Annotated in this window: 54 protein-coding genes (2 of these 54 running past the window's edge); 23 read left to right on the top strand and 31 right to left on the bottom strand. The window is 51.7% G+C overall.

The window, feature by feature from the left end:
* From clpX to bolA, 4 genes are all read right to left on the bottom strand, one after another.
* On the bottom strand, positions 1–639 hold the 5' portion of the coding sequence (clpX, locus tag OGX98_RS07760) for an ATP-dependent protease ATP-binding subunit ClpX (protein ID WP_045440553.1). Its footprint begins 636 nt before the window's first position; only the first 639 of its 1,275 coding nucleotides appear in the window; the start codon lies at positions 637–639; its stop codon lies off the left edge, out of view.
* Positions 640–891: 252 nt separating this feature from the next.
* A complete protein-coding gene (clpP, locus tag OGX98_RS07755) occupies positions 892–1,515 on the bottom strand; it encodes an ATP-dependent Clp endopeptidase proteolytic subunit ClpP (RefSeq protein ID WP_003021624.1) in 624 nt (207 codons plus the stop codon).
* A 247-nt stretch (positions 1,516–1,762) separates the two neighbouring features.
* Positions 1,763–3,061: a trigger factor gene (gene tig / locus OGX98_RS07750; RefSeq protein ID WP_045440551.1), complete on the bottom strand. Its 1,299-nt coding sequence runs from the start codon at positions 3,059–3,061 to the stop codon at positions 1,763–1,765.
* 346 nt (positions 3,062–3,407) lie between these two features.
* Positions 3,408–3,731, bottom strand: coding sequence for a transcriptional regulator BolA (gene bolA, locus OGX98_RS07745; RefSeq protein ID WP_045440548.1), 324 nt, complete (start codon positions 3,729–3,731; stop codon positions 3,408–3,410).
* Positions 3,732–4,037: 306 nt separating this feature from the next.
* Here bolA and OGX98_RS07740 point away from each other — a divergent pair, with 306 nt between their 5' ends.
* The 8 genes from OGX98_RS07740 to OGX98_RS07705 all read left to right on the top strand — a co-directional run bounded on the left by OGX98_RS07740 (position 4,038) and on the right by OGX98_RS07705 (position 12,904).
* Positions 4,038–4,616 carry a lipoprotein gene (locus OGX98_RS07740; RefSeq protein ID WP_045440546.1) on the top strand — a complete coding sequence of 193 codons (579 nt, stop codon included), beginning with the start codon at positions 4,038–4,040 and terminating at the stop codon, positions 4,614–4,616.
* A 46-nt stretch (positions 4,617–4,662) separates the two neighbouring features.
* Positions 4,663–6,138, top strand: a complete 1,476-nt coding sequence (gene ampG / locus OGX98_RS07735) for a muropeptide MFS transporter AmpG (RefSeq protein WP_045440544.1) — start codon at positions 4,663–4,665, stop codon at positions 6,136–6,138.
* A 459-nt stretch (positions 6,139–6,597) separates the two neighbouring features.
* Complete coding sequence (cyoA, locus tag OGX98_RS07730; protein ID WP_045440542.1) at positions 6,598–7,545, top strand: cytochrome o ubiquinol oxidase subunit II; 948 nt, start codon at positions 6,598–6,600, stop codon at positions 7,543–7,545.
* A 19-nt stretch (positions 7,546–7,564) separates the two neighbouring features.
* Positions 7,565–9,556, top strand: coding sequence for a cytochrome o ubiquinol oxidase subunit I (cyoB, locus tag OGX98_RS07725; protein ID WP_003831008.1), 1,992 nt, complete (start codon positions 7,565–7,567; stop codon positions 9,554–9,556).
* Positions 9,546–10,160, top strand: coding sequence for a cytochrome o ubiquinol oxidase subunit III (locus OGX98_RS07720; RefSeq protein ID WP_045440539.1), 615 nt, complete (start codon positions 9,546–9,548; stop codon positions 10,158–10,160). The genes cyoB and OGX98_RS07720 overlap by 11 nt, the downstream gene beginning before the upstream one ends.
* Positions 10,160–10,489 carry a cytochrome o ubiquinol oxidase subunit IV gene (locus OGX98_RS07715; protein WP_045440536.1) on the top strand — a complete coding sequence of 110 codons (330 nt, stop codon included), beginning with the start codon at positions 10,160–10,162 and terminating at the stop codon, positions 10,487–10,489. The genes OGX98_RS07720 and OGX98_RS07715 overlap by 1 nt, the downstream gene beginning before the upstream one ends.
* An 11-nt stretch (positions 10,490–10,500) precedes the next feature.
* On the top strand, positions 10,501–11,391 hold the full coding sequence (cyoE, locus tag OGX98_RS07710) for a heme o synthase (protein ID WP_144243050.1): 891 nt from the start codon (positions 10,501–10,503) through the stop codon (positions 11,389–11,391).
* 148 nt (positions 11,392–11,539) lie between these two features.
* Entirely contained in the window at positions 11,540–12,904 is a 1,365-nt protein-coding gene (locus OGX98_RS07705) for an MFS transporter (protein ID WP_045440531.1), read from the top strand.
* Between the two features lie 47 nt (positions 12,905–12,951).
* Here OGX98_RS07705 and OGX98_RS07700 read toward each other — a convergent pair whose 3' ends face one another.
* On the bottom strand, positions 12,952–13,443 hold the full coding sequence (locus OGX98_RS07700; RefSeq protein ID WP_045440528.1) for a YajQ family cyclic di-GMP-binding protein: 492 nt from the start codon (positions 13,441–13,443) through the stop codon (positions 12,952–12,954).
* A gap of 174 nt (positions 13,444–13,617) precedes the next feature.
* On the opposite strand from OGX98_RS07700, the gene panE reads away from it, so the two are divergent.
* Positions 13,618–14,529, top strand: coding sequence for a 2-dehydropantoate 2-reductase (panE, locus tag OGX98_RS07695; protein WP_045440527.1), 912 nt, complete (start codon positions 13,618–13,620; stop codon positions 14,527–14,529).
* Entirely contained in the window at positions 14,492–15,082 is a 591-nt protein-coding gene (gene yajL, locus OGX98_RS07690; RefSeq protein WP_048221950.1) for a protein deglycase YajL, read from the top strand. Before panE ends, yajL begins: the two co-directional genes overlap by 38 nt.
* 91 nt (positions 15,083–15,173) lie before the next feature.
* On the opposite strand, the gene OGX98_RS07685 is transcribed toward yajL, so the two are convergent.
* From OGX98_RS07685 to OGX98_RS07675, 3 genes are read right to left on the bottom strand one after another with little or no spacing between them, the layout of a single operon-like run.
* Entirely contained in the window at positions 15,174–15,962 is a 789-nt protein-coding gene (locus OGX98_RS07685) for a dimethyl sulfoxide reductase anchor subunit family protein (RefSeq protein WP_286595077.1), read from the bottom strand.
* An 8-nt stretch (positions 15,963–15,970) separates the two neighbouring features.
* Positions 15,971–16,519, bottom strand: a complete 549-nt coding sequence (locus OGX98_RS07680; RefSeq protein ID WP_286493174.1) for a 4Fe-4S dicluster domain-containing protein — start codon at positions 16,517–16,519, stop codon at positions 15,971–15,973.
* Positions 16,516–18,855 carry a molybdopterin-containing oxidoreductase family protein gene (locus OGX98_RS07675; protein ID WP_286595076.1) on the bottom strand — a complete coding sequence of 780 codons (2,340 nt, stop codon included), beginning with the start codon at positions 18,853–18,855 and terminating at the stop codon, positions 16,516–16,518. The genes OGX98_RS07680 and OGX98_RS07675 overlap by 4 nt, the downstream gene beginning before the upstream one ends.
* Before the next feature lie 170 nt (positions 18,856–19,025).
* On the opposite strand from OGX98_RS07675, the gene OGX98_RS07670 reads away from it, so the two are divergent.
* Positions 19,026–19,712: a helix-turn-helix domain-containing protein gene (locus OGX98_RS07670; protein ID WP_286493172.1), complete on the top strand. Its 687-nt coding sequence runs from the start codon at positions 19,026–19,028 to the stop codon at positions 19,710–19,712.
* Between the two features lie 42 nt (positions 19,713–19,754).
* On the opposite strand, the gene thiI is transcribed toward OGX98_RS07670, so the two are convergent.
* A complete protein-coding gene (gene thiI, locus OGX98_RS07665) occupies positions 19,755–21,203 on the bottom strand; it encodes a tRNA uracil 4-sulfurtransferase ThiI (protein ID WP_286595075.1) in 1,449 nt (482 codons plus the stop codon).
* A gap of 205 nt (positions 21,204–21,408) precedes the next feature.
* Between thiI and xseB the strand changes: the two genes are divergently transcribed.
* The 4 genes from xseB to yajO are packed head-to-tail and all read left to right on the top strand — an operon-like array spanning position 21,409 to position 25,467.
* Positions 21,409–21,651, top strand: coding sequence for an exodeoxyribonuclease VII small subunit (xseB, locus tag OGX98_RS07660; RefSeq protein WP_045440516.1), 243 nt, complete (start codon positions 21,409–21,411; stop codon positions 21,649–21,651).
* Positions 21,652–22,551: a (2E,6E)-farnesyl diphosphate synthase gene (gene ispA, locus OGX98_RS07655; RefSeq protein WP_048221952.1), complete on the top strand. Its 900-nt coding sequence runs from the start codon at positions 21,652–21,654 to the stop codon at positions 22,549–22,551.
* Between the two features lie 24 nt (positions 22,552–22,575).
* Entirely contained in the window at positions 22,576–24,438 is a 1,863-nt protein-coding gene (dxs, locus tag OGX98_RS07650; protein ID WP_286595074.1) for a 1-deoxy-D-xylulose-5-phosphate synthase, read from the top strand.
* Positions 24,439–24,492: 54 nt separating this feature from the next.
* Positions 24,493–25,467, top strand: coding sequence for a 1-deoxyxylulose-5-phosphate synthase YajO (yajO, locus tag OGX98_RS07645; protein ID WP_045440509.1), 975 nt, complete (start codon positions 24,493–24,495; stop codon positions 25,465–25,467).
* A gap of 46 nt (positions 25,468–25,513) precedes the next feature.
* On the opposite strand, the gene pgpA is transcribed toward yajO, so the two are convergent.
* The 6 genes from pgpA to nrdR form a co-directional block, all read right to left on the bottom strand.
* A complete protein-coding gene (gene pgpA / locus OGX98_RS07640) occupies positions 25,514–26,032 on the bottom strand; it encodes a phosphatidylglycerophosphatase A (protein WP_045440507.1) in 519 nt (172 codons plus the stop codon).
* On the bottom strand, positions 26,010–26,987 hold the full coding sequence (gene thiL / locus OGX98_RS07635; RefSeq protein WP_045440505.1) for a thiamine-phosphate kinase: 978 nt from the start codon (positions 26,985–26,987) through the stop codon (positions 26,010–26,012). Before thiL ends, pgpA begins: the two co-directional genes overlap by 23 nt.
* 77 nt (positions 26,988–27,064) lie before the next feature.
* A complete protein-coding gene (nusB, locus tag OGX98_RS07630) occupies positions 27,065–27,484 on the bottom strand; it encodes a transcription antitermination factor NusB (RefSeq protein ID WP_045440503.1) in 420 nt (139 codons plus the stop codon).
* Positions 27,485–27,503: 19 nt separating this feature from the next.
* Entirely contained in the window at positions 27,504–27,974 is a 471-nt protein-coding gene (ribH, locus tag OGX98_RS07625) for a 6,7-dimethyl-8-ribityllumazine synthase (RefSeq protein WP_045440500.1), read from the bottom strand.
* Between the two features lie 86 nt (positions 27,975–28,060).
* Positions 28,061–29,164 (bottom strand): bifunctional diaminohydroxyphosphoribosylaminopyrimidine deaminase/5-amino-6-(5-phosphoribosylamino)uracil reductase RibD, encoded by a 1,104-nt coding sequence (ribD, locus tag OGX98_RS07620; protein WP_263525770.1) that lies wholly within the window; start codon positions 29,162–29,164, stop codon positions 28,061–28,063.
* 3 nt (positions 29,165–29,167) lie between these two features.
* The gene (gene nrdR, locus OGX98_RS07615; protein ID WP_003021571.1) at positions 29,168–29,617 is read right to left on the bottom strand and encodes a transcriptional regulator NrdR; all 450 of its coding nucleotides are present in this window, start codon (positions 29,615–29,617) and stop codon (positions 29,168–29,170) included.
* A gap of 152 nt (positions 29,618–29,769) precedes the next feature.
* Here nrdR and OGX98_RS07610 point away from each other — a divergent pair, with 152 nt between their 5' ends.
* Together OGX98_RS07610 and OGX98_RS07605 are read left to right on the top strand one after the other, a co-directional pair.
* The gene (locus tag OGX98_RS07610; protein ID WP_286595072.1) at positions 29,770–30,309 is read left to right on the top strand and encodes a SadB/YajI family lipoprotein; all 540 of its coding nucleotides are present in this window, start codon (positions 29,770–29,772) and stop codon (positions 30,307–30,309) included.
* A gap of 298 nt (positions 30,310–30,607) precedes the next feature.
* A complete protein-coding gene (locus tag OGX98_RS07605; protein ID WP_045440493.1) occupies positions 30,608–31,486 on the top strand; it encodes a nucleoside-specific channel-forming protein Tsx in 879 nt (292 codons plus the stop codon).
* Positions 31,487–31,560: 74 nt separating this feature from the next.
* Here OGX98_RS07605 and OGX98_RS07600 read toward each other — a convergent pair whose 3' ends face one another.
* The 7 genes from OGX98_RS07600 to queA form a co-directional block, all read right to left on the bottom strand.
* The gene (locus tag OGX98_RS07600; protein ID WP_045440491.1) at positions 31,561–32,253 is read right to left on the bottom strand and encodes a helix-turn-helix transcriptional regulator; all 693 of its coding nucleotides are present in this window, start codon (positions 32,251–32,253) and stop codon (positions 31,561–31,563) included.
* 24 nt (positions 32,254–32,277) lie between these two features.
* Entirely contained in the window at positions 32,278–32,643 is a 366-nt protein-coding gene (locus OGX98_RS07595; protein ID WP_045440489.1) for a VOC family protein, read from the bottom strand.
* 300 nt (positions 32,644–32,943) lie between these two features.
* Positions 32,944–33,915, bottom strand: coding sequence for a protein translocase subunit SecF (secF, locus tag OGX98_RS07590; RefSeq protein WP_045440487.1), 972 nt, complete (start codon positions 33,913–33,915; stop codon positions 32,944–32,946).
* A 10-nt stretch (positions 33,916–33,925) separates the two neighbouring features.
* Positions 33,926–35,773, bottom strand: a complete 1,848-nt coding sequence (gene secD / locus OGX98_RS07585) for a protein translocase subunit SecD (RefSeq protein WP_071828898.1) — start codon at positions 35,771–35,773, stop codon at positions 33,926–33,928.
* A 27-nt stretch (positions 35,774–35,800) separates the two neighbouring features.
* Positions 35,801–36,133, bottom strand: a complete 333-nt coding sequence (yajC, locus tag OGX98_RS07580; protein WP_002890398.1) for a preprotein translocase subunit YajC — start codon at positions 36,131–36,133, stop codon at positions 35,801–35,803.
* Between the two features lie 22 nt (positions 36,134–36,155).
* The gene (gene tgt, locus OGX98_RS07575; protein ID WP_045440480.1) at positions 36,156–37,283 is read right to left on the bottom strand and encodes a tRNA guanosine(34) transglycosylase Tgt; all 1,128 of its coding nucleotides are present in this window, start codon (positions 37,281–37,283) and stop codon (positions 36,156–36,158) included.
* A 53-nt stretch (positions 37,284–37,336) separates the two neighbouring features.
* Positions 37,337–38,407 carry a tRNA preQ1(34) S-adenosylmethionine ribosyltransferase-isomerase QueA gene (queA, locus tag OGX98_RS07570; RefSeq protein ID WP_045440477.1) on the bottom strand — a complete coding sequence of 357 codons (1,071 nt, stop codon included), beginning with the start codon at positions 38,405–38,407 and terminating at the stop codon, positions 37,337–37,339.
* Positions 38,408–38,702: 295 nt separating this feature from the next.
* Between queA and acpH the strand changes: the two genes are divergently transcribed.
* Positions 38,703–39,284, top strand: coding sequence for an ACP phosphodiesterase (gene acpH, locus OGX98_RS07565; RefSeq protein ID WP_286493170.1), 582 nt, complete (start codon positions 38,703–38,705; stop codon positions 39,282–39,284).
* A 203-nt stretch (positions 39,285–39,487) separates the two neighbouring features.
* Positions 39,488–40,090 carry a peroxiredoxin gene (locus tag OGX98_RS07560; RefSeq protein WP_045440472.1) on the top strand — a complete coding sequence of 201 codons (603 nt, stop codon included), beginning with the start codon at positions 39,488–39,490 and terminating at the stop codon, positions 40,088–40,090.
* 81 nt (positions 40,091–40,171) lie between these two features.
* On the opposite strand, the gene OGX98_RS07555 is transcribed toward OGX98_RS07560, so the two are convergent.
* The 3 genes from OGX98_RS07555 to OGX98_RS07545 are packed head-to-tail and all read right to left on the bottom strand — an operon-like array spanning position 40,172 to position 43,298.
* On the bottom strand, positions 40,172–42,040 hold the full coding sequence (locus OGX98_RS07555) for an amidohydrolase (RefSeq protein ID WP_045440469.1): 1,869 nt from the start codon (positions 42,038–42,040) through the stop codon (positions 40,172–40,174).
* A gap of 21 nt (positions 42,041–42,061) precedes the next feature.
* On the bottom strand, positions 42,062–42,607 hold the full coding sequence (locus OGX98_RS07550; protein WP_045440468.1) for an antibiotic biosynthesis monooxygenase: 546 nt from the start codon (positions 42,605–42,607) through the stop codon (positions 42,062–42,064).
* A gap of 49 nt (positions 42,608–42,656) precedes the next feature.
* On the bottom strand, positions 42,657–43,298 hold the full coding sequence (locus OGX98_RS07545; protein ID WP_045440467.1) for a hydrolase: 642 nt from the start codon (positions 43,296–43,298) through the stop codon (positions 42,657–42,659).
* Between the two features lie 273 nt (positions 43,299–43,571).
* Between OGX98_RS07545 and OGX98_RS07540 the strand changes: the two genes are divergently transcribed.
* Positions 43,572–44,474, top strand: a complete 903-nt coding sequence (locus OGX98_RS07540; RefSeq protein ID WP_045440465.1) for a LysR family transcriptional regulator — start codon at positions 43,572–43,574, stop codon at positions 44,472–44,474.
* Here the strand turns inward: OGX98_RS07540 and malZ are convergent.
* From malZ to phoB, 5 genes are all read right to left on the bottom strand, one after another.
* Entirely contained in the window at positions 44,468–46,285 is a 1,818-nt protein-coding gene (malZ, locus tag OGX98_RS07535) for a maltodextrin glucosidase (protein ID WP_286595068.1), read from the bottom strand. The two genes, OGX98_RS07540 and malZ, sit on opposite strands and share 7 nt — an antisense overlap.
* Positions 46,286–46,468: 183 nt before the next feature.
* A complete protein-coding gene (gene proY / locus OGX98_RS07530; protein ID WP_286595066.1) occupies positions 46,469–47,842 on the bottom strand; it encodes a proline-specific permease ProY in 1,374 nt (457 codons plus the stop codon).
* 81 nt (positions 47,843–47,923) lie between these two features.
* Positions 47,924–49,243, bottom strand: coding sequence for a branched-chain amino acid transporter carrier protein BrnQ (gene brnQ / locus OGX98_RS07525; protein WP_045440455.1), 1,320 nt, complete (start codon positions 49,241–49,243; stop codon positions 47,924–47,926).
* A 407-nt stretch (positions 49,244–49,650) separates the two neighbouring features.
* Complete coding sequence (gene phoR / locus OGX98_RS07520) at positions 49,651–50,946, bottom strand: phosphate regulon sensor histidine kinase PhoR (RefSeq protein WP_045440453.1); 1,296 nt, start codon at positions 50,944–50,946, stop codon at positions 49,651–49,653.
* Positions 50,947–50,996: 50 nt separating this feature from the next.
* The gene (gene phoB / locus OGX98_RS07515) at positions 50,997–51,686 is read right to left on the bottom strand and encodes a phosphate response regulator transcription factor PhoB (RefSeq protein WP_045440451.1); all 690 of its coding nucleotides are present in this window, start codon (positions 51,684–51,686) and stop codon (positions 50,997–50,999) included.
* Positions 51,687–51,875: 189 nt separating this feature from the next.
* On the opposite strand from phoB, the gene sbcD reads away from it, so the two are divergent.
* Complete coding sequence (gene sbcD, locus OGX98_RS07510; RefSeq protein ID WP_286595065.1) at positions 51,876–53,078, top strand: exonuclease subunit SbcD; 1,203 nt, start codon at positions 51,876–51,878, stop codon at positions 53,076–53,078.
* Positions 53,075–56,218: an exonuclease subunit SbcC gene (gene sbcC, locus OGX98_RS07505; protein ID WP_286595064.1), complete on the top strand. Its 3,144-nt coding sequence runs from the start codon at positions 53,075–53,077 to the stop codon at positions 56,216–56,218. The genes sbcD and sbcC overlap by 4 nt, the downstream gene beginning before the upstream one ends.
* 246 nt (positions 56,219–56,464) lie before the next feature.
* Here sbcC and mak read toward each other — a convergent pair whose 3' ends face one another.
* Positions 56,465–57,376, bottom strand: coding sequence for a fructokinase (gene mak / locus OGX98_RS07500; protein ID WP_045440442.1), 912 nt, complete (start codon positions 57,374–57,376; stop codon positions 56,465–56,467).
* Positions 57,377–57,467: 91 nt separating this feature from the next.
* Here mak and rdgC point away from each other — a divergent pair, with 91 nt between their 5' ends.
* Positions 57,468–57,671, top strand: partial view of a recombination-associated protein RdgC gene (gene rdgC, locus OGX98_RS07495; protein ID WP_045440439.1) — the 5' portion only. Its footprint extends 708 nt past the window's final position; only the first 204 of its 912 coding nucleotides appear in the window; it begins with the start codon at positions 57,468–57,470; its stop codon lies off the right edge, out of view.

Below are 57,671 nucleotides of genomic sequence, written 5' to 3'. Positions count from 1 at the left end.
TTTCAGCAGCGCCTGCTGTACGCCTTCGCCGGAAACGTCACGCGTAATAGACGGGTTGTCTGATTTACGCGAGATTTTGTCGATCTCATCAATATAGACAATCCCGCGCTGCGCTTTCTGTACGTCGTAATCGCACTTCTGCAACAGTTTCTGAATGATATTTTCAACGTCTTCACCCACATAACCGGCTTCGGTCAGGGTGGTGGCATCAGCCATAGTGAACGGAACATCCAGCAGGCGCGCCAGCGTTTCAGCCAGCAGCGTTTTACCGGAACCCGTCGGGCCAATCAGCAGGATGTTACTTTTGCCCAACTCGACGCCATTGCTGGTGTCGCCATTGCGCAGACGTTTGTAATGGTTGTATACCGCGACCGCCAGCACTTTCTTCGCCTGTTCCTGACCGATAACGTAATCGTCCAGGTGGTTGCGAATTTCGTGTGGCGTCGGCAGCGCACTGCGTTCACGGTGCGGTGCTACTTCCTTAATCTCTTCGCGAATGATGTCGTTACATAAATCAACACATTCGTCGCAGATATACACGGATGGACCGGCAATCAGCTTGCGCACTTCATGCTGGCTTTTGCCGCAAAAAGAGCAGTACAACAATTTGCCCGAGCCATCTTTGCGTTTATCTGTCATGGGTCAAAACCTCTTCTTTGTTCTTTGTGCCGCACACGACGACGCAAATGCCATTCTCAGGCGCAAGGCCGCTTGTCAGCGTTGTGCCGCCCTTCATTAGTATATACACAAAATCATTCGAGCTACATCGAGGCGGCAACTAAGCAAATCCCCGGCCGCTTACATAAGTAAGTAACAGGGGTAAGCGCTGGCAGCCTACAAAGAGGTAACTTTAAGGATAAAGTGTGTAGCGGCACACCTGCACCTCAGGCATCAATTACGATGGGTCAAAATCGAGTCGACCAGACCATACTCCACCGCTTCAGAAGCGGAGAGGAAGCGATCGCGCTCAGTATCACGCTCAATCTGCTCAAGAGATTGACCCGTATGGTGCGCCATAAGTTCATTCATGCGCCCTTTCACTTTCAGGATTTCACGGGCATGAATTTCAATATCCGTCGCCTGGCCCTGGTAACCGCCCAGAGGCTGGTGGATCATGACGCGAGAGTTAGGCAGGCAAAAACGCTTACCTTTTGCCCCTGCAGTCAGCAGGAACGCGCCCATTGAGGCCGCCTGGCCCATACAAATGGTGCTGACGTCCGGCTTAATAAACTGCATGGTGTCATAGATAGACATCCCTGCGGTAATCACCCCACCAGGGGAGTTGATGTACAGGTAGATATCTTTTTCCGGGTTTTCCGCTTCCAGGAACAGCATCTGCGCCACAATCAGGTTAGCCATATGGTCTTCGACCTGGCCAGTCAGAAAAATAACGCGTTCCTTAAGTAGACGAGAATAGATATCAAAAGAGCGCTCACCACGTGAGGTCTGTTCAATGACCATCGGCACCAGCGCCATATGGGGTGCAAAGTTATCTCGTTCGCCGCTGTATGACATTTCCGTCTCCTGGATAAAATTTGAAAAAACCTGCTGTGCTGATTGTAACCTTATGGACGGATTATCAGCTAGTCCCTCTGTAATGGGTACGACATCGCCATAATTCAAGCATAACAATCTTTTGTTGTAACGCTAACACTGAAACGCTGTTTTCGCACTCTTCCCATGCAAAATCCATGACAAAAAAAAACCCGCCACCTGAAGGTGACGGGCTTGCGTATATATTTCGTGCTAAAAAAGCGACGAATTACGCCTGCTGGTTCATCAGCTCGTTGAAAGAAGTGGCTTTTTCAGTCACTTTCGCTTTCGCCAGAACCGCTTCAACAGCCTGTTCTTCCAGAGCGACGTTGCGCATGTTTTCCATCAGCTCTTTGTTTTTGCTGTAGAATTCAACAACTTCTTTCGGATCTTCGTAAGCAGAAGCCATCTCTTCGATCAGGCCCTTAACACGCTCTTCGTCAGCTTTCAGCTCATTGGTACGAATCACTTCGCCCAGCAGCAGGCCAACAACTACGCGGCGTTTAGCCTGTTCTTCGAACAGTTCACGCGGCAGTTCCAGAGCTTGTTTCTCGTTGCCACCAAAACGCTGAGCAGCCTGACGACGCAGAACATCGATTTCGTTGTCAATCAGAGCAGCAGGAACGTCGATGTCATTGGCTTTCACCAGACCTTCGATCGCCTGAGTCTTAACGCGGTTACGCACGGCACCTTTCAGCTCGCGTTCCATGTTTTTACGCACTTCAGCGCGCAGACCGGCAACGGAACCATCTTCAACGCCGAAACGTTTGATGAATTCTTCAGTCAGTTCCGGCAGTTCACGTTCTTCAACTTTTTTCAGGTTGATAACGAATTTAGCGGCTTTACCTTTCAGGTTTTCAGCGTGGTACTCTTCCGGGAAGGTCACGTCGATAGTGAACTCTTCGCCAGCTTTGTGACCTTTAACACCTTCTTCAAAGCCCGGGATCATACGACCCTGGCCCATCGCCAGTACGAAATCAGATGCTTTGCCGCCTTCGAACTCTTCACCGTCTACAGAACCGGTGAAGTCGATGGTTACACGGTCTTCTGCATCAGCAGCGCCGTCTTTGTCTTTCCAGGTTGCCTGCTGCTTACGCAGGGTGTCCAGCATAACGTCAACGTCAGCGTCGGTCACTTCAACAACCGGTTTTTCAACTTCAATAGCTTCCAGACCGGTCAATTCAACTTCCGGGTATACTTCGAATTCTACCGCGTAAGTGAAATCTTCACCCAGTTTGTATTCGCCCGGAACGTAGTTCGGTGCGCCAGCCGGATTAATTTTTTCTTTAATGATTGCGTCAACGAAGTGACGGCTCATCAGGTCACCCAGAACGTCCTGGCGAACAGATGCGCCATAACGCTGAGCAACAACATTCATCGGTACTTTTCCCTTGCGGAAACCGTCAATACGCACTTTCTTCGCTACGTTGACCAGCTCGCTTTTCACAGCGGTCTCGATGCTGTCAGCAGCGATAGTAATCGTTACACGGCGGCCAAGGCCTTGAGTGGTTTCAACTGAAACTTGCATCTTGTTACCTCAAAAAATCACAGTGCTCGGTCAACTCTTCTCCGCAAGCACAGGTTGTTGGCTTCGCGGAACCGGGATGTTCTCATAATCAATCACATTCCCTGTCGTCAGAATCATCCCGAAGACATTCCGAAAAATAAGACGCGCATTATAGCGGCATCACTTTTATGAGTCGAGAACGGTTATCGCGCGTTGCTGCGGCTTTTTTCACAATTCCCGGCTAATTTTTGTCTGAATACTATACGACTCGCTCAGAATTCAGACAAAACAAAACGGCCCGTAGGCCGTTTTCACATAATCTGTAGCAACATACTGGAAAAGCGCCGGTTGTTGCAAATCCGTTTTTCTACGCGATGCTTCCCGCTCCACCTCCACGACAGGGAGGAGAGGCAAAAACAGTATCCTGCAACCCTTCCCACTCCTTAGTCGTGTAGGTATGCAGGGCTAGTGCATGCACGGTTGTGGAGAGCTCCGCCGTTAACGTACCGTAAATCATCCGATGACGATTAAGAAAACGCTCACCTGCAAAGCGATCGCTGACCAGCACAACCTTAAAGTGGCTTTCAGAACCTGCCGGAACATTGTGACGATAGCTTTCATCCACAACTTCGAGGAACACGGGTTGGAACGCTGCCCTTAATTTTTCTTCTATTTGCTCACGAATCATCATGAAATATTTCCTCCGACAACGCTGAGATGTCACCCATCCCTTTAAATACTAGCCGCTTTTACCGTTTTCATTACACCTAAGCAACAAATAATTAGCGTTTGTCTGATTTTCTCATTCAAACGAATGAAGTTCACTGGTTCATCTGTTCGTTTGATTGCAAAAACTCCACTTATGGTATCTACAAAGTAACTAAACGGACAACGCGATGAATTTACATGCGTTACCCACTTCCCCTCGTCGTTGGCGATGTTATGATGGCGGGAAATTTCTCTAACCATACAATTTAGATTCGCTGAGAGCCCTGGCATGTTTAAAAAAATCCTCTTTCCTCTAGTCGCGCTGTTTATGTTGGCTGGCTGCGCAACTCCACCCACCACCATTAACGTTTCTCCGAGAATTACCCTGCCGCAGCAGGATCCTAGCCTGATGGGTGTGACTGTCAGCATCAACGGCGCCGACCAGCGTCAGGATCAGGCACTGGCGAAAGTGACCCGCGACAATCAACTGGTTACTCTGACTGCTTCCCGCGATCTGCGCTTCCTGCTGCAAGAAGTACTGGAGAAACAGATGACCGCGCGCGGTTACATGGTAGGTCCGAACGGTGCAGTTAACCTGCAAATCATCGTTAGCCAGCTGTATGCTGATGTGTCTCAAGGTAGCGTGCGCTATAACATCGCCACCAAAGCCGACATCGCTATTATCGCAACCGCGGCAAACGGCAACAAGATGACCAAAAACTACCGCGCAAGCTACTCTGTTGAAGGCGCATTCCAGGCCTCTAACAAAAATATTGCGGACGCCGTTAACAGCGTCCTGACAGACACCATCTCTGATATGTCTCAGGACACCAGCGTTCATGATTTCATCAAGCAGAACGCACGTTAATTTCTGCATCCTGACCCGGCTAACGCCGGGTCAGCTTTAAATACTCATGCCCAGTCACTATTTACGCATTTTCCAGCAACCGAAATCAGCTATTCTGCTGATGCTAGGCTTTGCCTCCGGTTTACCACTCGCACTGACCTCCGGTACGCTCCAGGCATGGATGACGGTTGAGAATATCGACCTTAAAACCATCGGCTTCTTTTCTCTGGTCGGCCAGGCCTACGTCTTTAAGTTCCTCTGGTCCCCGGTTATGGACCGCTACACGCCACCTTTTTTAGGGCGACGTCGCGGCTGGCTGCTCACTACCCAGCTATTACTACTCATTTCTATCGCCGCAATGGGATTCCTGGAACCTGGCTCGCAACTACGCTGGATGGCTGCACTCGCAGTAGTCATCGCGTTCTGCTCAGCCTCACAGGATATCGTCTTTGACGCATGGAAAACGGACGTTTTGCCCGCAGAAGAACGAGGAACCGGCGCGGCAATCAGCGTGCTGGGTTACCGCCTGGGGATGCTGGTTTCCGGTGGACTGGCCCTGTGGATGGCCGATCGCTGGTTGGGCTGGCAAGGAATGTACTGGTTGATGGCAGCACTACTCATTCCTTGTATTATCGCCACCCTGTTGGCCCCAGAACCCACAGATACTATTCCGGTTCCCAAAACGCTGGAACAAGCGGTTGTCGCCCCACTACGTGACTTCTTTGGGCGTAACAACGCCTGGCTTATCCTGCTGCTCATTGTGCTGTATAAACTTGGCGATGCCTTCGCCATGAGCCTGACCACGACATTTTTAATTCGCGGCGTCGGATTTGACGCAGGCGAAGTCGGCGTCGTCAATAAAACGCTGGGGCTGCTGGCCACAATTGTTGGCGCACTCTACGGCGGGATCCTGATGCAGCGTCTGTCGCTGTTCCGTGCATTGCTGATTTTCGGCGTTCTGCAAGGGGCGTCAAATGCAGGCTACTGGTTACTTTCCATTACTGATAAGCACATGTTCAGTATGGGCGCGGCAGTATTCTTCGAAAACCTCTGCGGCGGCATGGGGACAGCGGCGTTTGTCGCCCTGTTAATGACGTTGTGTAATAAATCTTTTTCTGCAACGCAATTCGCCCTGCTCTCAGCCCTTTCCGCAGTTGGACGCGTTTACGTAGGTCCGGTAGCGGGTTGGTTTGTCGAAGCGCACGGCTGGCCAACATTTTATCTGTTCTCTGTGTTTGCCGCGATCCCAGGTCTCGTGTTGTTGCTGGTTTGCCGTCAGACGCTGGAACATAGCTGGCAAAACGAAAGTTTTATCCCGCGCACGGAATTCCGCGGAGCATACAATCTGGCATTAATGACGCTATTGGTGGGCTGCTGTCTACTGGCTGTATGGCTGTTACTGCTAACGATGAACGCCCTCGATTACACCAATTTCTCCTTCCTGTCGGAACTCCTTGAAGTTGCGGTCCTGATCGCCGTCTGTGGGATCGTATTCGGTGGACTGCTGGATTACCTGGCTCTACGCAAAACGCGTCTGGCGTAATTTGACCGGTTTATTTGGCCGTTGTAATCACCCTGCGTAATTATAACGGCTAAATAAACAACGATTGATAAAAATAATATTTGTTGTTTTGTGCCCCATAGAATTTGGAAATTATTGACGCCTTTTATAAATTCTATTTTCCTTACTCGATTCAGCCAAGACTGATTTATTTTCCGCCCTTCAATTGTCTCTTTATTGATAATCAATTGTTAAACAATTGTTTTATTTTACCATTGGTTATACCAATTGCCCTCTATGCCTTCTCCATGAACCCGCTTTCGTTATAACATGATGTTGCAACAGGTTCTTAAAGCCAACCTGACATATATTGCAACATATGTGACACGCACGGCAGAACCCGGTAACACAGATCCAATGATGTTTACAGTAATGTAACCTTCCCGTAAAATGCCCTCACACTTTAAACGCCACCCGGTCCCGTGGAATTGAGGTCGTTAAATGAGACTCAGGAAATACAATAAAAGTTTGGGATGGTTGTCATTAATTGCAGGCACTGCATTACTCAGTGGCTGTAATTCTGCGCTGCTTGACCCTAAAGGACAGATTGGACTGGAACAACGTTCACTGATACTGACGGCATTTGGCCTGATGTTGATTGTCGTTATTCCTGCCATCTTGATGGCTGTTGGTTTTGCCTGGAAGTACCGTGCAAGCAATAAAGATGCGAAGTACAGCCCGAACTGGTCACACTCCAATAAAGTGGAAGCTGTGGTCTGGACGGTGCCGATTCTGATCATCATTTTCCTTGCTGTACTCACCTGGAAAACCACTCACGCACTTGAGCCAAGCAAACCGCTGGCGCATGACGAGAAGCCAATTACCATCGAAGTGGTTTCCATGGACTGGAAATGGTTCTTCATCTATCCGGAACAGGGTATCGCTACCGTGAATGAAATCGCCTTCCCGGCGAACACTCCGGTTGAATTCAAAGTGACATCCAACTCCGTGATGAACTCCTTCTTTATCCCGCGTCTGGGTAGCCAGATTTATGCCATGGCCGGTATGCAGACTCGCCTGCATCTGATCGCTAACGAAGTCGGTACTTATGATGGTATCTCCGCAAGCTACAGCGGACCAGGCTTCTCCGGTATGAAGTTCAAGGCTATCGCAACAAAGGACCGCGCCGAATTCGACCAATGGGTTGCTAAAGCGAAACAGTCCACGAACACCATGAGTGACATGGCGGCGTTCGAGAAAGTGGCTGCGCCAAGTGAATACAACCAGGTGGAATACTTCTCCAACGTGAAACCGGATTTGTTTAAAGACGTTATTAACAAATTTATGGCTCACGGTAAGAGCATGGACATGACCAAACCAGAAGGTGAGCACAGCGCACACGAAGGGATGGAAGGCATGGACATGAGCCACGCGGAATCCGCTCACTAAGGGGCCGAGGAAGAATACGATGTTCGGAAAATTGACACTGGATGCAGTCCCGTTCCATGAACCAATCGTCATGGTTACGATCGCTGCCATTATCATCGGTGGAGCGGCCTTACTAGGCCTTATCACTTACTTTGGTAAGTGGACCTACCTGTGGAAAGAGTGGCTAACTTCGGTTGACCACAAACGCCTTGGCATCATGTATGTCATCGTCGCAATCGTCATGTTGATCCGTGGCTTTGCTGACGCCATCATGATGCGTAGTCAGCAAGCGCTGGCTTCTGCGGGTGAAGCGGGCTTCCTGCCTCCTCACCACTACGACCAGATCTTCACGGCTCACGGCGTGATCATGATCTTCTTCGTAGCAATGCCATTTGTTATCGGTCTGATGAACCTGGTGGTTCCACTGCAGATCGGCGCACGTGACGTTGCATTCCCATTCCTGAACAACCTGAGCTTCTGGTTCACCGTTGTCGGCGTAATCCTGGTTAACCTGTCTCTGGGCGTAGGTGAATTCGCACAGACCGGTTGGCTGGCGTATCCGCCACTCTCGGGAATAGAGTACAGTCCAAGCGTCGGGGTCGATTATTGGATATGGGCGGTCCAGCTGTCCGGTATCGGTACAACACTGACCGGTATCAACTTCTTTGTGACCATCATTAAGATGCGTGCACCAGGTATGACTATGTTCAAGATGCCAGTATTTAGCTGGGCATCTCTGTGCGCAAACATACTGATTATCGCCTCCTTCCCAATCCTGACCGTCACCGTTGCGTTGCTGACCCTGGATCGCTATCTGGGTACCCATTTCTTTACCAACGATATGGGCGGCAACATGATGATGTACATCAACCTGATTTGGGCCTGGGGCCATCCGGAAGTGTACATTCTGGTTCTGCCGGTCTTCGGTGTTTTCTCCGAAATCGCTGCAACCTTCTCGCGTAAACGCCTGTTTGGTTACACCTCGCTGGTGTGGGCAACCGTGTGTATCACCGTACTGTCGTTCGTTGTTTGGCTGCACCACTTCTTCACCATGGGTGCGGGCGCTAACGTAAACGCCTTCTTCGGTATCACCACGATGATTATCGCCATCCCGACCGGGGTGAAGATCTTCAACTGGTTGTTCACCATGTATCAGGGCCGCATCGTATTCCACTCAGCAATGCTGTGGACGATTGGCTTCATCGTAACCTTCTCAGTCGGCGGTATGACCGGCGTGCTGCTGGCGGTTCCGGGTGCAGACTTCGTACTGCACAACAGTCTGTTCCTGATTGCGCACTTCCATAACGTTATCATCGGCGGCGTCGTGTTCGGTTGCTTCGCGGGTATGACCTACTGGTGGCCAAAAGCGTTCGGCTTCACGCTGAACGAAACCTGGGGCAAACGCGCATTCTGGTTCTGGATCATCGGCTTCTTCGTGGCATTTATGCCGCTGTACGTGCTGGGCTTTATGGGGATGACCCGTCGCCTCAGCCAGCAGATTGACCCTCAGTTCCATCCGATGCTGGTCGTTGCCGCTTGCGGTGCCGCGCTGATTGCACTGGGTATCCTGTGCCAGCTGATTCAGATCTTCGTTTCTATTCGCGACCGCGAGCAGAACCGTGACCTGACCGGTGACCCATGGGGTGGCCGTACACTGGAATGGGCAACCTCTTCCCCGCCTCCGTTCTATAACTTTGCCGTTGTGCCGCACGTTCACGAGCGTGATGCCTTCTGGGAAATGAAAGAAAAAGGTGAAGCGTACAAACAGCCTGCGCACTATGAAGAGATTCATATGCCGAAAAACAGCGGTGCAGGTATCGTCATTACCGCCTTCGCAACACTGTTTGGTTTCGCCATGATCTGGCATATCTGGTGGCTGGCGATTGCAAGCTTCGCAGGCATGATCATCAGCTGGATTGTGAAAAGCTTTGATGAAGACGTGGATTACTACGTGCCGGTACCGGAAGTCGAAAAACTGGAAAACCAGCATTTCGATGAGATTACTAAGGCAGGGCTGAAAAATGGCAACTGATACTTTGACGCACGCGAATGCCCACGCGCACGAACACGGGCACCACGATGCAGGCCAGACCAAAATCTTCGGATTTTGGATCTACCTGATGAGCGACTGCATTCTGTTCTCTATTCTGTTTGCAACCTATGCCGTTCTGGTGAACGGCACCGCAGGTGGCCCAACAGGTAAGGACATTTTTGAACTGCCGTTCGTTCTGGTTGAAACATTCCTGCTGTTATTCAGCTCCATTACTTACGGCATGGCGGCTATCGCCATGTACAAGAACAACAAGAGCCAGGTTATCTCCTGGCTGGCGTTGACCTTCTTGTTTGGTGCCGGATTTATCGGGATGGAACTCTATGAATTCCATCACCTGATTGTTAACGGTATGGGCCCGGATCGTAGCGGCTTCCTGTCAGCATTCTTCGCGCTGGTCGGTACCCACGGTCTGCACGTCACCTCCGGTCTTATCTGGATGGCAGTGTTGATGGTGCAAGTTGCTCGTCGTGGCCTTACCAGTACTAACCGTACCCGTATCATGTGCCTGAGCCTGTTCTGGCACTTCCTGGACGTGGTGTGGATCTGTGTGTTCACTGTTGTTTATCTGATGGGGGCGATGTAATGAGTCATTCTAACGAGAGCGGCGGCGCATCCCATGGCAGCGTAAAAACCTACATGACAGGTTTTATCCTGTCGATCATCCTGACGGTCATTCCGTTCTGGATGGTAATGACAGGTTCTGCCTCTCCGGCCGTCATTCTGGGGACTATTCTGGCGATGGCAGTGGTACAGATTCTGGTGCACCTGGTGTGCTTCCTGCACATGAATACCAAATCTGATGAAGGTTGGAACATGACGGCCTTTGTCTTTACTGTGCTTATCATCGCCATCCTGGTTGTGGGCTCCATCTGGATTATGTGGAACCTCAACTACAACATGATGATGCACTAAGAGCGGCGATTATGATGTTTAAGCAATACCTGCAAGTAACGAAACCAGGCATCATCTTTGGCAACCTGATCTCGGTGATTGGGGGATTCCTGCTGGCCTCTAAAGGCAGCATTGACTATCCCCTGTTTATCTACACGTTGGTTGGGGTGTCACTGGTTGTGGCGTCGGGTTGTGTATTTAACAACTACATCGACAGGGATATCGACAGGAAGATGGAGAGGACCAAAAACCGCGTGTTGGTTAAGGGTCTGATTTCCCCTGCGGTCTCGCTGGTATACGCCACCCTGCTGGGTATTGCTGGCTTTATGCTGCTGTGGTTTGGCGCTAACCCTCTGGCCTGCTGGCTAGGGGTTATGGGCTTCGTCGTGTATGTTGGCGTATATAGTCTGTACATGAAGCGTCACTCGGTTTACGGCACGCTGATTGGCTCACTCTCCGGCGCTGCGCCGCCGGTGATTGGCTACTGTGCGGTAACTGGTGAGTTCGATAGCGGTGCACTGATTCTGTTGGCTATTTTCAGCCTGTGGCAGATGCCGCACTCTTACGCGATTGCGATTTTCCGCTTTAAGGATTATCAGGCAGCCAACATCCCGGTACTGCCGGTGGTAAAAGGCATTTCAGTCGCGAAGAACCATATCACTCTGTATATCATTGCGTTTGCCATCGCTACGCTGATGCTCTCACTGGGCGGTTACGCTGGATACAAATATCTGGTGGTTGCAGCAGCAGTGAGTGTCTGGTGGCTAGGCATGGCGTTGCGTGGTTATAAAGTGGAAGATGACCGGGTCTGGGCACGTAAGCTGTTCGGTTTCTCCATCATCGCCATTACTGCGCTGAGCGTGATGATGTCCGTCGACTTTATGGTGCCAAACTCGCAGAACCTGCTGACTTACGTCTGGTAAAATCTGCTGATGCGAAAAAGGGTGCTTAGGCACCCTTTTTTATGTGCGTCACAATCCCCCCTGAAACGTAATATTTACTCATTAACCGTGTATTTACCCCGCCACCATACCGCTTTACACTAGGCGCGAAATTAATACAGAGGTGGGAATGAACGATTATAAAATGACGCCTGGTGAGTTGCGCGCCACCTGGGGTTTAGGGACCGTATTCTCGTTGCGCATGCTTGGCATGTTTATGGTCCTACCGGTTCTGACCACATACGGTATGGCGCTACAGGGTGCCAGCGAAGCGCTTATTGGTCTTGCCATCGGCATTTATGGCCTGGCGCAAGCCGTTTTCCAGATCCCCTTTGGTTTGGTCTCTGACCGCATTGGTCGAAAACCGCTTATCGTTGGCGGGCTGGCGATATTCGTTTTTGGCAGCGTGATTGCTGCACTTTCAGACTCCATTTGGGGAATTATTCTCGGTCGCGCGCTGCAGGGTTCCGGGGCGATTGCTGCCGCCGTGATGGCGTTACTGTCCGACTTAACGCGTGAGCAAAACCGCACTAAAGCGATGGCGTTTATCGGCGTCAGCTTCGGTATCACTTTTGCCATTGCAATGGTGTTAGGTCCGATCGTCACCCATGCGCTGGGATTACACGCGCTGTTCTGGATGATTGCAGCCCTCGCCACCACCGGCATCGTGCTGACGATTTGGGTAGTCCCCAATAGCACCACCCATGTGCTGAACCGCGAATCGGGCATGGTAAAAAGCAGCTTCCGCAAAGTGCTGGCAGAGCCTAAACTCCTGAAGCTCAATTTCGGCATCATGTGCCTGCACATCTTGCTAATGTCCACCTTTGTCGCGTTGCCTGGCCAGCTTGCGAAAGCGGGTTTCCCCGCAGCGGAACACTGGAAAATTTATCTGGTAACGATGCTGCTATCTTTTGTTTCCGTGGTGCCATTCATCATCTATGCCGAAGTAAAACGTCGGATGAAACGGGTTTTCCTGTCGTGTGTGGTACTAATTCTTGCCGCAGAGATTGTATTGTGGATCGCAAACATTCATTTCTGGGGCCTGATTGCGGGTGTTCAGTTATTCTTCCTTGCCTTTAACCTGATGGAAGCCCTCCTCCCTTCGCTTATCAGCAAAGAGTCTCCCGCAGGTTATAAAGGGACGGCAATGGGCGTTTACTCCACCAGCCAGTTTCTCGGTGTCGCGATTGGCGGCTCACTTGGTGGATGGGTTGTCGAGATGTTTGATGGCCAGGCTGTATTCCTCGCCGGTGCATTGCTGGCAGCGGTCTGGCTGCTGGTCGCAAGCACAATGAAAGAGCCGCCGTATGTCAGTAGCCTGCGTGTCGAAATTCCACCGGAAATTGCCGCGGATGACACACTTAAGCAGCGTTTGCTGGCCAAAGAAGGGGTGAGCGAAGTGTTGATTGTGGCGAATGAACATTCGGCCTACGTGAAAATCGACAGTAAAGTGACCAATCGATTTGAAGTTGAGCAGGCGATAAGCCAGGCGTGATAGTGAGCTTGCCGGATAGTGAGTAACCCACCATCCGGCATAAGAACTTAATCGCGGAAGTTCTTGAACTGGAATGGCTGCCCCAAATCGCCACCGCGAACCAACGCCATAACGGCTTGCAGATCGTCACGAGCCTTACCAGTCACACGAATTTCTTCGCCCTGAATCTGCGCCTGCACCTTCAGCTTGCTGTCTTTAATCAGCTTCACAATTTTCTTCTGCACTGCGCTTTCAATGCCCTGCTTCAGTTTCGCTTCCACAAACCAGGTTTTGCCGCTGTGCACGAAGGTTTCCGGCACGTCCAGCGAAGTCCCTTCAATACCACGCTTCAGGAGCTTGGCACGCAAAATATCCAGCAACTGATTAACCTGGAAATCAGATTCGCTCAGCACCTTAATGGTCTTATTTGACTCGTTCAGCTCAAAAGTAGCCTCTACGCCACGAAAATCAAAACGTGACTCTACTTCGCGGCTCGCATTATCGACCGCGTTACGGGCTTCCTGAAGATCAACTTCAGAGACAATATCGAAAGATGGCATCTTTTCTTCTCCCTTCATTTTTGATGCGAAGCATAATACCTGCAAAGTTACTCAACAGACAGCGCTATACTAGGCTGTACCTTTTAATTGTACGTGGTACTGATATCCGCGAACAATAATAGGGTGCGGCCGATATGGATTAACACCTGGTGCTGTTGCAGGTGAGGAGGAAGAATGAAAATTACCGTACTGGGATGTGGAGCCTTAGGGCAGCTTTGGCTTACAGCGCTGTGCAAACATGGACATGAGGTACAAGGGTGGCTACGTGTACCACAGCCTTATTGCAGCGTTAACCTGATTGACACGGATGGGTCAGTTTTTAATGAATCCCTGACGGCAAACGACCCCGACTTTTTGGCGAAAAGCGATCTGTTGCTGGTCACACTAAAAGCCTGGCAGGTTTCTGATGCGGTAAAGAGCCTGGCTACAATTCTGCCTGAAACCACGCCTATTCTTTTGATTCACAATGGAATGGGAACGATAGAAGAACTGCATAACATTCCGCAGCCATTGTTAATAGGCACTACGACACAGGCAGCGCGTCGTGACGGCAATGTCATTATTCATGTGGCGAAAGGTACAACGCGTATCGGCCCGGCGCGTGAGCAAGATGGTGATTTTAGTTATCTGGCCGAAATCCTGCAGGATGTGCTGCCAGACGTTGCCTGGCATAACAACATTCGCGCTGAGCTGTGGCGTAAACTGGCAGTAAATTGCGTCATTAACCCGCTCACCGCGCTATGGGACTGCCCTAACGGCGAACTACGCCAGCATCCTGAAAAAATAGCGCTGATATGCCAGGAAGTAGCTGCGGTCATTGAACGCGAAGGTCACCATACATCAGTGGATGATTTACGTTATTATGTCGAGCAAGTGATTGACAGTACGGCGGAAAACATCTCATCAATGCTGCAGGACATTCAAGCCCTGCGTCATACCGAAATCGATTACATTACCGGCTATTTGTTAAAACGCGCACGTGCGCACGGCATCGCCGTCCCGGAAAATGCCCGCCTGTTTGAAATGGTTAAGCGAAAGGAGAGTGAGTATGAGCGCTCAAGCACTGGTATGTCTCGCCCCTGGTAGTGAAGAGACCGAAGCGGTCACCACTATCGACCTGTTGGTGCGTGGCGGCATTCAGGTAACTACCGCAAGTGTCGCCAGCGATGGCGACCTGACGATTGTTTGCTCACGCGGCGTAAAGCTCCTGGCGGATGCGCCGTTGGTCGAAGTCGCTGATGGCGATTATGACATCATTATCCTGCCCGGCGGTATTAAAGGCGCGGAATGTTTCCGTGACAGCCCACTGCTGGTTGAAACCGTAAAACAGTTTCACCGCTCCGGGAGAATTGTCGCCGCGATTTGCGCCGCAGCGGCAACCGTACTCGTCCCACATGATATTTTCCCCATCGGCAACATGACCGGTTTCCCGGCGCTGAAAGACCGCATTCCAGCGGAGCAGTGGCAGGATAAGCGCGTCGTATGGGATCCTCGCGTCAACCTGTTGACCAGCCAGGGGCCTGGGACGTCTATCGACTTCGGCTTGAAAATAATCGATCTGCTGGTTGGACGCGAAAAAGCCCATGAAGTGGCGTCACAACTGGTCATAGCTGCGGGTATTTATAACTACTACGAGTAAACGAGATTCACCACCAGTCTACACTGACCCGACCTACTGTCTGATACGAGCGATAGGTCGGGTAATGCACTGTTGTCACCTGAATTATCCCTTAGAACCAAGGGATCCCACTCATCACATTACTGTAAAACAGCATTCTTCCCGCCAGTTCACCCGTTACTATCAACATAATCCAACCCCAACTATTCAGGCCTAGATTCAGACGAGATACTCCCCATACCGCCACGCAAATACTGGCAAAAAGTTGCCACCAGAGCAAAGGGCTGGACGCATCTGCACCGGGGATCTGATAGCGAACCAACAGCGCACCAACGCTTAATAGAATTCCGATGAAGATTCCTGAGCGACTCAATATTGATATCGGCTTATGCCAATAGCTATACGCTGCAGTCACACTAATAAAACCGAGCAACACAGCTGTCCCCAAAAATCCGATGGGCGTAGCAGCAGAATGCCATAGCGGATGCAGCGCCATCTGGTAATAAACCTGAGAAGTCACCAAAATTGACGCCAACCCAACAAGCGCCGTCATCCCCCCCAGAAGATTAACGGTTCGATGCTGAGGCTTAAACCAACATAGCCCCATCCAACAAAATATCATTGCATTCAGCGCAATAAACATAACCACTTCCCTGCTAAGCCAGGATATTCCCAACCCTGCCAGTGAGCGGTATGCACCTGAGGGCGTTCCCAGATGCGCCAGTGATGCTAAAGACCCCAATACAGTGATGATCCAAAAAAGCAATGCCAACATACGATACTGGTTTGCACTGAATTTAGTTGCACTGAAACTCTGGCACAGCGTAAGCGCCAGCACTCCGCCAGCTCCCCATTGTGCAAAGACTGTGAAAAAAACGAGTGGCAATTCATAATGTTCCATTTTTCACCTCAGTCCTGTGCCGGAATAATCACAATATTGGGCTTACTGATGTTATGGTCAGGTAGGTTGTAGCGTTTTTCCAACACCGTCCATTGAGTAGTGTATTCTTTGCGTAGCGCCTCTATATCACCAAAACATAATACTCCCGCAGGGCAAGACTCGACACAGCGCGGCTGCAACCCCTCATCTAACCTTTCTGCACACAGATTGCATTTGCTGGTTTTTCCCTCATTAGGATCATAAACGGGCGCACTCCAGGGGCAGGCCATAATGCACATTCGACACCCGATACATCGTTCGTGGTCCTGCACAACAATACCGTCCGCCCGTTTGGTATACGCTCCTGCCGGGCACACTTTCATGCATTGTGGGTCATCACAATGATTGCATGACATACTGATAAAGGCCTGAGTGTTTGGTTCATCCGTGTGACATTCACGGACCCGACGCCATAGTACCCCGAGCGGCGTCATATTTTCTGATTTACAGGCCATGCTGCAGGTCTTACAGCCATAACAGTTCTGCATATCAATAAGAAATCCGAATTGTTTTATCATGATTGAGCCTCCCTTCTGACATCAACCAGCGTACTGTTACAACAGTGTCCATTACCCAGCAGTTCCACCTGATCGTTGGTGACATGACTGCTGCTTCCGCCCTGCTGTTCCCACCAGCCGTTATCCAGACTTACAACGCCTCGTTTAATATGCGTTGTAACATCAGCAATGGCACGGTGCTCCCCACGATGATTGAAGACGACAACCCATTCTCCGGCCTGTATCTGACGATGTTGGGCATCTTCCGGGTGAATCATAACGTTCGGGCGATTGCGCTGAACTTCAAGGATCCACTCGTTCATGCCGTGGCTGGAATGCACACTGCGCGCCAGCTTACGTTGTACCGCCATAAGGGGGTACCTACGGGCAAGTTCAGGCGAACCTTTCACCGATTCCGTCACCTGCTTCCAGGTCACCACGGGCATAAATTTCTTTTTCGCCCACTCTTCAATATAAAAATGTGCTTTGCCAGTCGACGTGCGGAACTGCCCATCTTTAAACGGGATCCAATCCTCTTCAACAGGGCACACAGGACCGTTTTTCAACATCTCTCGCGTAATACCGGAGCCTTTGAGACACGCATCGATGTAATGCTCAATCGGCTGATTAAAAAACTCTCCAAAGCCAAAACGTTCGGCAAGCCGGGCAAAAATCCAATAATCGGGCTTTGCTTCTCCCGGTGGCTCAACCGCTTTTTCCATCAACTGAACATAATGGCTTCGCACTCCCGCCATCAGGCTGACATCCTCAAAAATCGTCGTGACAGGCAGCACCAGGTCGGCATACAACGCGGATGAACTCATCAGGTTGTCCGCAACCACAACAAACGGAACTTTTTTAAACGCTTCTCTGACCTGGTTAGTGTTAGGAAGCTGCGTCATCGCACCCAGCGTCATATTCCACCAGAACTTAATAGGATGAGGCTTTTCGTTAACAAGCCAGTCACCAATTTTAGAAATGGGAATGGAGGGGATTTTTTCCGCATGAGGTGCTGGTGGAATAATCGGCGAGAATTTAGCCATCTGCCGGACTCCTCCTGCATCACAGACACCCGCCCCACGTTTTCCGATATTGCCGGTGATAAGTGCCAGATAAAACTGGCTTGCGGCCACGTACGTTCCAAACTCTGTCCTCTGTGCACCGGACATATTCTGAACAATCATGGCTGGCTGTGTGGAAGCGTAATCGCGCGCCAGACGTAACACGGTCTGTGCCGGAACATCAGTTTCTTCCTCAACCCTCTGCGCCGACCAGGGTTTGGCCTGCGCCCACACGGTATCCAGCACCGTCATAAACTTACGATCAACAGGCAGTTCATCGCTCAATAACGCAGGGATTACACCTGGTTCATCATGTTGTTTCAGTGTCTGAGTTCGCGTATCAAAAACCAGATAGCTGTCAGTATCCTGAGGATCTGCACGCATCAGTTGCTGCTGGTCATCAACCAGGTAGATAGCTCCTGTATGTGCTCGCAAGAAATCAGCGTCATAACGTTTTTCTTCCATAATGATGTTGATCATTCCCAGCGCCAATGCGATATCCGTACCGGGCACGATAGGAACCCATTCATCGGCTTTGGCTGCTGTTTCGTTAAAGCGTGGATCAATAACGACTATCCGCGCTCCATTACGCTGTGCCTGTGAATAATATTTGAAGTATGCGTGCATAGTGACTGCAGGGTTATTTCCCCAGCACAGGATATATCGACTATCGGCTATCGTATCCCGGGTATCCGCATACCTTAATCCCACCATTGGCATCATGGCGGCAGTTACCGCCGCACAACATAACGATCCAGCTTGTTTCGTTGCTCCACCGAGATAATCAAAAAAAGCCTTACCCATATCATTTTTAATAGAATCCATATTTCCGGATGCTGCGGTAAGGAATAGGCCTTTATTACCGTCAGTCGCGATAGTTTCTCTGATTTTCTTTTCAATCAAATCCAGCGCTGCGTCCCAGCTGATCGGCTTAAACTTGCCTTCCCCCTTTTCTCCTGTACGGAGCAGAGGTTGCGTTAAACGCAGAGGATGGTAGACCCATTTAGTTCGGCTAATCCCTCGCAAACAACATTTCACATTGAAATCTTTTGTCGCTTCAATTTTCATTAAGCGATCTTTCCAGACATAGGCAGTGAGATTGCAGTGCAAACACTCCATCGCACAGGTAGAACGAAACGTCTGGTAATCCGCTTGCTTTAGACGAAATCGGGGCAGCAGCGAGCCATTGACCTGTCGTAAAGTTAAAAAAACGCCCCCCAGAGAAGACAATCCCACCACGCCCAGCCCTTTTAGCAAGGTTCTTCTTTTTAAACGTATCTTATTTAATGCTTCCATAATTGCATCCTCATAGAGTTCATCATTAGTGAACCAAAGGGCACAATTAGTTAACTTGCGATGTATCAAGTTCTAATCATTTAGGAGTAGTGTTGTTTTTTAAATTGCGAGGGCAGTAATGATTTAAAGCACAGTGATATAATTGGGAGAATCTTAAATAGAGAAAACATATGACTGAGACATCTCAAGGGGTAAATTCGGTTGATATCGCCGTCGGCATTCTGACTTTTGTTGCACGTTACAACGGCCAGGCAAGAGCTATCGATATCGCTACTGGATGCAATCTATCCAAAAGCCGATTACATAAGTATCTGATTTCATTGTGTAGAACAGGGATGTTGTACCAAAATGAGAAAGGAATTTACTCTCTGGGGGCAACTATTCATCAGTTGTCCGGGAACGGCTCAGGCGAAAGCAATACGATCCGCAAACTCAATGACGTACTCACCGCTTTTCGCGATAAGTTTAACTATTCTACGGGGGTGGTTGTCAGCACTGGCGAAGGACTCGTACTCAAGCACTATAACCGTAGCTTTCGTAATGTTGATATTGATTTTCTCCCCAACACCCCTGTACCGCTTCATCACAGCGCTGCCGGGCAGATTTTCATGGGCTTTACAGACCATCCGCAAGGTGATCAATATACTTCACTGATTACTCAAGTCCGGCTACAGGGCTTTGCTGTGCGTTATCAACCTACCCACGGCATTCCTGGGGCGCAGTCTATTGCCTGCCCACTGCTGGATAATAAAGAGAAGTTAATTGCAATCGCTGTGACGATGGGTTTTTTTAGTACAGAAGACATTCCACAGATTGCGGTACAACTTATGAACACTGTGGGTTCGCTTAGCCAGTAGACTTATGTTGCCCCGACACCTAAGGCCAGGGCAACAAAAGAACTAAGGACGATACACCTTCACATTTTCGAAGCCCTGCTCGCGCAGATAGAGCGCCTGCAGACGACTCATCACGCCACGTTCACACCACAACAACCAGGTTTTATTCTGGTCCAAATCGCCGAATTTAGTGCTGAGTTTGTAGAACGGCAGAGAAACCACATCGACACCTTCAACCTTCAGCGGTTTGTCATCCTGTTCATCCACAGAACGGATATCCAGAATCACATCGTTCGGGCCGAAACCACTCACGGTTTCTACTTCCACGACAGTCTGCTGCGTCTGCTGGGCGATGTCGCGAATATCAATATTACTGGCTTCTTCAACCACTTTATCGAGGATCGAGAAGTCGAAGTTTTCTTCTTCGGCCTCAATCTTCGCTTTGATGGCTTTCACCGTTGGGCTTTTCGAGATCACACCACAGTATTCCGGCATGGTGCGAGCAAAATCCTCAGTACCAATTTCCCGCGCCAGATTAATGATGTGCTCTTTGTCGTGAGAAATCAGCGGGCGCAGGATCAGCGTGTCAGATACATTGTCGATCAGGCGCAGGTTAGTCAGCGTCTGGCTGGACACCTGGCCCAGCGCTTCACCGGTCACCAGCGCCTGTACGCCGTAACGCTCGGCCACTTTAGACGCTGCGCGAACCATCATACGTTTGAGGACCACGCCCATCTGACCATCGTCGACTTTTTCCAGGATCTCACCGACCACCGGCTCAAAGTTGATAGCGACAAAACGCACGCGATGCGAGCTACCAAAGCGGTTCCACAGGTAATGTGCCACCTGACGAACGCCGATTTCATGCGCGGCACCGCCGAGGTTAAAGAAGCAATAGTGTACGCGACAGCCGCGACGCATCAGCATATAGCTGGAGACGCCGGAATCGAAACCACCGGAAATCAGGGAAAGAACATCTTCCTGCGTCCCGATAGGGAAACCACCAATTCCTTCATAGCGACCTTTTACCAACAGCAGACGGTCATTTTCGATTTCAAGATTGACGGTCACATCAGGTTTCGTCAGCTTCACGCGTGCGGATTCAATATGCTGATTCAGTCCACCGCCAACATAACGTTCCACCTCGATGGAGCTAAACTCATGTTTACCGCGACGCTTGACGCGCACACAGAAGGTTTTACCTTCCAGTTGATCGCGGTATTGCACCAGCGCTTTCTCGAAAATATCGTGCATATCAGTGAACGGCACGTCTTCCACTTCGAGAATATGGTGGATACCTGGAATACGAGTCAGTGCGTCACGAATATCCAGGCGCTGGCTTTCATCTTTAGCGCGAACCTCAACGTGATCCCAGTGACGGACGACGGCAAGGTCCTCATCATAGTGCTTTAAAACGTTACGGATGTTCCCTGTCAGAATTTTTATAAAGCGCAAACGCACAGATTGGCTTTTGATGGTGATTTCTGGGAACAATTTAATGATAAACTTCATGGCGGCAATGGTTCTTTGGCAAGTCTGAACGACTTGTAATGGGAAAAATACAGCAGCCCATACCCTGCGGCTGCATCCAGGCGCGCAAGTATACCACCATCATGGTCATCCTGTGCACATTGCCTTACCATTGCGCGTTATTTGATAATTGCGCTGAGTCCGTTACCATGACCAGGCTGAAAATATTAAGAGTCAGACATTCATTATGCCGAAGAAAAATGAAGCGCCCGCCAGCTTTGAAAAATCGCTGAGCGAGCTGGAACAGATTGTTACCCGTCTGGAAAGCGGCGACCTGCCGCTGGAAGAGGCGCTGAACGAATTCGAACGTGGCGTACAGCTGGCGCGTCAGGGACAGGTGAAGTTGCAACAGGCTGAACAGCGCGTGCAAATTCTGCTGTCAGATACGGAAGACGCCGCCCTTACGCCTTTTACACCGGATAATGAGTAAATGGATTTTACGCAGCAGCTTCAGGCTTGCGTTGAGCAGGCCAACCAGGCACTGAGCCGTTTTATCGCGCCACTGCCCTTTCAGAACACTCCCGTGGTTGAAACCATGCAATATGGCGCATTATTAGGCGGTAAACGTCTGCGCCCGTTCCTGGTTTACGCCACCGGTCAGATGTTTGGCGTGAGCCTGAGTACACTTGACGCTCCCGCAGCCGCCGTCGAATGCATCCATGCTTATTCGCTGATGCACGATGATTTGCCCGCCATGGACGACGATGACCTGCGTCGAGGCCTGCCAACTTGCCACGTGAAATTTGGCGAGGCAAACGCGATTTTGGCCGGAGATGCGCTGCAAACGCTGGCGTTTTCCATCATCAGCGACGCGCCGATGCCGGAAGTCGCTGACCGTGACCGCATCGCCATGATCTCTGAACTGGCTCAGGCCAGCGGTATCGCCGGTATGTGCGGCGGACAGGCACTTGATCTGGCAGCAGAAGGTCACCAGGTTGAGCTGGATGCGCTGGAGCGTATTCACCGCCATAAAACCGGAGCTTTGATTCGCGCCGCCGTTCGTCTGGGTGCGTTAAGCGCGGGTGATAAAGGGCGAGAATGCCTGGCAATACTCGATAAATACGCAGAAAGTATCGGTCTGGCCTTCCAGGTTCAGGATGACATACTGGATGTGGTAGGCGATACTGCAACATTGGGTAAACGTCAGGGTGCTGACCAGCAGCTTGGCAAAAGTACCTATCCTGCACTTCTGGGTCTTGAGCAAGCCCGGAATAAAGCCCGGGATTTGATTGAGGACGCCCGCCAGTCGTTAAGTTTGCTGGCCGCACAGTCACTCGATACCTCGGCACTGGAAGCGCTAGCGGACTACATAATCCAGCGTGATAAATAAACTAACATATCCAATGAGCTTGCGATGAGTTTTGATATAGCCAAATACCCGACCCTGGCGCTGGTCGACTCCACCCAGGAGTTAAGACTGCTGCCAAAAGAGAGCCTGCCAAAGCTTTGCGACGAACTGCGCCGCTATTTGCTCGACAGCGTGAGCCGTTCCAGCGGGCATTTTGCCTCCGGTCTGGGCACTGTGGAGCTTACCGTCGCGCTGCACTACGTCTACAACACCCCTTTCGACCAGTTAATCTGGGATGTGGGACATCAGGCTTATCCGCACAAAATTCTTACCGGTCGCCGCGATAAAATCGGCACCATTCGTCAGAAAGGCGGCCTGCATCCGTTCCCATGGCGCGGCGAGAGCGAGTATGACGTATTAAGCGTTGGGCACTCCTCAACCTCTATCAGCGCAGGCATTGGTATTGCGGTTGCCGCCGAGAAAGAAGGCAAAGAGCGCCGCACAGTTTGCGTGATTGGCGACGGAGCTATCACTGCGGGAATGGCGTTTGAAGCCATGAACCACGCGGGGGATATTAAGCCTGACATGCTGGTTATCCTGAATGACAACGAAATGTCTATTTCGGAAAACGTCGGCGCTCTGAACAACCATCTGGCGCAACTGCTCTCTGGCAAGCTCTATTCTTCGCTACGCGAAGGCGGAAAGAAGGTCTTCTCCGGCGTGCCGCCAATTAAAGAACTGCTCAAACGCACTGAAGAACACATCAAAGGCATGGTGGTGCCGGGCACGCTGTTTGAAGAGCTGGGCTTTAATTATATCGGCCCGGTAGACGGTCACGACGTACTGGGACTCATCACCACGTTGAAAAATATGCGTGACCTGAAAGGCCCGCAGTTTCTGCACATCATGACCAAAAAAGGTCGTGGCTACGAGCCTGCAGAAAAAGACCCGATCACGTTCCACGCAGTGCCAAAATTCGATCCTTCCAGCGGATGTCTGCCGAAAAGCAGCGGCGGTCTGCCGAGCTATTCAAAAATCTTCGGTGACTGGTTGTGCGAAACCGCAGCGAAAGACAACAAGCTGATGGCAATCACCCCGGCGATGCGCGAAGGCTCTGGGATGGTGGAATTCTCACGCAAGTTCCCGGACCGCTACTTTGACGTGGCGATTGCCGAACAGCACGCGGTGACCTTTGCAGCTGGTCTGGCGATTGGCGGTTATAAACCCGTCGTCGCTATCTATTCCACCTTCCTGCAACGCGCCTACGATCAGGTGCTGCACGATGTCGCCATTCAGAAACTGCCGGTACTGTTTGCCGTTGACCGCGCGGGGATCGTGGGTGCGGACGGGCAAACCCACCAGGGGGCGTTCGATCTCTCCTTCCTGCGCTGCATCCCGGAAATGGTCATTATGACCCCGAGTGATGAAAACGAATGCCGTCAGATGCTGTTCACCGGCTATCACTACAATAACGGCCCAACCGTCGTACGCTATCCGCGCGGCAATGCCGTTGGCGTTGAGCTGGCACCGCTGGAAAAATTACCGATTGGTAAAGGGATCGTGAAGCGCCACGGTGAGAAACTGGCAATTCTGAACTTTGGTACACTGATGCCAGAAGCCGCTAAAGTTGCGGAAGCGCTGAACGCTACGCTGGTCGATATGCGCTTTGTCAAACCGCTGGATGAAATATTAATTCTGGAGATGGCCGCCCGCCACGAGGTGCTGGTCACGCTGGAAGAAAATGCCATTATGGGCGGTGCTGGCAGTGGCGTAAACGAAGTGCTGATGGCACACCGCAAGCCGGTTCCTGTGCTCAATATTGGTCTGCCTGATTTCTTTATTCCACAAGGCACCCAGGACGAAGCCCGCGCAGATCTTGGTCTTGACGCCGCTGGAATTGAGTCCAAAATCAAGGCCTGGCTGGCATAATCCCCTCTTCGCTCCTGCTATGCTTAAGAGATTATTCATAGCGGGAGCTGCAGCATGCAATACAACACCTTAGGAAAAACCGACCTTCGGGTATCTCGTCTTTGTCTGGGCTGCATGACGTTTGGCGAACCTGACCGTGGTAATCACGCCTGGACGCTGCCTGAAGAAAGCAGTCGCCTAATCATCAAACACGCCCTTGAGGGTGGCATCAACTTTTTCGACACCGCTAACAGCTACTCCGCAGGCAGCAGTGAGGAAATTGTCGGTCGTGCCCTGCGCGATTTCGCCCGTCGTGAGGAGGTGGTGGTGGCAACCAAAGTTTTTCACCGCGTTGACGACCTGCCGGAAGGGTTATCCCGTGCGCAAATTTTGCGTTCTATTGACGACAGCCTGAGACGACTCGGCATGGACTATGTCGATATCCTGCAAATTCACCGCTGGGATTACAACACGCCAATTGAAGAAACGCTGGAAGCTCTCAACGACGTGGTGAAAGCCGGGAAAGCACGCTATATCGGCGCATCCTCCATGCACGCTTCGCAGTTTGCTCAGGCGCTGGCCCTGCAAAAACAACACGGCTGGGCGCAGTTTGTCAGCATGCAGGATCACTACAACCTGATTTACCGCGAAGAAGAGCGCGAAATGTTGCCTCTCTGCTCTCAGGAAGGTGTCGCGGTGATCCCGTGGAGTCCGCTGGCGCGTGGTCGCCTGACGCGGCCATGGGGAGAGACGACAGCGCGTCTGGTTTCTGATGAGGTTGGCAAAAATTTGTACAACGAGAGCGATGAAAACGACGCGCAAATTGCTGCACGACTGACCCGAGTCAGTGAGGAACTTGGCGCGACACGTGCGCAGGTGGCTCTGGCATGGCTGCTGAGCAAACCCGGTGTTGCCGCACCGATTATCGGCACATCGCGTGAAGAACAGTTAGATGAATTACTTAACGCGGTGGATTTAACGCTGAAACCAGAGCAGATTGCTGAGCTGGAAATGCCGTACAAACAGCATCCGGTCGTGGGATTTAAATAACAAATTGCCCGATAGCGCTACGCTTATCGGGCATACCTGTTCACTCTCAGAACAGCCCAATCGGCCAGTGATGCCCGATAAAATAGAGGATCCCAGCAGAAAGGATCCCGGCCACAATATCATCAATCATGATCCCCGTACCGCCATGCACGTTACGATCGAACCAACGAATCGGCCAGGGTTTCCACATATCCAGAATACGAAAGATCACAAATCCGCCGGCAACCCACTGCCAGTCATTGGTCGGCAGCGCCATCAGGGTTATCCACATCCCGACAAACTCGTCCCAGACAATGCTGCCGTGATCGTGCACACCCATATCTTTCGCCGTCTGATGGCAAAGATAGACGCCGATGCAGATCGACAGCATGACAACCAGAGAATAGAGCTGCCACGGCAGAAACGTCATTAGATACCAAAATGGGATCGCCGCCAGCGATCCCATGGTGCCCGGTACAATGGGACTCAACCCACTGCCAAATCCGGTGGCCAGCAGGTGCCACGGATTGCGCATACTCAAACGGCTTTTTGCGACATCTTTTTTAAGGCGTGGCAAAATGGTCATATCCTTTCCAGTCAAAAGTGACAGGCTTGCCGTCACGCGTAAAGTGAATGCCTTCCACGTCAGCACTCATCTGTCCGATGCAGGTAAATGATGCGCCCAGATGCCCCAGCGCCACGTCCAGGGCGCCACGGTTTATTTCCGGTACTGTAAAGCATAACTCATAATCTTCACCACCCGAGAGCGCCCAACGCAACGCCTGTTCAGGCTCAACGCATTGGGCAAGCGCTGTCGAATATGGCAAGGCATCGACGTTAACCCGTGCGCCACAGCCACTGGCATTGACGATATGCCCCAGATCAGAAATCAGACCATCAGAAAGATCGATTGCCGCACTCGCCAGGTCGCGCAGGCCCTGGCCCTGCAAAATTCGTGGCGTTGGTCGCAGATGCCGCTTAAGCAAATAGTCCGCATGTTTTGCATCTGCAACCTGTAAATGGTGCTGCAAAATCGCCAGCCCTGCAGCGCTGTCGCCTGGCGTACCGGTCACGTAGATCCAGTCTCCTGGCTTCGCACCGGAGCGTTTTAAGGCCCGTCCTACCGGGACGTAGCCATGGATACCCAACGTCATCGACAATGGCCCACGCGTGGTGTCACCGCCAATCAGTTGCATATCATAATAATTGAGGAGTTCAAACAGGCCATCACTGAAGGCTTCGAGCCAGGCTTCATCGACGTCAGGCAAAGTGAGCGCAAGCGTTAGCCATGCAGGATCAGCCCCCATCGCAGCCAGATCACTCAAGTTCACTGCCAGCGCTTTCCAGGCCAGATCGGTGGGATCGATGTCAGGAAGGAAGTGATTACCCGCTACCAGCGTGTCAGTACTGATCGCCAGGGTTTGTTTATCAGGGATATTCAGGAGTGCGCAATCGTCACCAATACCGGTTTCGACATCAAGACGAGAGCTTCTAACACGGTCAAAATAACGGGCAATCAGGGAGAATTCGCCACATGCCATACGTTATGCCTCAGCAGGAAAAAAGAAAAGGCCGGCGACAGCGGAAATATAATTCCGCTATCCTACCGGCCTGGAGATCACTTTTTGTTGGGGCGAATCGCAGGTGCTGCTTTATCCAGTACGCCGTTAACGAATTTATGGCTATCTTCAGCGCCGAAGGTTTTCGCCAGTTCAATCGCCTCGTTGATGGCCACTTTATACGGCACATCACTACGTTTAGACAGTTCAAACAGCGCAATACGCAGCACGGCTTTTTCTACCTGACCCAGCTCTTCCAACAGGCGAGACAGGTAAGGCTTCATTAGTCCATCCAGGTACGCGCTGTTAGTCGCCACCCCGGACAGCAGTTCACGGAAATACAGAACGTCGACATCTTTTACGTCCTGTTCCGCCAGGAACTGGTATTCAACATCAGCGATGTCGTTCTGGGACAACTGCCAGGAGTAGAGCGCCTGGACGGCACACTCACGGGCGCGGCGACGAGCAGCAGGTTTCACGGATTTCCCCTTACAAAAATCAGGCCTTAATGGCTTTCAATACATTAATCATTTCAAGTGCAGTCAGTGCAGCTTCTGCGCCTTTGTTGCCGGCTTTAGTGCCAGCGCGTTCAATGGCTTGTTCAATACTTTCGGTGGTCAGAACACCGAAGGCTACCGGAATGCCACTGTCCTGAGCGACATGCGCCAGGCCATTGCTTGCACCGCCAGCCACATATTCGAAGTGTGCGGTACCGCCACGAATCACCGTGCCTAACGCAATCACCGCGTCGTATTTACCGGTTTTTGCCAGCGCACCTGCCGCCAGCGGCAGCTCATACGCGCCTGGAACCCAAACGACGGTAATGTTTTCATCTTTAACCTGACCAATACGTTTCAGGGCGTCGATCGCACCTTCCAGCAGGCTGTCATTGATAAAGTTGTTGAAACGCGCAATGGTGATGGCGACGCGAGCGTCCGGGGTAGCAACGTTAGCTTCAATAATGTTCATATTCTTCCTTCGGATTCACTAGACCCCGCAGGGGGGCGGATTTTATCATAATAATCTGTGCGCTGCTTCCCTTTCGAACCGGGAGATCATGCGCCCACTAAATGCAGGCAAAGGTCCGGACCTACATGGCGTATCTCATTGAATTTGAAATGGGGGGCATCAGCCAGTTTCTCAAGTCCTGGCAGCACACATAATCCTCGTGCATCGCTCCCTAACAGTTTAGGCGCAACATAGATGATTAGCTCATCAACCACTCCGGCCTGTAATAACGCGCCCGCAAGCGTCGGGCCAGCCTCAACCCAAATGCTGTTAATTTGTTGCTTGCCTAGTTGCATCAGCAGCACCACCAGGTCCAGATGCCCGTTATGTTCAGGAATCTTCAGGCTACGAACCGCCTCCGGCCAGTTGCGGGGATCGTCATGAGTACGGGCAATCCAGGTTTCTCCCGGCTGCTGCACAATACGATGCTCCGGCGTCACCTGGTTTTGGCTATCAAGGACAATGCGGATCGGCTGACGCAGATTTTCTTGCGGATAGAGAGCCTGGGTTGACTCCCCCAACTCCTCCCAACGGACGGTAAGCTGAGGATCGTCCGCCAGTACCGTGGCGCTGCTGGTCAAAATGGCATGGTTTTGTGCGCGCAGGCGCTGCACATCGCGGCGCGCCTCGGGCGAAGTTATCCACTGACTTTCGCCGCTGGCCATCGCAGTGCGGCCATCGAGCGATGCGCCAAGCTTAAGCTGCACATACGGGAATCCTGTACGCATCCGCTTGAGGAAGCCTTTATTAAGTTGTTCAACCTCACTCATCATCAGCCCGTGGCTGACGTCAATGCCCGCCTGTTGCAGGCGATAAAGCCCGCGCCCAGCGACCTGCGGATTGGGGTCCTGCATGGCGGCCACAACTCGCGTCACGCCTGCGGCGATCAGCGCATCACAGCACGGCGGAGTCCGACCATGGTGGCTGCAGGGTTCCAGCGTAACGTAAGCCGTTGCGCCTTTTGCTTTCTCACCCGCCATCCGCAACGCATGAACTTCAGCATGCGGTTCACCTGCGCGATGATGATAACCTTCACCGACGATCTCGCCATCTTTAACAATCACACAGCCTACGTTGGGGTTGGGATGTGTGGTAAAACGTCCGCGCGCAGCAAGCTTCAGCGCTCGCGCCATGTAAAATTCATCCTGCATGGCTTAGTCCTGTAGGCGAGCAATCTCTTCGCCAAATTCTTTGATATCTTCAAAGCTCCGGTAGACCGAGGCAAAGCGGATGTAGGCGACTTTATCGAGCTTTTTCAGTTGCTCCATCACCAGGTTACCGATCATCTTGCTCGGAACCTCACGTTCGCCTGTCGCGCGCAGCTGGGATTTTATATGGTTTAACGCCATTTCGACGTCATCAGCGCTAACAGGTCGTTTCTCAAGTGCTCTGAGCATACCGCTACGCAGTTTTTCCTCATTAAAAGGTTCACGCACATCATTGCTTTTTACAACGCGCGGCATGACAAGTTCAGCCACTTCAAAAGTGGTAAAACGTTCGTTACAGACCAGACACTGCCGGCGGCGGCGTACCGAGGAGCCCTCGCCTACAAGACGAGAGTCAATTACCTTAGTGTCTACGGCGAAACAGAATGGGCAATGCATACGGCGTCCTGACCAGGTGGTTAACAGAAATCTATTTTACCCTGAACTGGCGTGACAACAAAGGCAGAGCGCTTTTGAGATAAAGGATCGATGCCTTCGTGCTCTTTGCACACTACCATTATGCTATCGCGACAATAAAGGAAGTAACCTACATGACAAGACGTTACCTAAGAATTCTCCTGGTGGGAAGTCTCTTTAGTCTTAGCGCCTGTGCACAGCAAAGCGAAGTACGCCAAATGCATCAAAGCGTCAGCACGCTGAGCAAAGAGATGACACAGCTTAATCAGGAAACGGTGAAAATAACGCAGCAGAATATGTTGAATGCAAAATCCACCAGTGGCGTCTATTTACTACCGGGTTCCAAAACCCCCGCCCGACTGAACAGTCAGATCGGTACGTTACGCATGTCACTGGTGAATATTGCACCAAATGCAGACGGTACGCGCCTGACATTACGTATTCAGGGCGAATCCGACACCCCTTTACCCGCTTTTAGCGCCACCGTAGAGTACGGGCAAATTCAGGGCACCACGGACAACTATCAGGAGGTGAATGTTCAGAACCAATTGATAAACGCTCCGGCAAGTATTCTTGCACCCAGCGACGTAGACATTTCGTTACAGCTTAATGGCCTGTCTCCGGAGCAATTAGGGTTTGTACGCATCCACGACATCCAGCCTGTGACACAATAAACTTTTTTGCGGAACGTTTTGTGCGTTCCGCAACATCACCAGCCTTCATTTTGTTACTCCTCTGACATCATCGAGATTTTTAGTAAAACTTGGCAACATTCATGGGAGCCAGTACAATTCGCCGCCTAAAGTACGCAAACGTGAACGCAATCGATTACGTAAATGATAGAACTGTGAAACAAGACATATTTTTGTGAACAATGATTTTTATAATAGGCTCCGAAGAAATACGAAATATTTAGAAACGCAAATTGCGCCTTTTTCACTCCCGAAAGGGATTTCAAACAGTGGCATACATATGAAAAAAACATTACTTGCAGCCGGTGCAGTACTGGCGCTCTCCTCGTCCTTTACTGCTAATGCGGCAGAAAATGACAAACCGCAATATCTTTCCGACTGGTGGCATCAGAGCGTTAACGTAGTAGGTAGCTACCACACCCGTTTCGGACCACAGATCCGTAACGATACCTATCTGGAATATGAAGCTTTCGCTAAGAAAGACTGGTTCGACTTCTATGGTTACATGGATGCGCCAGTCTTCTTCGGTGGTAACACCGATGCGAAAGGTATCTGGAACCACGGTTCCCCGCTGTTTATGGAAATTGAACCGCGTTTCTCCATCGACAAACTGACCGGTACTGATCTGAGCTTTGGTCCGTTCAAAGAGTGGTACTTCGCCAACAACTATATCTACGACATGGGTCGTAACAAAGATGGCCGTCAGAGCACCTGGTATATGGGTCTGGGTACCGACATCGACACTGGCCTGCCGATGAGCCTGTCCATGAACGTATACGCTAAGTATCAGTGGCAGAACTACGGTGCAGAAAATCAAAACGATTGGGATGGCTACCGTTTCAAAGTGAAATACTTTGTGCCAATTACCGAACTGTGGGGTGGTAACCTGAGCTACATTGGTTTCACTAACTTTGACTGGGGTTCCGATCTCGGTGATAAGAGTGCTTATGCTGAGAATGGTATTAAACAGCGTACTAACGACTCTATCGCCTCCAGCCACATTCTGGCACTGAACTACGACCACTGGCACTATTCCGTCGTCGCTCGTTACTGGCACAACGGCGGTCAGTGGAACGATGACGCTGATCTGAGCTGGATGAAAGAAAACGTTCGTTCTACCGGTTGGGGTGGCTATCTGGTTGTCGGTTACAACTTCTAATTTTGCCTGATACCGGGCGGCACTGCGCCGGCCCGGAGACCAGCATGTTAAAGCCAGCTTAACCGCTGGCTTTTTTATGGCTTATCGTCACAGCGAACTTTACGCAAAAAGTCGCTTAGCGAACGTCCGGTATCCTCACGAAAATGCCTGTCCACAGGGGTAACGCAGAGACAACGATCAACACGAAAACAGCGATAATCCTCACGCCTTTCACACCATGCAACCAGTAGCCAGTGCTCTCCCCAGAAAAATAACCCCAGCGGCTGCACATCTCGCCAGGAGAGTTGCCCGGCTTCGTCACGATAATGCAGTGCCAGAACCTGTTGGGTAGATACAGCCCGGTGTATAAGATCAAATGTGCTACGAGAATGTAATTGAGTTCCAAAGTCAGGGGCAAAAATACGCGTCTGTTCTGCCCTGCGACGACTCTCTTCTGGCAGGATCGCCAACACTTTTTCCTGCGCCGATTCCAGCTCCCGCGAGAGCGAATCACCGCCCCAGGTTTTCAGTAATCGGATTGCGACCATCAGTGCTTCTGACTCACGGTGAGTGAGCATTAAAGGTGGCAGATCAAATCCTGCCATTAAACGGTACCCGCTGCCCGCCTCCCCTTCAACAGGCACGCCGGATATTGATAAATCGCAGATATCGCGGTAGATCGTGCGAGGAGAAACCTCGAGCCGCTCCGCCAGATGCGCCGCCGTTGTCAGCCTCCTGCCACGCAGGATCTGTACAATCTGAAATAAACGGTCAGCGCGCCTGGTCATCTTAACCCTCTGTATTTAGAAATATTATGCAGGCTGGTGCAAGCCAACGCGATTACCTTCACTATCGGTAAATAACGCAATCGTGCCAATATCCTGCCCCAGCTCAAGTGGTCCAAACACACACTTACCACCCGCTGTTTCGACACGCGCAAGCGTAGCCGGGAGATCGTCCGTATGCAGATAAATAATAGCGCCCTGCTGCGAAGGCGTAATACCATCAAATTTAGCCAGTGCGCCACCGGGGGCTGGGTCCTGATGCGGGAACACTGCCAGCTCAGCACAATCCATATTCTCCCGACGCAGCGAAACCTGCATCACCGGTTCATAAAAAGCAATGGCACGATCCATTTCCGCTACCGGGATTTCAAACCAGTTAATCACGTTATTCATACATCCTCCTGCCTTTGTGGGTAATCTCAGAAGGACTATAAAACAGGACTACTGACAGCATACTGTCAGTAGTGTTTGCAAAAAGGGCCAAAAGTTTCCCTCTGGCCCGTTTCGGGCGCATGTTGCCACGCGGCGACAAGGCCAACGGAGATCAAGCCCCGCAACACTGTGCCTCACCGGGTCACCCCAGCTTGGGGCGATTCTACTCCACTCGCTAATATCCACACGAAATCAGCGTGCTACAGGCAAAAAAAATCCCGACCTTGCGATCGGGATTCCAGCTTTTACGCGCAGCTTCGGTTACGGCAGAATAGACGGCTGATCCGCCCCTTCTTTCTCGACCTTCTGCTGCAGCATGTGCTCGCGCTTCATACCCAGCTTCAACGCCAACGCCGATGCTACGTAGATAGACGAGGCAGTACCGATGGAGACACCGATAAGCATGGTCAGCGAGAAGCCTTCCAGCACCGGACCACCAAAGAGGTACAGCATCAGAATAACCACTAACGTCGTACCGGAGGTGATTAACGTACGGTGCAACGTCTGGGTCAGTGACACGTTAAAGATTTCGTAAGGCGTACCGCGACGGATTTTGCGGAAGTTTTCACGAATACGGTCAGATACCACGATACTGTCGTTTAGCGAGTAACCAATTACCGACATCAACGATGCGACGATTGTCAGGTCAATCTCGATATGGAACAACGACAGGATCCCTAAGGTGATAATCACGTCGTGCGCAAGGGAAATCACGACCCCAGCGGCCAGTCGCCACTCAAAGCGGAAACCGACATACACAAGGATGGAAATCAGCGCCACCATCAGCGCCATCGCACCGGTTTGCGCCAGATCAGCACCCACGCTGGGTCCGACGAACTCGATACGTTTCACAGCGGCATTCTGGTTAGTTGCTTCGTTAATTACACTCAGCACTTTACTACCCAGTACCTGCCCGCCGTTTTCACCTTCAGTTGGCGGCATACGAACCATAATGTCGTGGCTACTACCGAAGTTCTGCAGCAGCGGCTCAACGAAACCCGCTTTCTCCAGCGCATCGCGCATCACGTCCATTTCCGCTGGTTTTTCCAGCGTGATTTCAATTACCGTACCACCAGTAAAATCGAGCCCCCAGTTAAATCCGCGTACGCCCATCACCACGATGGCCGCAATCAGCAGAAAACCAGAGATGCCGAAAGCCCAGTAGTCCCAGCGCATAAAGTCGATGACTTTACGGCCGTGGTTCAATTGTTCAACAGTATATTCCTGTGCCACATCGCACTCCTCAGATTGACAGCTTTTTGACGCGCTTGCCGCCATACAACAGGTTTACGATGGCACGTGTACCGACGATCGCGGTGAACATCGACGTCGCCACACCAATACCGGTAGTAATCGCGAACCCTTTAATTGCCCCAGTACCGACTGCATACAGGATCAGGACCTTAATCAGCGTCGTAATGTTCGCATCGAAGATGGAACTGAACGCGCCCGCATAGCCCTCGTTGATCGCCTGCTGTATCGAACGTCCGTTGCTCAACTCTTCTTTGATACGTTCGTTGATCAGTACGTTCGCATCGACCGCGACGGCAAGGGTTAAGACGATCCCCGCAATACCCGGCATACTTAGCGTGGCACCCGGCAGCAACGACATGATACCGACGATCAGTACCAGGTTGGCAATCAGCGCACTTGTCGCAATCAGGCCGAACTTCTTATAGAAGAAGATCATGAACAGGATAGAAACCACCAGACCAGCCAGACAGGCTTCCAGACCCTGCTTGATGTTCTGCATACCCAGAGTCGGGCCGATAGTCCGTTCTTCAACAATCTGAATCGGCGCAATCAACGCACCGGCACGCAGCAGCAGCGACAGCTGACGCGCTTCGTTCGGGTTGTTAATTCCAGTGATACGGAAGCTGTTACCCAGGCGAGACTGGATGTTGGCGATGTTAATCACCTCTTCCTGTTTCACCAGCATCGCACGGCCGTTGGCATCTTTTTTACCGCTGTCTTTGTACTCGACGAACAAGGTCGCCATCGGCTTACCGATATTGTCCTTGGTAAAGTTAGACATGATGTTACCACCCGCGCTATCCAGCGAGATGTTAACCTGCGGTTGGTTATACTCATCCATGCTCGACGTGGAGTCGGTGATATGGTCGCCGGTCAGGATCACGCGTTTATACAGCACAACTGGCTGTCCTTCGCGGGACTGTTTCACTTCTGAGTCGCCCGGTACGCGCCCGGATGCAGCAGCAGACTGATCAACGTTGGTATTTACCAGACGGAATTCCAGCGTAGCAGTCGCACCCAGAATTTCTTTCGCACGCGCGGTGTCCTGAATACCAGGCAGTTCGACCACAATACGGTCAGCGCCCTGGCGTTGAACAACCGGCTCAGCGACACCCAGTTGGTTAACACGGTTGCGCAGAATGTTAATGTTCTGCTGTACCGCGTATTCACGAGCTTCGCTCAAACGCGCATCAGTCATCACCGCACGCAGCGCATTGCTGCCCTGGCTTGAAATCACCAGATCCTGATGACGCTTGCTCAGGTAAGAGATAGCCTCGTCACGGGCTTTGCTGTCACGGAAGGTGATGCTCAGACCGTAGTTATCTTCTTTACGAACGGTAGTATAAGGAATGCCTTTTTCACGCAGGTCGCTGCGCAGGCTGTCGATATTTTGTTCCTGCAGTTTACCCAGCGCGGTGTCCATATCCACTTCCATCAGGAAGTGAACGCCGCCACGCAGGTCAAGACCGAGTTTCATCGGTTCTGCGTGAATAGCAGCCAGCCAGCGTGGTGTTGCCGGAGCAAGGTTAAGCGCCACGACATATTGATCACCCAGCACGCCCAGCAGCACTTCACGTGCGCGCAGTTGGGTATCGGTGGAGTCGAAGCGCGCAAGAATAGCGCCCTCTTCCAGAGCCACAGACTTAGGTGTAATTTTTTCTTCTTGTAACGTTTTCTGGACCTGGATCAGCGTTTGCTCACTGGCGGCGGCACCGCGCACGCCAGTGATTTGAACAGCCGGATCCTCACCATACAGGTTGGGAAGTGCGTAAAGCAGGCCGACGATAATCACGACGACCAGCATGATGTACTTCCACAAAGGATAACGGTTTAACACGGCAGTTCCCTTCGGGAAAACAATAAATTACAGCGCCTTCATCGTGCCTTTCGGCAGAACGGCAGCTACGAAATCACGTTTGATAACCACTTCAGTGGTGTCGTTCAGCGCGATAGCGATGTAGCCAGTTTCTGCTACTTTGGTCACGCGACCGACCAGGCCACCGTTAGTCAGCACTTCATCACCTTTGGCAATGGAGTTCATCAGGTTTTTATGTTCTTTGGTGCGTTTCTGCTGTGGACGCAGGATCATGAAATAGAAAATCAGACCAAACACCACCAGCATCAGAATCAGAGACATCGGGCTGCCCTGCGCCGGAGCACCTGTTGCCGCTACCGCATCAGAAATAAAAAAGCTCATTCAAATTCCCTCATTATTAAAATTAATCAACGTTCAAAGGTGGAACAGGTCGACCCTGACGTTGGTAAAAATCGGTCACGAAGCTCTCTAATTTACCCTCTTCAATAGCCTTGCGTAAACCCGCCATCAAGCGCTGGTAGTAACGAAGGTTATGAATCGTATTGAGTCGCGCGCCTAATATTTCGTTGCAACGGTCAAGATGATGCAAGTAGGCGCGTGAATAATTGCGACAGGTGTAGCAATCGCACTCGGCATCGAGCGGACTGGTGTCGCTTTTATGTTTCGCATTACGAATTTTTACCACGCCGTCAGTCACAAACAAATGACCATTACGGGCATTTCGTGTTGGCATCACGCAGTCAAACATATCAATACCACGACGTACACCTTCAACCAGATCTTCTGGTTTGCCGACGCCCATCAGGTAGCGAGGTTTATCTGCCGGAATCTGCGGGCAAACATGCTCCAGAATGCGGTGCATATCTGCTTTCGGCTCACCCACAGCCAAACCGCCGACAGCGTAGCCATCAAAGCCGATATCTACCAGACCTTTGACAGAGATATCACGTAAATCTTCGTAAACGCTGCCCTGAATGATGCCAAAAAGCGCATTTTTGTTGCCGAGCCCGTCAAAACGGTCACGGCTACGCTTCGCCCAGCGCAAAGACATCTCCATCGAGCGTTTAGCATAGTCCCAGTCAGCCGGATAAGGAGTACATTCGTCGAAAATCATCACGATATCGGAACCGAGATCGTATTGGATCTCCATCGACTTTTCTGGATCAAGGAAAATCGGATCACCGTTGATCGGGTTGCGGAAATGCACACCCTGTTCGGTAATTTTACGAATGTCGCCCAGGCTGAAGACCTGGAAGCCGCCGGAATCGGTGAGGATTGGCCCTTTCCACTGCATGAAATCATGCAAATCGCCATGCAACTTCATGATTTCCTGACCCGGGCGCAGCCACAGGTGGAAAGTGTTACCGAGAATAATTTGTGCACCGGTAGCTTCAACTTCTTCCGGCGTCATGCCCTTCACGGTGCCGTAAGTACCAACCGGCATAAAGGCTGGCGTTTCTACTACGCCACGATCAAAAACCAGGCGGCCGCGGCGAGCGCGACCGTCTGTGGTGTCCAGTTCAAATTTCATTTTAACTCCTGCGTCAGAAAAACAGTCTGACGTTAAACACTCATGCCGGGGATTTACTCCCCGACACGCTCGGAAATAGCTTGCGGATTGTACGTGATAAACATGGCATCCCCGTAACTAAAAAAGCGATATTCCGCTTTTACGGCTTCATGATAGGCGTTCATGGTGTTTTTATAGCCCGCAAACGCTGAAACCAACATAATCAATGTTGATTCAGGTAGATGGAAGTTAGTCACCAACGCATCGATCACTTTGTACTGATAGCCTGGGTAAATAAATATTTGCGTATCGCCAAAGAATGGCTCAATCAGGTCGTTTTTAGCCGCCTGCGCCGCGCTTTCCAGCGAGCGAACCGAGGTCGTCCCCACCGCAATAACACGATTACCGCGTGCTTTCGCCGCCAGCACCGCGTCGACCACATCCTGCGGCACTTCCGCATATTCGGAGTGCATGATGTGATCTTCGATGGTGTCGACACGCACCGGCTGGAACGTCCCCGCGCCAACGTGCAGCGTCACGAACGCCATCTCAATGCCTTTATCGCGCAGTTTTGCCAGCAACGGATCGTCAAAGTGCAGACCAGCAGTCGGCGCCGCCACGGCACCGGGTTTTTCACTGTAGACCGTCTGATACAGTTCGCGGTCGGCATCTTCGTCAGGGCGGTCGATATACGGCGGCAGTGGCATATGGCCGATAGCATTCAGGATGTCCAGCACGCTGCGCTCGTCGTCAAACTCCACTTCGAACAGTGCGTCATGACGGGCAACCATTGTCGCTTTAATGCTTTCATCGTCGCCCAACAACAATTCAGCACCCGGCTTCGGCGCTTTAGATGCGCGAATATGTGCCAGAATACGTTTATCATCCAGCATACGCTCGACCAGCACTTCAATCTTGCCGCCGCTGGCTTTACGGCCAAACAGACGCGCCGGAATTACGCGGGTGTTGTTAAAGACCAGCAAATCTCCGGGGTTGAGCTTGTCGAGCAAATCAGTGAAAGTACCGTGTGTCAGCGCGCCAGTCGGCCCATCCAGTGACAGCAAGCGGCAGCTACTGCGCTCTGCCTGCGGATAGTGGGCAATCAGGGATTCGGGTAGTTCAAAGGTGAAATCGGTAACGCGCATGACACTGACTCAGACTAAAATAAGAGGCGGGTAGTCTAGTGCCGGGGCGCTTTCCCTGCAACCTTTACCCCTCAAGATGAGTGACATAATCTATACGCAAAATCATTCAAGATGCATCGAGGCGGCAACTGAATGAGTCCCCAGGCGCTTACACTAGTAAGTGACTGGGGTAAGTGACAAATCTGTAGGGAACAGATTTGAACGTCGCGGAGCGGCGGTCCGTATGGGCGAGTCTCATGGATGAGACGAGTAACTCAGCAGCCAACAAAGGGGCAGTTTGAAGGATGAAGTGGATATGAATTTTCTAGCACACCTGCACTTAGCCCATCTTGCCGACAGCTCGCTTTCTGGCAATTTACTGGCCGATTTTGTTCGGGGGAACCCGGAAGCCAGTTTTCCACCTGACGTGGTGGAAGGCATTTTTATGCACCGTCGTATCGACGTAATGACCGATAACCTGCCTGAAGTGCGTGAAGCCCGAGAGTGGTTTCGCCGCGAGACTCGCCGCGTCGCGCCTATTACGCTGGATGTCATGTGGGATCACTTCCTGTCGCGTCACTGGTCAGAAATATCACCGGACTTCCCGCTCGCGGCCTTTGTCAGCTACGCCCACACGCAGGTTGCCACTATCCTGCCTGAATCGCCGCAGCGCTTTGTGAATCTGAACAACTTTATGTGGTCAGAGAAATGGCTGGAGCGCTATCGTGATATGGACTTTATTCAGAATGTCTTAAACGGCATGGCCAGCCGCCGTCCAAAACTCGACGCACTGCGCGACTCCTGGTATGACCTGGATGCACATTACGATGCCCTGGAAGCACGTTTCTGGCAGTTTTATCCGCGCATGATGGCGCAGGCCAGCAGCAAGGCTCTTTGATTGCCTGATGGCGCTACGCTTATCAGGCCTGCCTGTTGTATCAGGGGTTGCAGACCGGATAAGGCGAAACCGCTATCCGGTAATGCATTGATAGCCAAAACCTGTCTCATTGATTGCCAGCGCCTCTTTGTCTTATTCCCGAACAGTCTCTATACTGGCCCGCGTTGCGTTCCAAAAACCCCTTAACTTTGCAGGAGAATTATATGGTACTGGTAACTCGTCAGGCTCCGGATTTCACAGCAGCTGCGGTACTGGGTAGCGGTGAGATTGTTGAAAACTTCAACTTCAAACAGCATACCAACGGTAAAACCACCGTTCTGTTCTTCTGGCCAATGGACTTCACCTTCGTTTGCCCGTCAGAACTGATCGCGTTCGACAAACGTTACGAAGAATTCCAGAAACGCGGCGTTGAAGTCGTTGGTGTTTCTTTTGACTCTGAATTCGTCCACAACGCATGGCGTAACACCCCTGTCGACAAAGGCGGCATTGGTGCAGTGAAATACGCAATGGTTGCTGACGTTAAGCGCGAAATCCAGAAAGCCTACGGCATCGAGCACCCGGAAGCGGGCGTTGCTCTGCGCGGTTCTTTCCTGATTGACGCTAACGGCGTTGTTCGTCACCAGGTTGTAAACGATCTGCCGCTGGGTCGTAACATTGACGAAATGCTGCGTATGGTTGACGCGCTGCAGTTCCACGAAGAGCACGGTGACGTTTGCCCGGCTCAGTGGGAAAAAGGTAAAGAAGGTATGAACGCGTCTCCGGACGGCGTTGCAAAATACCTGACCGAAAACGTATCCAGCCTGTAATAGGCTAACGTTTAGCAAAAAGGCTCGCGCAGGCGAGCCTTTTTTGTTGCCGGATGGCGGCGAAGCGCCACCGGGCAATGATTAAAACGCGAAACAAGAACAACCCAGCACGCCCCAAAACGCACGATCGTCTGACACAGGGATCCCCGATTTACGCGCCATATCGTGCTGATGTCCGTGAACGCCACAGCTACCGCAACACTGATGCATCTGGACCATAGCACCAACTTTCGCAGTAGTAGGTGGCGCAGAGCGATAATGCCCCGGAACGTTTACCACTGGCGACCAGTCAGGGACAACAGGGATCGCAGGCGGTGCCAGCGGCGTGAAATGCCCGGCAGCATAAACGACTTTGCCATCAACAATGGTCATCACCGACTCAATACCTTTGATCTCCTCTTCCGGTACGCTGAAATAATCTTTTGATAACACCACCAGGTCGGCAAGTTGATCTTTTTCAATGTGACCTTTCTTACCCTGCTCGCTGGAGAACCAGGCACTGCCTGCGGTCCACAGTTCCAGCGCCACATCGCGCGCCAGTCGGTTGTTATCGTCGTACATCGCCATCCCGCCGACAGTACGTCCGGAAACCAGCCAGTAGAGCGCCGTCCACGGGTTGTAACTTGCCACGCGGGTTGCGTCGGTCCCCAGTCCAACCGGAACATCAGCCGCCAACATTTTTGCTACCGGTGGCGTATGTTTAACCGCATCTTTTCCATAGCGATCGACAAAATACTCGCCCTGGAACGCCATCCGATGCTGAACGGCAATACCGCCACCCAGCGCTTTTACGCGCTCAATGTTACGTTCGGTAATCGTTTCTGCGTGATCGAAGAACCAGTGCAGGCCGTTGAACGGAATATCACGATTCACCTTCTCAAAGACATCCAGCATCCGGCTGATGGACTCATCATAGGTTGCATGCAGACGGAACGGCCAGCGATGTTCCACCAGGTGGCGGACGACACGCTCCAGCTCATCCTCCATGCCTTCAGGTAAATCCGGGCGCGGTTGCAGGAAGTCTTCAAAATCCGCCGCCGAGAAGACCAGCATTTCCCCTGCTCCATTAGCACGATAAAAATCAGTCCCTTGCCCTGGTTTGAGCATATCGGTCCAGCGTTCGAAATCTTCCAGTTCCTGCTTAGGACGCTGGGTAAACAGGTTGTAGGCAATACGGACCGTCATCTGCTTATTGGCATGTAGTTGCTCGATAATTTCATAATCTTCCGGGTAATTCTGAAAGCCGCCGCCGGCGTCAATGGCGCTGGTGAGCCCAAGTCGATTTAGCTCTCGCATAAACTGACGGGTGGAATTAACCTGCATTTCCAGCGGAAGTTTTGGTCCTTTCGCCAGCGTAGAGTAGAGGATCATAGCGTTCGGTTTGGCGATCAGCATCCCCGTAGGGTTACCATTGCCATCGCGAACAATTTCTCCCCCTACCGGATCCGGCGTTGCTTTGGTGTAACCGACCGCTTTTAGGGCCGCGCGATTTAGCAACGCCCGATCGTAGAGATGCAGCACAAATACCGGTGTATCCGGCGCGGCTTCATTGAGTTCTTCCAGCGTCGGCATACGGCGTTCAGCGAACTGAAATTCACTCCAGCCGCCTACCACGCGAACCCATTGCGGCGAGGGTGTTCTGTCAGCCTGATCTTTAAGCATACGTAGCGCATCCGCCAGCGACGGCACACCTTCCCAACGTAACTCAAGGTTGTAATTCAACCCTCCGCGAATGAGATGCAGATGTGAGTCGTTTAAACCTGGGATCACTGTATGACCTTTCAGATCAATAATCTGTGTCCCATCAGTCGCAAAATTCATGATCTGATCATGAGAACCGGTCGCCAGAATTTTTCCATCTTTAATCGCCACGGCGTCCACCTGAGGGCTTTGGCGATCAAGAGTATGGATTTTCCCGTGAGTCAGAATAAGTGTTGCAGTTTGAGACATAACAATCTCCTGAGAAACCGGTCAGGCTTTTTTCAGCCAGCCGGCAAACAGACGGGTTACGATAGGCATCCAGAACCAGACCACCAGCGCAACCACACAGGCATCATTAATCAGATGCAGGAGCAATGATCCCTTCATTGAGGGCAGCACGATGCCGGTCAGCCACGGCACCAGATTGGTGCTGGGAAAAATCACCAGCAGAGTTATCAGGAACTGCTTCCAGCGTTTAGGCTGGCGAACATGTGATGCAGGCGGGGTAAACCAAAATGCCGCTTCCGTACGAATCTCGGTTTTGTCGCCCTCCGCCAGCAATGGCGCGATCTCCTCGACCAGCGCACGGCGCGTATCAGACTGGGTCCAGTTATACAGATGCTCGACGGTGTCAAAGCGGATAATAATGTTCCACAGGTTTTGTCCGTCGGTAGGGCGAATGACGTTAGCGCCAAGATGACCAGGAAACTCTGCGGCCACTGGCATGATTTTCCCCAGCCACTGCTCATACCGCTGCGCCTGGTCAGGCCGCAAGGTGTGAGTAATCACCAATGTCACATGTTTATTCTGCGCCATGAAGGGTTCCTTGCTGAAGGATAATGGCGGGATTGCCCCGCCAGCGGAATTAAATCTTACGTTCTGGTGCACCATGTACCATGGTATAGGCATAATCCACGCCCATACCGTACGCACCGCTGTGTTCACGCACCAGGTCCATCACCGCGTCGTAAGTCTCTTTACGTGACCAGTCGCGTTGGTACTCCAGCAGCACCTGCTGCCAGGTAACAGGTACCGCACCCGCCTGCACCATACGATCGATAGAACGTTCATGAGCATCCACGGATGTACCGCCGGAAGTGTCGGTGACCACATACACTTCATAACCCGCTTCCAGCGCCATCAACGCCGGGAATGTCAGGCAAACTTCGGTCCACAGTGCGGAGATAATCAGTTTTTTACGCCCGGTCGCTTCCACTGCTTTAACAAAGGCCGCATCTTCCCAGGAGTTCATTGAAGTACGCTCGATAGGCTTGACATCAGGATGAACAGCTAACAATTCCGGCCAGATATATCCGCTAAAACTTTTCGTTTCAACCGAGGTATAAATCACTGGAACATTAAATATTTTTCCGGCTTTGGCTAATGCTACAGTATTATTTTTCAACGTCTGGCGATCAATATTCGCCACACCAAATGACATTTGCGGTTGATGGTCAATAAAAATAAGCGTTGAGTTTTGTGGGTCAATCAGTTCCCGAATAGACATAGCACACCTTCTTAATCAATGAGTTAAAAGGCAACGGTCTGTAACTGCCGTCAGCAGCAGGATCCTGAATCAGAAAGCTTGTTGAGTATAGCGGGAATTTTCTAACGAGTTATTAAAGAAAACTTATCATCGAGTGATGATAATAATTTTGTCTTGAGATATATCTCAATCATCATCAAAAAAATGCGAATGTCTTATCTAATTTATTCACTGGCATTGTTTTTCTCTATTCTGTAAAAATGAGGTGTTTAATTTTCAGGATATATTCAGCTTATGCGCATCAATCTGGACGTTCTGCTCATCCTCGACGCACTCGACAGGCATGGTTCATTTGCTGCCGCTGCCGAATCACTGTTTAAAACCCCTGCCGCACTCAGCTATATGATTCAGAAGCTGGAAAACGATCTGAATATCGAATTGCTCGACCGTTCCGGGCATCGGGCAAAATTTACCGATACCGGCCTGATGATGCTGGAAAAAGGACGTTTGCTCCTCAGCGCTGCCAAAGACCTCGAAAAACAGGCGTTACAACTGAGCGCTGGCTGGGAAAAAGAGCTGGCAATTGCGCTGGATGCCTCCTTCCCCTTCGCCGCACTGGTGCCGATTATCGAAGCTTTTTACGCACTCAATAAACAAACTCGCCTCAACTTTACTCACCACACGCTGGCAGGTTCCTGGGAAGAACTCACCCATAACGGAGCGGATATTATTCTGGGCGCTATTAATGAGCCACCAACATCAGCGGCCTGGTCTTACAAAATGCTCGGCACGCTGGATAATGTGTTTGTTGTCGCACCCGGGCATCCACTGGCAGCGGCATCGGATAGTTTAACCAATGAACAACTGTGCCTGCACCGGGCGATAGTCATCAGCGACAGCGCCCGCTATTGTCATCCGTTACAAAGCAACCTGATGGATGAACAGGCGCAGATTCGTGTCGATGATTTCCACAGTAAAGTGATGTTACTGCGGGCGGGAACCGGTTGCGGATTTCTCCCACGCCACATCGCAAGCCCATGGTTAGCCACAGGCGAGCTGGTGGAAAAACCCGTGTTGTCTTTTCGTCAAAAAGACGTCGCCTATATGGCGTGGCGCAATAGCAATGACGGACTGGCGCAGCGCTGGTGGCGGGAAACGCTGCTGACCAGTGAGGAGATTGCGCGTTTGTATCAATGACACATCCAGATTGAGGCAGAAATCGCAGGTAGCGTCAGAATATCATCCGCGAGCTGGCCTTTGCCTTCTTTGTGCAGCCATTGGCTGGCATTGAGCAATGGCGAGGCTGGCAACACCACTTCACAGGCCTGGCCACGATTGATTGCTACCAGCACGCGCTGTCGGTTTAGTACTCGCACAAATACCACCACGTTATCCTCTGCGTAAATCACCTGACAACCGCCGTGGCGTAGCGCCTGACTCAGATGACGCATTTTAGCCAGCCGCTGATACAACGCCAGCAGGTCAGAATCCTGTTTGTCCTTCTGCCATGGGAACGGCTTGCGGCAAAACGGATCGTTATTACCGTCCAGCCCAACTTCATCACCGTAGTAGATACAGGGAACCCCCGGCCAGGTAAACAACCAGACTACCGCCAGAGGCAGGCGCGCGACATCTTTACCTAGCAGCGATTTAAAACGGGCCGTGTCGTGGCTGTCGAGCTGATTGAACATACGCAGTTGCTGCTGATGTGATAAACCTGCACGATAGTTATCCATCCACGCCATACAGGTTCGGGCATCAATAAACTGCGGATCGTAAGAGATATCGGTATTGGCAAGAAATCCCCATATGGGAAAGGTAAAGCCACGATAGTTCATCGCGGCATCTTCAGCATCAGCCTGCAACCACTGACGCGCATCACCGAAATGTTCGCCAACAATGTATGCTTCTGGCTGAGTTTCTTTAGCCGCCTGCGCGATCCCGGCAACATGCTGGAGGTTATTGCGCGCACCACCGGCTTCACCCAACATGTGTACGACATCAAGCCGCCAGCCATCCATATTCCATGGTGATTTTAACCAGTGACGGACAATGCTGTCTTCGCCGCGATAGATTTCATTCACCAGGCTTTCAGATGCAAAGTCCAGTTTGGGCAGGCTTGAATACCCCAGCCAGTCCAGCGCGACGCCTTCCGTTGAAAAATGGTACCAATCGCGCCAGGGGGAATGTGGGTTATGGCATGCTCCTTCCGTTCCCCGACTATGCCGGTCAAACCAGGCGTGCGAATCGCCGCTGTGGTTAAATACGCCGTCCAGAACCAGCCGCATTCCCTGCGCCTGTGTATTGTGTCGCAGGCGCAGTAACGCCCTGTCGCCACCAAACTGTGGATCAACATGACGATAATCTTCAGTATCGTACTTATGTACGCTTGGTGCGGTAAACACCGGGTTCAGATATAGCGCGGTTACACCCAACGTTTTCAGATAGGGCAGTTTCTCACTGATACCGTCCAGATCACCGCCATAGAACGTGGAACCGCCAGCCTGCGCAGTCAGCGGCTCATCCCACTCACGCTGCACAATATCCTGTCCTGCTGCATGGTGGTAATAAACGTTGTTCTGATACGCTTCACGTGACTGGCTACGTGCAAAACGGTCCGGGAAAATCTGATAGAAAATCTGATCGGCCACCCATTGCGGTCCGTTATCCGGCACATCCACGGCGAACTGTTCCAGACGTGCTGGCGGAATACGGCTGAATCCCTGCGGGGTAAACCACAGCTGACGATCAAGCCACAACAATTTAAAGCTATAACGCCGACGAGGTTGACCGCTGGAAAGATCGATTGCGGCTCGCCACGCAGTAACGCCAGGCTGAGGCTGGCTGCGCTGCTTACGCATAATCAGCGAAATCTCTTCGTTATCATTTTCCGCGCGTAGCGTTATACGTTGGGGAGGATTATCTCCCGCCAGCCATAACGTAATCGTCAGTTGATCTTTGTTTTGTTTAACAAATGGGGCAACCGGAAGGTGCCAGGCGTTCAACATCACGTATCCCCTTTGATGAAAATGAAGCCACCTTGCCATAGCGAAGTGCAGGATCACTCATCATCTTAACGTTTATTGGGGGAGGAGTTCGGGGGAGGAGATTTCGCCGGATGGCGCTACGCATCTTTGGCCTACACACTCTCGAGTAGGCCAGATAAGACATAGCGGTCATCCGGTAAAAAATTACTGTGCTTCAGCCAGTTGACGCTCGCGACGACGCTTAAATACCCAGCCAACCAACAACAGGATAATCCACGCGAAACCAACGTAAAGCGAAATACGAGTATCCGGGTGGTAACCGATGAGCGCGATAATAAAGACCAGGAAAATCAGGCCAACAACGGTCGTCGTCACTCCGCCAGGCACTTTGAATTTCAGCGCCTTAACCTCTTCCGGCGGCAGACGGCGGCGGAAGGCAATCTGCGACAGCAGAATCATAATCCACACCCATACCGTGGCAAACGTTGCCAGTGAGGCAATCACCAGGAAGACGTTTTCCGGCATGATGTAGTTGAGATAAACCGCAAACAACAGTGCGAATGTCATCACCATCACCGTCACCCACGGCACACCGCGACGTGAGGTTTTAGCAAACATTTTCGGCGCGCTGCCCTGCTCCGCCATACCGTGCAGCATACGGCCTACGCCAAAGACGTCAGAGTTGATCGCCGACAACGAAGCGGTCAGCACCACAAAATTCAGGATGCCGGCGGCAAAAGTAATCCCCATGTGCTGGAAAGTCAGTACAAACGGGCTTCCATCTGTGCCGACCTGGTTCCACGGGTAGATGGACATAATGACGAACAGCGTGCCCACATAAAACACCAGGATACGAATCGGTACAGAATTGATAGCGCGCGGGATAGATTTTTCCGGGTCTTTTGCTTCACCTGCGGTAATGCCAATAATCTCAATCCCGCCATAGGCGAACATTACCATTTGCAGCGACATCACCATACCGAGCCAGCCGTTGCTGAAGAAGCCGCCGTTACTCCACAGGTTGTGGATGCCGGTCGGTTGCCCACCGTTGCCAATACCCCAGATGATGATGCCGAAACCAGCAACAATCATGATGATAATAGTGGCGACTTTAAAGAATGAGAACCAGAACTCCAGTTCACCAAACACCTTCACGCTCATCAGGTTAATGGCGCAGATAATCAATACCACGCTGAGGACCCAAATCCAGTGCGGTACGGCCGGGAACCAGACGCCCATATAAATACCGAAGGCAGTAACATCGGCGATGGCGACAATCAGGATTTCAAAACAGTAGGTCCAACCGGTAATGTAGCCCGCGAGAGGCCCGAGGTTTTCCTGCGCATAGCGCGAGAAAGAGCTGGCTGCAGGGTTATGAACTGACATTTCGCCCAGCGCACGCATAATTATGTACGCCGCCACGCCACCGATAAGATAGGCCAAAAGTACGCTTGGCCCCGCCATTTTGATGGCATCGGCCGAACCATAAAACAGCCCGGTACCAATTGCTGAACCTAATGCCATAAAGCGAATGTGCCGGGTGCTCAGCCCACGCTTTAGCTTGTTATTACTTTCCATCGATTCCTAACCTGTTAACACAATAAAAAAACCACGGGGCCATATTAATAGCCCCGTGGTTAAAACTTATTGTCAGTGATTTTAGTGTGCGCTGGAGGTCACTTGTCGACCCGCTGCGCGATCCCAGATTACTGCCAGGACCACCATCACGACTGTTGGCATCAACCACGCCAGACCTTGTTCCGCCAGCGGTAAACGCTGGGTCCAGGCCGGTAAGATGTCGCCAATTGCAGAAGCTTTAATGCCATCAAGGATACCAAAAATCAGGCTGATAAACATCGCAGGTGCAATGACACGGGAAGAATTATGCCACCATGAGCGGGTAAAGCTTAATACAACCAGTGCGATGCATGGCGGATAGATAGCCGTCAGCACCGGAATGGAGATCTGAATCAGGTGGCTCAGACCCAGGTTCGATACCACCATCGAGAAGCCGCCGAGGATAAACACCAGCGTACGATAAGACAGCGGCACATACTGGGCAAAGAACTCAGCGCACGCACAGGTCAGGCCAACTGCAGTCACCAGACAAGCAATAAAAATCAGTGCGGCCAGCAAGAAGCTACCTGCGCCACCGAAGGTATGCTGAACATACGCATGCAGAATCGCAGCACCATTAGCAGACTGATCGACCAGCGTCGCACTGTCAGAACCCAGGCGGAACAACGCGAGGTACAACAGCGTTAAACCCACACCAGCCATCAGACCCGCCCAGACGGTATAACGGGTCAGCAGACGCGCTTCAGTAACGCCACGCGAACGAGCGGCGTTAACAATAACAATACCAAAGACCATCGCACCCAGCGTATCCATTGTCAGATACCCGTTCACGAAGCCATTAGAAAACGCTGCGGTTTCATAGGCTTCCATGGCGTTACTGATCGGGCCCGCAGGCCAGACAATCGCTGCAACAGAAAGCACAACCAGCGCAATAATTTTCAGCGGCGCAAGGAAGTTCCCCACCGTATCCAGCAGTTTGCCCGGATAGAGCGACACCAGAATAACAATCGCGAAATAAACCACGCTATAGATAAACAACGGCAGCGCCGAGTCACCAGTCAGCGGAGCAATTCCCACTTCAAAAGAGACTGTCGCGGTACGCGGAGTAGCAAATAACGGCCCTACCGCCAGATAACACACGGTAGCCAGCAGTAAACCTGCTACTTTGCCGATCGGGGTGCTCAGGCTGTCTACACCGCCACCGACTTTCGCCAGCGCTACAACGGTAAGCACCGGAAGACCAACGGCGGTAATCAAAAAGCCAAAAGCCGCAGTCCAGACGTGTTCGCCGGCCTGCAAACCAACCATTGGGGGGAAAATGATGTTACCTGCACCAACGAACAGTGCAAATGTCATAAATCCCAGGGCGATAATATCGCGTGATTTTAACTGATGGGTCATAAAGTCTTACAGCCTGTGGATGTGGTGTTGAAAACGTTTAATTTTCTGCCGTTCCCTGAGGGACAATACAGCGGCATTTTTAATCAATTCCAGCGGGATATCCTCCCAACCAGACGCAGCGAAGAATAGTTTTTCGATTTACCGCGTAAATGCAGTCGGTATGACAGCACTTGGTGCGCAATTTAAACGCTTATAACGTTTTAAAGCAAGGTGGGATCTAAAAACCAGAACAATATAGTGATATGAAAAATAGAACCAGCACAAAACACCATTCCCGTGAAAAAGTCATGGGCAATAATGCGAACAAAAAACAATCAAACGTCGTAAAATTCAGGATGTCATTATTGACGATGATGAAAAAAGCCAGCTTGCGCTGGCTTTTGGAAAGTTAACATTACAAATGAGCGTTAGCGGTTACTTTTGGCAATTAAACGTTCCGGGAGTATGAAACTAAACCGCGTTCCTTTTCCTGGTGCACTGTCGATAATCAACCGACTGTCATGATGATTTAACGCATGCTTCACGATCGCCAGCCCTAATCCACTACCGCCCGTTTGCCGGGATCGCGCTTTATCCACGCGATAAAATCGCTCAGTCAGACGCGGGATATGCTCAGAAGCAATGCCGGGGCCGTTGTCTTCGACGCTGAACTCAGCGCCTTGGGTCACATGCTGCCAGCGCACGGTGATATGCGTTCCCGCAGGGGTATGGTTGACCGCGTTATAGATAAGATTCGAGATAGCACTGCGCAGTTGCTCCTCATTACCCAACACACTTAGCTGGCTATCAACGTCAAAGGTAAAGGTGTGTTTATTCTGGCTCAGCGTTTGCGCCTCATGTTCAACCACGCGCAGTATCACCGGCACATCGACTTTTTCATTCAACAGCAGCGCTGGTGCGGCCTCGATTCTCGACAATGTCAGCAGTTGCTTAACCAGCCCTTCCATACGCTGTGTTTGCTCACGCATGGTGTGCAGCGCTTTTTCTCGCGTTGCACCTTCCAGGGGATGTTCCTGCATCATTTCCAGATAGCCTTGCAGCACCGTGATTGGTGTACGCAGCTCATGGCTGGCGTTGGCAAAAAAGTTACGCCGCGCACCTTCCAGTTGGTGCATCTGGGTGACATCACGCGCCACCATCAGCAATTGCTTATCGGTATAGGGCATCACGCGAATTTCCAGATGTCGTCCGGTATTGAGAACCAAATTGATCGGTCGACTAAAGTCGCGCGTTTTCAGGTACAACGTGAATTCCGGGTAACGCAGCAGGTTAAGAATATTTTGGCCGCTATCGTCCGGCCAGCGTAATCCCAGAACCTGCTGCGCCAGGCCATTACACCAGAAAATACCGCCCTCTTCGGTAGTCAGTACAACCGCGTCGGGGAGTGATTCAGCCCCACTACGAAAGCGTTTGATCAGATTACCCAGTTCACGACGGCGCTTCTTGTTACGTAGCTGCATTTGATGCAAACCGTACAGCAACGGTTCCCAACTGCCTCGCCCCGGCGGTGGTGTCATACTCCTGTCGACCCACAACCACCAGGACAAACGTAATAAATTCCAGAAATGCCAGACAAGCAGGCTTGTTACCGACGCCAGTAAAAACCAGGGCAGATAACCGAAAAAAGCACTAAGGATAAAAGCCGGTATGCAGCAAAGTATCAGCTCCAGTACCAGCCTTCTCCATGACAATCGTTCAAGCAAACGTCATACTCCATTTACAGCCAGGTCCATTAGGCTTGTATTCTTACCAGTCAGAAGCGGGTCGAAAAACGATATCCCGTCCCACGCACCGTCTGCACCATGCGATCGTGTCCGCTGTGCTCCAGCGCCTTGCGCAACCGGCGGATATGCACATCTACTGTCCGGTCTTCCACGTAAACATTGGTGCCCCAGACATGATTGAGTAATTGCTCGCGACTGTAGACGCGCTCAGGGTGGGTCATAAAGAAATGCAATAACTTGAATTCGGTGGGTCCCATATCAAGCGGATCCTCGCCGGTCATCACACGATGCGAGGTTGGATCCAGGCTCAGGCCCTGCATCTCAATGACCTCTTCAACCGCCATTGGCGAAATACGACGCAAAACGGCTTTAATACGCGCTACCAGTTCCTTGGGAGAAAACGGCTTAGTGATATAGTCATCTGCACCGGTTTCCAGACCACGCACGCGGTCCTCCTCTTCCCCTCTTGCCGTCAGCATCATCACAGGAATGTCCCGCGTCATCGCTTCTCGCTTGAGATGTTTAATGAACTGCAGACCCGACCCGCCCGGAAGCATCCAGTCCAGCAGGATGAGATCCGGCCAGGGTTCATTAAGTTGGTTCACAGCACTGTCATAGTCTTCGGCTTCTACGGGATGAAAACCGTTTTGCTCGAGCACGAAGCAGACCATTTCACGAATTGGAGCTTCATCTTCTACGACCAGAATACGTCTCGCCATGATTTGCCCTGTTTTTTAATTAACTCGTTTATCATCAATACGGTGTCATTATGCGTCAGATTTATGACAGATTTATGAAAAGATAGTCCAGGTTTAACGAAGGTTGTTGAATTATGACAGCCCGGAGGCAAGATATTACCGTCCTGCAAAGGTTATAATCCTGTTCACGTTTTTTGCCATGGAACACTTATGCGCATCCTTCACACGTCTGACTGGCATCTGGGCCAAAACTTCTACAGCAAGAGCCGCGCCGCTGAGCATCAGGCCTTTCTCGACTGGCTTCTGGATACGGCACAATCCCATCAGGTGGATGCGATTATTGTGGCTGGCGATATTTTTGATACCGGCTCTCCCCCAAGCTACGCCCGTGAGCTATACAATCGCTTTGTTGTAAATCTGCAACAAACAGGTTGTCATTTGGTGGTGTTGGCAGGAAACCACGACTCTGTCGCCACGCTCAATGAATCCCGCGATATTCTGGCGTTTCTGAACACCACGGTGGTCGCCAGCGCAGGTCATGCGCCACAGATACTCCAGCGCCGCGACGGCACACCGGGTGCGATATTATGCCCGATCCCTTTTTTACGTCCACGCGACATCATCACCAGCCAGGCAGGACTCACAGGCGGAGAAAAGCAGCAGCATCTGCTGGGAGCCATCACCGACTATTATCAACAGCAATATGAGGACGCCTGTAAGCTACGCGGCGACCAGAACCTGCCCATTATTGCGACAGGGCATCTGACTACCGTCGGTGCCAGTAAAAGTGACGCCGTTCGTGACATCTACATTGGCACGCTGGATGCATTTCCGGCACAAAATTTCCCGCCAGCGGATTACATCGCGCTGGGACATATTCACCGGGCGCAGGTCATCGGCGGAACAGAGCATATTCGCTACTGTGGCTCGCCGATTGCGCTGAGTTTTGATGAGTGCGGCAAAAATAAATGCGTTCATCTGGTGAGTTTCGAAGAGGGTAAGCTGCGCGCGGTTGAAAACCTCACCGTGCCGGTTACACAGCCGCTTTCGGTACTGAAAGGCGATTTAGCGTCTATTACTGCTCAACTTGAGCAGTGGCGCGACACAGATCAGGAACCGCCCGTCTGGTTAGATATCGAAATTACCACTGATGATTATCTGCACGATATGCAGCGTAAAATTCAGGCCTTAACTGAAGACTTACCGGTAGAAGTCTTGCTGGTACGCCGCAGCCGGGAACAACGTGAACGTATTATGGTGAATGAACGACGCGAAACGCTGAGCGAACTGAGCGTGACAGAAGTCTTTGACCGCCGCCTGGCGCTGGAAGAGCTGGAAGAACCACAGCGCGAGCGCCTGAATCAGCTGTTCAGTACCACATTACAGACACTCGCCGGGGAGCATGAAGCATGAAAATTCTCAGCTTGCGCCTGAAAAACCTGAACTCCCTGAAAGGGGAATGGAAAGTCGATTTCACGGCAGAGCCGTTCGCCAGCAACGGCTTGTTCGCTATCACCGGTCCGACAGGGGCTGGAAAAACCACACTGCTGGATGCTATTTGCCTCGCGCTGTACCACGAAACACCGCGACTGAGTAACGTATCTCAGTCACAAAACGATCTGATGACCCGCGACACCGCAGAGTGTCTGGCGGAAGTGGAATTCGAAGTCAAAGGCGAAGCCTATCGTGCCTTCTGGAGCCAGAACCGTGCCCGTAACCAGCCAGAAGGTAACCTGCAGGTCCCACGCGTAGAGCTTGCCCGTTGCGCCGACGGGAAAATCCTTGCAGATAAAGTCAAAGACAAACTGGAGATGACCGCCACGCTCACCGGGCTGGACTACGGACGATTTACCCGCTCCATGCTGCTTTCACAGGGGCAGTTTGCCGCGTTTCTTAACGCCAAACCGAAAGAACGTGCCGAACTGCTGGAAGAGCTGACCGGCACAGAGATCTACGGCCAAATCTCGGCGATGGTATTTGAAAAACACAAAACGGCCCGCACAGAGCTGGAAAAACTGCAGGCGCAGGCCAGCGGCGTTTCGCTGTTAGCAACAGAACAGGTGCAATCGCTCACAGAAAGTTTGCAGGTACTTACTGACGAAGAAAAACAGCATATTGTCAGTCAGCAAACTCAGCAACAGCACCTCAACTGGTTAATTCGGCAAAATGAGCTACAGACGGAAATAAACCGCCATCAGCATGCGTTGCGGGTCGCACAAGAGGCGCAGGAACAAGCGCAGCCGCAGCTGGCGTCACTCAGCCTGGCACTCCCTGCCAGAGCATTACGCCCGTACTGGGATCGAATTCAGGAACAAACGGCTACACTCACCCAAACACGCCAGAATATTCAAGAAGTGAATGCTCGCTTACACCACAGCTTAGCGCTGCGCAGTCGCATTCGTCAGCATGCGCAAAGGCAATCCGTCATAATGTTAACCGCAAAACAGACGTTAACGAACTGGCTGGCCGAGCATGACCGTTTCCGTTTATGGAACAGCGAACTGGCGGGGTGGAAAGCACTCTTTGCCCAGCAGTCTGACGCCAAAAACCAGCTACGCCAGTGGCAACAGTTGCGGGAGAACGACACGCGTAAACTGGAGGCTCTTGCGCAACCGACGCTGTCACTTTCGGCTGAAGACGTATCCCTGGCGCTGGCGCAACATGCACAGCTTCGTCCGTTACGCCAGCGTCTGAGCACGCTTCATGGGCAAATTGCCCCCAGGCAAAAACAGCTAACGCAACTGCGCACGACTATCCAACAGCGACAGCAGGAGCAGCTTCAGCGCAACGCCGCTCTGGCGGATAAACGCCAGCGCTATAAAGATAAGAATCAGCAACTTGCTGATGTAAAAACGATTTGCGATCAGGAAGCCCGCATTAAAGATCTGGAAAGTCAGCGGGCATTACTGCAGTCAGGCCAACCGTGTCCACTCTGCGGCTCCACCACGCATCCGGCGATCGCGACTTATCAAACGCTTGAGCTGAGCGTCAACCAGGCACGGCATGAAGCGTTAGAAAAAGAGGTCAAAACGCTGGCTGATGAAGGCTCTACCCTACGTGGGCAGCTCGACGCAATAACTCAGCAGCTACAGCGTGATGAACACGAAGCGCAGACGCTTTCTCAGGAGGAGCAAGCACTTACTCAAGAGTGGCAAACAGTGACCGCCGGTCTGAACATTACCCTCCAACCGCAGGACGATATCTCCAGTTGGCTCGCCGCCGAAGAAGAGCACGAGCAACAACTTCACCAGTTGAGCCTGCGCCATGCCCTGCAGGCGCAAATCACCGCGCATACAGAACAAATCTCTCACCTGCAGCAACAGATTGATCAACGCCAGAGCACGTTGCAGGCTGAGCTAACCCGGAATGGCCTGTCTCTTCCTGCCAATGGTGAAGAAGCTGCGTGGCTCAGCGAGCGGGCAAGCGAAACACAAATATGGCAGAGCCGCCAGAGTGAACTGACCGAGCTACAAGCGCAGATTGCGCAACTTACTCCTCTGCTGGAAACGCTACCTGAGACCGAAGTCATTCAGGATAACGAAGATAACCTGTCACTGGAAAACTGGCGACAGGTGCACGATGATTGCCTTTCGTTACAGGGCCAGTTGCAAACACTGCAACAGCAGGAGGCACAAGACCTGCAACGCGTCGCTGAGATTCAGGCGCAATTTGATGCCGCACTGCAAACCAGCATCTTCGACGATCGCGACGCTTTTCTTGCCGCCCTGCTGGATGAAGAGACCTTTAACCGACTCGAACAGCTAAAGCAGTCGCTGGAAAGCCAGTTACAGCAGGCTCAAACACTGGTCAATCAATCGACACAGGCGCTGGCGACGCACCAACAGCAACCGCCCGTCGGCGCGGACCTCACCCTTAGTCAGGAACATCTTCGCGATACGCTGACGCAGCTCGCTCAAAGGCTACGGGATAACACCACTCGTCAGGGAGAAATTCGCCAGCAGCTCAAGCAAGATGCCGAAAACCGTCAGCAACAAAAGAGTCTGATGCAGGAGATTGAAAAGGTCTCGCAGCAGGTCGAAGACTGGGGTTATCTGAACGCCCTTATCGGCTCTAAAGAAGGTGACAAGTTCCGCAAATTTGCGCAGGGGCTGACGCTGGATAATCTGGTCTGGCTGGCCAATAACCAACTGACCCGCCTGCATGGCCGCTACCTGCTACAGAGAAAAGCCAGCGAAGCGCTGGAGCTGGAAGTGGTTGATACCTGGCAGGCCGATGCCGTTCGCGATACCCGGACACTTTCCGGCGGCGAAAGCTTCCTCGTCAGTCTGGCACTGGCGCTGGCGCTGTCCGATCTGGTCAGCCACAAGACGCGAATTGATTCCCTGTTCCTCGATGAAGGCTTTGGCACGCTGGACAGCGAGACGCTTGATACCGCCCTGGACGCGCTGGATGCCCTTAACGCTACCGGCAAGACCATTGGGGTTATCAGCCACGTCGAAGCGATGAAAGAGCGTATTCCGGTGCAGATAAAAGTTAAAAAAATCAATGGACTGGGTTACAGCAAACTCGACAGGATGTTTGCGGTGGAATAGGCCAGACTCTGTTGTAATGCCGGATAGCACAGATAAACGTGCATACCCAAAATAATTCGAGTTGCTTGTAGGCGGCAATTGAGTGAAGCCCCAGGAGCTTACTCAGGTAAGTGACTGGGGGAGTGACAAATCTGTCAGGAGCAGATTTGAATGCTGCGGAGCGGCGGCCCGTCAGAATGAGGTTAATGGACGAGCCGGGTAACGCGCAGCCAACTTGAAGTATGACGGGTTATCCGGCAAAAGAGATTATGACTCTTGCGGCCACAGCCAGGCCGCACCGCGTACGCCGCTGGAGTCACCGTGCAGCGCTTTTCGTAGAGGCGTTTCACACTCGCCGCCGAAGACAAACTGCTTAATCAACGACGGGACCGTTTGATACAACCTGTCGACATTACTCATCCCACCGCCCAGTACAATGACGTCAGGATCAAGAATGTTCACCACATGAGCTAACGATTTCGCCAGGCGTAACTCATATCGTCTCAGTGCCTGCTCAGCCAGGGCATCCTGCTCATCTACCAGGCGAATAATTTCACTGCCTTTTAGCTGATTTCCGCTCAGCCGATGATAATCCGTAGCAAACCCTGTCCCAGAAATGAAGGTTTCAATACAGCCCTGTTTGCCGCAATAACAAGGCACTTCCTGCCGATAACGCAGTTCATCCTCATCCATCCACGGTAGCGGGTTATGTCCCCACTCTCCCGCCGTACCGTTGCCACCGGTATGCGCTCGCCCATTCAAAGCCACGCCAGAACCACATCCCGTACCGATAATCACTGCAAACACGGTTTGCGCACCCGCCGCCGCGCCATCTACCGCTTCAGAAACGGCCAGACAGTTGGCATCGTTTGCCAGACGCACTTCACGCTTCAACCGCGCGCTTAAATCTTTATCAAAAGGCTGACCATTGAGCCAGGTCGAGTTGGCGTTCTTCACCACACCAGTGTAAGGGGAAATCGAACCTGGGATCCCCATACCAACGGTTCCCGTCTGGCCGGTTGCGTTTTCCGCCATTTCCACCAGCGTAGCGATTGTTTCTATTGTTTGCCGGTAATCATCACGCGGCGTGGGCAGGCGATGGCGAAAAAGCTGTTCGCCCACATCACCTAGCGCAATCACTTCTGTTTTCGTGCCGCCTAAATCGATACCTATACGCACTGTATGTCCCTCTTCCCGATTAACAATGCAAGCATAGCGACAATTCGCTATTATGCCCGCTGGATTTAACGACAAGGCCGTGGAAATTATCATGCTGTGGTTCAAAAATTTAATGGTTTACCGTCTTAGCCGCGATGTTTCTTTGCGTGCCGAAGAGATGGAAAAACAGCTAGCCTCAATGACGTTTACCCCTTGTGGCAGCCAGGATATGGCAAAAATGGGTTGGGTTCCGCCGATGGGATCGCACAGCGATGCATTGACGCATACCGCCAACGGCCAAATTATTATCTGCGCC

The organism is Citrobacter sp. Cm046, assembly GCF_030333065.1.
GTDB lineage: Bacteria > Pseudomonadota > Gammaproteobacteria > Enterobacterales > Enterobacteriaceae > Citrobacter > Citrobacter murliniae.
Note: the sequence above shows the minus strand (reverse complement) of the source record. Positions and strands in the feature narration are given on the sequence as shown.

Excerpts from the sequence above, each read along its gene's own strand:
- clpP (WP_003021624.1), bottom strand. The coding sequence starts at position 1,515 with ATGTCATACAGCGGCGAACGAGATAACTTTGCACCCCATATGGCGCTG.
- tig (WP_045440551.1), bottom strand. The coding sequence starts at position 3,061 with ATGCAAGTTTCAGTTGAAACCACTCAAGGCCTTGGCCGCCGTGTAACG.
- bolA (WP_045440548.1), bottom strand. The coding sequence starts at position 3,731 with ATGATGATTCGTGAGCAAATAGAAGAAAAATTAAGGGCAGCGTTCCAA.
- OGX98_RS07740 (WP_045440546.1), top strand. The coding sequence starts at position 4,038 with ATGTTTAAAAAAATCCTCTTTCCTCTAGTCGCGCTGTTTATGTTGGCT.
- ampG (WP_045440544.1), top strand. The coding sequence starts at position 4,663 with ATGCCCAGTCACTATTTACGCATTTTCCAGCAACCGAAATCAGCTATT.
- cyoA (WP_045440542.1), top strand. The coding sequence starts at position 6,598 with ATGAGACTCAGGAAATACAATAAAAGTTTGGGATGGTTGTCATTAATT.
- cyoB (WP_003831008.1), top strand. The coding sequence starts at position 7,565 with ATGTTCGGAAAATTGACACTGGATGCAGTCCCGTTCCATGAACCAATC.
- OGX98_RS07720 (WP_045440539.1), top strand. The coding sequence starts at position 9,546 with ATGGCAACTGATACTTTGACGCACGCGAATGCCCACGCGCACGAACAC.
- OGX98_RS07715 (WP_045440536.1), top strand. The coding sequence starts at position 10,160 with ATGAGTCATTCTAACGAGAGCGGCGGCGCATCCCATGGCAGCGTAAAA.
- cyoE (WP_144243050.1), top strand. The coding sequence starts at position 10,501 with ATGATGTTTAAGCAATACCTGCAAGTAACGAAACCAGGCATCATCTTT.
- OGX98_RS07705 (WP_045440531.1), top strand. The coding sequence starts at position 11,540 with ATGAACGATTATAAAATGACGCCTGGTGAGTTGCGCGCCACCTGGGGT.
- OGX98_RS07700 (WP_045440528.1), bottom strand. The coding sequence starts at position 13,443 with ATGCCATCTTTCGATATTGTCTCTGAAGTTGATCTTCAGGAAGCCCGT.
- panE (WP_045440527.1), top strand. The coding sequence starts at position 13,618 with ATGAAAATTACCGTACTGGGATGTGGAGCCTTAGGGCAGCTTTGGCTT.
- yajL (WP_048221950.1), top strand. The coding sequence starts at position 14,492 with ATGAGCGCTCAAGCACTGGTATGTCTCGCCCCTGGTAGTGAAGAGACC.
- OGX98_RS07685 (WP_286595077.1), bottom strand. The coding sequence starts at position 15,962 with ATGGAACATTATGAATTGCCACTCGTTTTTTTCACAGTCTTTGCACAA.
- OGX98_RS07680 (WP_286493174.1), bottom strand. The coding sequence starts at position 16,519 with ATGATAAAACAATTCGGATTTCTTATTGATATGCAGAACTGTTATGGC.
- OGX98_RS07675 (WP_286595076.1), bottom strand. The coding sequence starts at position 18,855 with ATGGAAGCATTAAATAAGATACGTTTAAAAAGAAGAACCTTGCTAAAA.
- OGX98_RS07670 (WP_286493172.1), top strand. The coding sequence starts at position 19,026 with ATGACTGAGACATCTCAAGGGGTAAATTCGGTTGATATCGCCGTCGGC.
- thiI (WP_286595075.1), bottom strand. The coding sequence starts at position 21,203 with ATGAAGTTTATCATTAAATTGTTCCCAGAAATCACCATCAAAAGCCAA.
- xseB (WP_045440516.1), top strand. The coding sequence starts at position 21,409 with ATGCCGAAGAAAAATGAAGCGCCCGCCAGCTTTGAAAAATCGCTGAGC.
- ispA (WP_048221952.1), top strand. The coding sequence starts at position 21,652 with ATGGATTTTACGCAGCAGCTTCAGGCTTGCGTTGAGCAGGCCAACCAG.
- dxs (WP_286595074.1), top strand. The coding sequence starts at position 22,576 with ATGAGTTTTGATATAGCCAAATACCCGACCCTGGCGCTGGTCGACTCC.
- yajO (WP_045440509.1), top strand. The coding sequence starts at position 24,493 with ATGCAATACAACACCTTAGGAAAAACCGACCTTCGGGTATCTCGTCTT.
- pgpA (WP_045440507.1), bottom strand. The coding sequence starts at position 26,032 with ATGACCATTTTGCCACGCCTTAAAAAAGATGTCGCAAAAAGCCGTTTG.
- thiL (WP_045440505.1), bottom strand. The coding sequence starts at position 26,987 with ATGGCATGTGGCGAATTCTCCCTGATTGCCCGTTATTTTGACCGTGTT.
- ribH (WP_045440500.1), bottom strand. The coding sequence starts at position 27,974 with ATGAACATTATTGAAGCTAACGTTGCTACCCCGGACGCTCGCGTCGCC.
- ribD (WP_263525770.1), bottom strand. The coding sequence starts at position 29,164 with ATGCAGGATGAATTTTACATGGCGCGAGCGCTGAAGCTTGCTGCGCGC.
- nrdR (WP_003021571.1), bottom strand. The coding sequence starts at position 29,617 with ATGCATTGCCCATTCTGTTTCGCCGTAGACACTAAGGTAATTGACTCT.
- OGX98_RS07610 (WP_286595072.1), top strand. The coding sequence starts at position 29,770 with ATGACAAGACGTTACCTAAGAATTCTCCTGGTGGGAAGTCTCTTTAGT.
- OGX98_RS07605 (WP_045440493.1), top strand. The coding sequence starts at position 30,608 with ATGAAAAAAACATTACTTGCAGCCGGTGCAGTACTGGCGCTCTCCTCG.
- OGX98_RS07600 (WP_045440491.1), bottom strand. The coding sequence starts at position 32,253 with ATGACCAGGCGCGCTGACCGTTTATTTCAGATTGTACAGATCCTGCGT.
- OGX98_RS07595 (WP_045440489.1), bottom strand. The coding sequence starts at position 32,643 with ATGAATAACGTGATTAACTGGTTTGAAATCCCGGTAGCGGAAATGGAT.
- yajC (WP_002890398.1), bottom strand. The coding sequence starts at position 36,133 with ATGAGCTTTTTTATTTCTGATGCGGTAGCGGCAACAGGTGCTCCGGCG.
- tgt (WP_045440480.1), bottom strand. The coding sequence starts at position 37,283 with ATGAAATTTGAACTGGACACCACAGACGGTCGCGCTCGCCGCGGCCGC.
- queA (WP_045440477.1), bottom strand. The coding sequence starts at position 38,407 with ATGCGCGTTACCGATTTCACCTTTGAACTACCCGAATCCCTGATTGCC.
- acpH (WP_286493170.1), top strand. The coding sequence starts at position 38,703 with ATGAATTTTCTAGCACACCTGCACTTAGCCCATCTTGCCGACAGCTCG.
- OGX98_RS07560 (WP_045440472.1), top strand. The coding sequence starts at position 39,488 with ATGGTACTGGTAACTCGTCAGGCTCCGGATTTCACAGCAGCTGCGGTA.
- OGX98_RS07555 (WP_045440469.1), bottom strand. The coding sequence starts at position 42,040 with ATGTCTCAAACTGCAACACTTATTCTGACTCACGGGAAAATCCATACT.
- OGX98_RS07550 (WP_045440468.1), bottom strand. The coding sequence starts at position 42,607 with ATGGCGCAGAATAAACATGTGACATTGGTGATTACTCACACCTTGCGG.
- OGX98_RS07545 (WP_045440467.1), bottom strand. The coding sequence starts at position 43,298 with ATGTCTATTCGGGAACTGATTGACCCACAAAACTCAACGCTTATTTTT.
- OGX98_RS07540 (WP_045440465.1), top strand. The coding sequence starts at position 43,572 with ATGCGCATCAATCTGGACGTTCTGCTCATCCTCGACGCACTCGACAGG.
- malZ (WP_286595068.1), bottom strand. The coding sequence starts at position 46,285 with ATGTTGAACGCCTGGCACCTTCCGGTTGCCCCATTTGTTAAACAAAAC.
- proY (WP_286595066.1), bottom strand. The coding sequence starts at position 47,842 with ATGGAAAGTAATAACAAGCTAAAGCGTGGGCTGAGCACCCGGCACATT.
- brnQ (WP_045440455.1), bottom strand. The coding sequence starts at position 49,243 with ATGACCCATCAGTTAAAATCACGCGATATTATCGCCCTGGGATTTATG.
- phoB (WP_045440451.1), bottom strand. The coding sequence starts at position 51,686 with ATGGCGAGACGTATTCTGGTCGTAGAAGATGAAGCTCCAATTCGTGAA.
- sbcD (WP_286595065.1), top strand. The coding sequence starts at position 51,876 with ATGCGCATCCTTCACACGTCTGACTGGCATCTGGGCCAAAACTTCTAC.
- sbcC (WP_286595064.1), top strand. The coding sequence starts at position 53,075 with ATGAAAATTCTCAGCTTGCGCCTGAAAAACCTGAACTCCCTGAAAGGG.